This window comes from Burkholderia sp. AU39826, assembly GCF_020419965.1.
In the GTDB taxonomy this organism is placed as follows: domain Bacteria; phylum Pseudomonadota; class Gammaproteobacteria; order Burkholderiales; family Burkholderiaceae; genus Burkholderia; species Burkholderia semiarida.
The window spans coordinates 1-55,461 of sequence record NZ_JAIZQG010000001.1 but is presented as its reverse complement, the minus strand read 5'-3'; the positions used below and the strand labels follow the sequence as shown (position 1 = coordinate 55,461).

General features: G+C 66.9%; 56 protein-coding genes and 1 pseudogene (1 of these 57 only partly in view). 23 read left to right on the top strand and 34 right to left on the bottom strand.

The genetic code is table 11. From position 1 onward, the window contains the following. Positions 1-588, top strand: the 3' portion of a protein-coding gene (locus tag LGM42_RS00285) for a LysR family transcriptional regulator (RefSeq protein WP_059584793.1). The gene continues 315 nt to the left of window position 1, outside the view; only the last 588 of its 903 coding nucleotides appear in the window; its start codon lies off the left edge, out of view; it ends in the stop codon at positions 586-588. Between the two features lie 83 nt (positions 589-671). On the opposite strand, the gene LGM42_RS00280 is transcribed toward LGM42_RS00285, so the two are convergent. Then, positions 672-1,544 carry a LysR family transcriptional regulator gene (locus LGM42_RS00280; protein WP_060310681.1) on the bottom strand — a complete coding sequence of 291 codons (873 nt, stop codon included), beginning with the start codon at positions 1,542-1,544 and terminating at the stop codon, positions 672-674. 145 nt (positions 1,545-1,689) lie between these two features. Between LGM42_RS00280 and LGM42_RS00275 the strand changes: the two genes are divergently transcribed. Then, positions 1,690-3,150, top strand: a complete 1,461-nt coding sequence (locus LGM42_RS00275; RefSeq protein ID WP_226231247.1) for an MFS transporter — start codon at positions 1,690-1,692, stop codon at positions 3,148-3,150. Positions 3,151-3,240: 90 nt separating this feature from the next. Here LGM42_RS00275 and LGM42_RS00270 read toward each other — a convergent pair whose 3' ends face one another. Further along, positions 3,241-3,438: an oxidoreductase-like domain-containing protein gene (locus LGM42_RS00270; RefSeq protein WP_060310679.1), complete on the bottom strand. Its 198-nt coding sequence runs from the start codon at positions 3,436-3,438 to the stop codon at positions 3,241-3,243. A 167-nt stretch (positions 3,439-3,605) separates the two neighbouring features. Between LGM42_RS00270 and LGM42_RS00265 the strand changes: the two genes are divergently transcribed. Continuing rightward, on the top strand, positions 3,606-4,028 hold the full coding sequence (locus LGM42_RS00265) for a RidA family protein (protein ID WP_059584786.1): 423 nt from the start codon (positions 3,606-3,608) through the stop codon (positions 4,026-4,028). A gap of 77 nt (positions 4,029-4,105) precedes the next feature. Here LGM42_RS00265 and creD read toward each other — a convergent pair whose 3' ends face one another. The 4 genes from creD to LGM42_RS00245 form a co-directional block, all read right to left on the bottom strand. Then, positions 4,106-5,500: a cell envelope integrity protein CreD gene (gene creD / locus LGM42_RS00260; protein ID WP_060310678.1), complete on the bottom strand. Its 1,395-nt coding sequence runs from the start codon at positions 5,498-5,500 to the stop codon at positions 4,106-4,108. Positions 5,501-5,605: 105 nt separating this feature from the next. After that, positions 5,606-7,075, bottom strand: coding sequence for a two-component system sensor histidine kinase CreC (gene creC / locus LGM42_RS00255; protein WP_060310677.1), 1,470 nt, complete (start codon positions 7,073-7,075; stop codon positions 5,606-5,608). A 15-nt stretch (positions 7,076-7,090) separates the two neighbouring features. After that, entirely contained in the window at positions 7,091-7,804 is a 714-nt protein-coding gene (gene creB, locus LGM42_RS00250; protein ID WP_226231246.1) for a two-component system response regulator CreB, read from the bottom strand. Positions 7,805-7,930: 126 nt separating this feature from the next. Beyond that, positions 7,931-8,644 (bottom strand): SDR family NAD(P)-dependent oxidoreductase, encoded by a 714-nt coding sequence (locus tag LGM42_RS00245; protein ID WP_226231245.1) that lies wholly within the window; start codon positions 8,642-8,644, stop codon positions 7,931-7,933. A 406-nt stretch (positions 8,645-9,050) separates the two neighbouring features. Here LGM42_RS00245 and LGM42_RS00240 point away from each other — a divergent pair, with 406 nt between their 5' ends. Then, positions 9,051-9,743, top strand: coding sequence for a dihydrodipicolinate reductase (locus LGM42_RS00240; protein WP_226231244.1), 693 nt, complete (start codon positions 9,051-9,053; stop codon positions 9,741-9,743). A gap of 95 nt (positions 9,744-9,838) precedes the next feature. Here LGM42_RS00240 and LGM42_RS00235 read toward each other — a convergent pair whose 3' ends face one another. Together LGM42_RS00235 and LGM42_RS00230 are read right to left on the bottom strand one after the other, a co-directional pair. Beyond that, positions 9,839-10,648, bottom strand: a complete 810-nt coding sequence (locus LGM42_RS00235) for an SDR family oxidoreductase (RefSeq protein ID WP_226231243.1) — start codon at positions 10,646-10,648, stop codon at positions 9,839-9,841. Then, positions 10,645-11,478, bottom strand: a complete 834-nt coding sequence (locus tag LGM42_RS00230) for a molybdenum cofactor biosynthesis F family protein (protein WP_060310671.1) — start codon at positions 11,476-11,478, stop codon at positions 10,645-10,647. Before LGM42_RS00230 ends, LGM42_RS00235 begins: the two co-directional genes overlap by 4 nt. A gap of 170 nt (positions 11,479-11,648) precedes the next feature. On the opposite strand from LGM42_RS00230, the gene LGM42_RS00225 reads away from it, so the two are divergent. The 3 genes from LGM42_RS00225 to LGM42_RS00215 all read left to right on the top strand — a co-directional run bounded on the left by LGM42_RS00225 (position 11,649) and on the right by LGM42_RS00215 (position 14,311). Continuing rightward, on the top strand, positions 11,649-12,443 hold the full coding sequence (locus LGM42_RS00225; protein ID WP_226231242.1) for an AraC family transcriptional regulator: 795 nt from the start codon (positions 11,649-11,651) through the stop codon (positions 12,441-12,443). A 185-nt stretch (positions 12,444-12,628) separates the two neighbouring features. Next, complete coding sequence (locus LGM42_RS00220; RefSeq protein ID WP_226231241.1) at positions 12,629-13,561, top strand: DMT family transporter; 933 nt, start codon at positions 12,629-12,631, stop codon at positions 13,559-13,561. A 201-nt stretch (positions 13,562-13,762) separates the two neighbouring features. After that, positions 13,763-14,311, top strand: coding sequence for a hypothetical protein (locus LGM42_RS00215; protein ID WP_059584770.1), 549 nt, complete (start codon positions 13,763-13,765; stop codon positions 14,309-14,311). Between the two features lie 93 nt (positions 14,312-14,404). On the opposite strand, the gene LGM42_RS00210 is transcribed toward LGM42_RS00215, so the two are convergent. Further along, entirely contained in the window at positions 14,405-14,539 is a 135-nt protein-coding gene (locus LGM42_RS00210) for an entericidin A/B family lipoprotein (protein ID WP_006485835.1), read from the bottom strand. Positions 14,540-14,770: 231 nt separating this feature from the next. On the opposite strand from LGM42_RS00210, the gene LGM42_RS00205 reads away from it, so the two are divergent. Beyond that, positions 14,771-16,066, top strand: a complete 1,296-nt coding sequence (locus LGM42_RS00205) for an aspartate carbamoyltransferase (RefSeq protein ID WP_226231240.1) — start codon at positions 14,771-14,773, stop codon at positions 16,064-16,066. Positions 16,067-16,109: 43 nt separating this feature from the next. On the opposite strand, the pseudogene LGM42_RS00200 reads toward LGM42_RS00205, so the two are convergent. Further along, positions 16,110-16,365 (bottom strand): annotated as a pseudogene (locus LGM42_RS00200) (hypothetical protein); the annotation flags it as partial. A 173-nt stretch (positions 16,366-16,538) separates the two neighbouring features. Between LGM42_RS00200 and LGM42_RS00195 the strand changes: the two are divergent. The 8 genes from LGM42_RS00195 (at position 16,539) to LGM42_RS00160 (ending at position 22,312) form a co-directional block, all read left to right on the top strand. After that, entirely contained in the window at positions 16,539-18,782 is a 2,244-nt protein-coding gene (locus LGM42_RS00195) for a TonB-dependent receptor (RefSeq protein ID WP_226231239.1), read from the top strand. Between the two features lie 3 nt (positions 18,783-18,785). Continuing rightward, on the top strand, positions 18,786-19,541 hold the full coding sequence (locus LGM42_RS00190) for a tetratricopeptide repeat protein (protein WP_059584764.1): 756 nt from the start codon (positions 18,786-18,788) through the stop codon (positions 19,539-19,541). Further along, the gene (locus LGM42_RS00185) at positions 19,538-20,221 is read left to right on the top strand and encodes a Fe2+-dependent dioxygenase (protein WP_226231238.1); all 684 of its coding nucleotides are present in this window, start codon (positions 19,538-19,540) and stop codon (positions 20,219-20,221) included. The genes LGM42_RS00190 and LGM42_RS00185 overlap by 4 nt, the downstream gene beginning before the upstream one ends. Positions 20,222-20,305: 84 nt before the next feature. Continuing rightward, positions 20,306-20,545, top strand: a complete 240-nt coding sequence (locus tag LGM42_RS00180) for a type II toxin-antitoxin system Phd/YefM family antitoxin (RefSeq protein ID WP_021158157.1) — start codon at positions 20,306-20,308, stop codon at positions 20,543-20,545. Then, positions 20,542-20,937: a type II toxin-antitoxin system VapC family toxin gene (locus tag LGM42_RS00175; protein ID WP_059585115.1), complete on the top strand. Its 396-nt coding sequence runs from the start codon at positions 20,542-20,544 to the stop codon at positions 20,935-20,937. Before LGM42_RS00180 ends, LGM42_RS00175 begins: the two co-directional genes overlap by 4 nt. Positions 20,938-21,070: 133 nt before the next feature. Continuing rightward, on the top strand, positions 21,071-21,313 hold the full coding sequence (locus tag LGM42_RS00170) for a M15 family metallopeptidase (RefSeq protein WP_226231237.1): 243 nt from the start codon (positions 21,071-21,073) through the stop codon (positions 21,311-21,313). A 102-nt stretch (positions 21,314-21,415) separates the two neighbouring features. Further along, positions 21,416-22,000: an NTP transferase domain-containing protein gene (locus LGM42_RS00165; RefSeq protein ID WP_226231236.1), complete on the top strand. Its 585-nt coding sequence runs from the start codon at positions 21,416-21,418 to the stop codon at positions 21,998-22,000. Between the two features lie 171 nt (positions 22,001-22,171). Continuing rightward, on the top strand, positions 22,172-22,312 hold the full coding sequence (locus LGM42_RS00160; protein WP_012339712.1) for a hypothetical protein: 141 nt from the start codon (positions 22,172-22,174) through the stop codon (positions 22,310-22,312). Positions 22,313-22,362: 50 nt separating this feature from the next. Here LGM42_RS00160 and LGM42_RS00155 read toward each other — a convergent pair whose 3' ends face one another. The 8 genes from LGM42_RS00155 to panE all read right to left on the bottom strand — a co-directional run bounded on the left by LGM42_RS00155 (position 22,363) and on the right by panE (position 31,628). Further along, complete coding sequence (locus LGM42_RS00155; RefSeq protein ID WP_226231235.1) at positions 22,363-23,121, bottom strand: SDR family oxidoreductase; 759 nt, start codon at positions 23,119-23,121, stop codon at positions 22,363-22,365. Next, positions 23,118-24,665, bottom strand: a complete 1,548-nt coding sequence (locus LGM42_RS00150) for an FGGY-family carbohydrate kinase (RefSeq protein ID WP_226231234.1) — start codon at positions 24,663-24,665, stop codon at positions 23,118-23,120. Before LGM42_RS00150 ends, LGM42_RS00155 begins: the two co-directional genes overlap by 4 nt. A gap of 29 nt (positions 24,666-24,694) precedes the next feature. Continuing rightward, the gene (locus tag LGM42_RS00145; RefSeq protein ID WP_059584753.1) at positions 24,695-25,783 is read right to left on the bottom strand and encodes an alcohol dehydrogenase catalytic domain-containing protein; all 1,089 of its coding nucleotides are present in this window, start codon (positions 25,781-25,783) and stop codon (positions 24,695-24,697) included. Between the two features lie 46 nt (positions 25,784-25,829). Next, positions 25,830-26,837, bottom strand: a complete 1,008-nt coding sequence (locus LGM42_RS00140) for an ABC transporter permease (protein WP_060968698.1) — start codon at positions 26,835-26,837, stop codon at positions 25,830-25,832. Then, the gene (locus LGM42_RS00135) at positions 26,824-28,488 is read right to left on the bottom strand and encodes a sugar ABC transporter ATP-binding protein (protein ID WP_413227402.1); all 1,665 of its coding nucleotides are present in this window, start codon (positions 28,486-28,488) and stop codon (positions 26,824-26,826) included. The genes LGM42_RS00140 and LGM42_RS00135 overlap by 14 nt, the downstream gene beginning before the upstream one ends. Then, a complete protein-coding gene (locus tag LGM42_RS00130; protein ID WP_226231232.1) occupies positions 28,407-29,351 on the bottom strand; it encodes a substrate-binding domain-containing protein in 945 nt (314 codons plus the stop codon). Before LGM42_RS00130 ends, LGM42_RS00135 begins: the two co-directional genes overlap by 82 nt. Before the next feature lie 120 nt (positions 29,352-29,471). Continuing rightward, entirely contained in the window at positions 29,472-30,431 is a 960-nt protein-coding gene (locus tag LGM42_RS00125; protein ID WP_099317658.1) for an AraC family transcriptional regulator, read from the bottom strand. Positions 30,432-30,680: 249 nt separating this feature from the next. After that, complete coding sequence (gene panE / locus LGM42_RS00120) at positions 30,681-31,628, bottom strand: 2-dehydropantoate 2-reductase (RefSeq protein ID WP_089465671.1); 948 nt, start codon at positions 31,626-31,628, stop codon at positions 30,681-30,683. A gap of 247 nt (positions 31,629-31,875) precedes the next feature. Between panE and LGM42_RS00115 the strand changes: the two genes are divergently transcribed. Then, positions 31,876-33,429: a methyl-accepting chemotaxis protein gene (locus LGM42_RS00115; RefSeq protein ID WP_060310662.1), complete on the top strand. Its 1,554-nt coding sequence runs from the start codon at positions 31,876-31,878 to the stop codon at positions 33,427-33,429. 18 nt (positions 33,430-33,447) lie between these two features. Here LGM42_RS00115 and LGM42_RS00110 read toward each other — a convergent pair whose 3' ends face one another. Then, complete coding sequence (locus LGM42_RS00110) at positions 33,448-34,125, bottom strand: response regulator transcription factor (protein ID WP_060311651.1); 678 nt, start codon at positions 34,123-34,125, stop codon at positions 33,448-33,450. Between the two features lie 376 nt (positions 34,126-34,501). On the opposite strand from LGM42_RS00110, the gene LGM42_RS00105 reads away from it, so the two are divergent. Further along, on the top strand, positions 34,502-34,993 hold the full coding sequence (locus LGM42_RS00105) for a hypothetical protein (protein WP_059584743.1): 492 nt from the start codon (positions 34,502-34,504) through the stop codon (positions 34,991-34,993). 27 nt (positions 34,994-35,020) lie between these two features. Here LGM42_RS00105 and LGM42_RS00100 read toward each other — a convergent pair whose 3' ends face one another. The 4 genes from LGM42_RS00100 to LGM42_RS00085 form a co-directional block, all read right to left on the bottom strand. After that, the gene (locus tag LGM42_RS00100) at positions 35,021-35,527 is read right to left on the bottom strand and encodes a hypothetical protein (protein WP_059639752.1); all 507 of its coding nucleotides are present in this window, start codon (positions 35,525-35,527) and stop codon (positions 35,021-35,023) included. Positions 35,528-35,653: 126 nt separating this feature from the next. Further along, positions 35,654-37,021, bottom strand: coding sequence for a sigma 54-interacting transcriptional regulator (locus tag LGM42_RS00095; RefSeq protein WP_413227401.1), 1,368 nt, complete (start codon positions 37,019-37,021; stop codon positions 35,654-35,656). A 164-nt stretch (positions 37,022-37,185) separates the two neighbouring features. Continuing rightward, positions 37,186-37,770 carry a hypothetical protein gene (locus tag LGM42_RS00090; RefSeq protein ID WP_060310658.1) on the bottom strand — a complete coding sequence of 195 codons (585 nt, stop codon included), beginning with the start codon at positions 37,768-37,770 and terminating at the stop codon, positions 37,186-37,188. 155 nt (positions 37,771-37,925) lie between these two features. Continuing rightward, complete coding sequence (locus tag LGM42_RS00085; RefSeq protein ID WP_226231230.1) at positions 37,926-39,314, bottom strand: chemotaxis protein CheA; 1,389 nt, start codon at positions 39,312-39,314, stop codon at positions 37,926-37,928. On the opposite strand from LGM42_RS00085, the gene LGM42_RS33145 reads away from it, so the two are divergent. Next, on the top strand, positions 39,304-39,615 hold the full coding sequence (locus LGM42_RS33145) for a hypothetical protein (protein WP_226093905.1): 312 nt from the start codon (positions 39,304-39,306) through the stop codon (positions 39,613-39,615). The genes LGM42_RS00085 and LGM42_RS33145 overlap by 11 nt on opposite strands. On the opposite strand, the gene LGM42_RS00075 is transcribed toward LGM42_RS33145, so the two are convergent. The 4 genes from LGM42_RS00075 to LGM42_RS00060 form a co-directional block, all read right to left on the bottom strand. Further along, entirely contained in the window at positions 39,599-39,880 is a 282-nt protein-coding gene (locus LGM42_RS00075; RefSeq protein ID WP_060310656.1) for a hypothetical protein, read from the bottom strand. The two genes, LGM42_RS33145 and LGM42_RS00075, sit on opposite strands and share 17 nt — an antisense overlap. 71 nt (positions 39,881-39,951) lie before the next feature. Continuing rightward, the gene (locus LGM42_RS00070; RefSeq protein ID WP_059584733.1) at positions 39,952-40,542 is read right to left on the bottom strand and encodes a hypothetical protein; all 591 of its coding nucleotides are present in this window, start codon (positions 40,540-40,542) and stop codon (positions 39,952-39,954) included. Between the two features lie 111 nt (positions 40,543-40,653). Then, the gene (locus LGM42_RS00065) at positions 40,654-40,977 is read right to left on the bottom strand and encodes a hypothetical protein (protein ID WP_059585110.1); all 324 of its coding nucleotides are present in this window, start codon (positions 40,975-40,977) and stop codon (positions 40,654-40,656) included. 1,877 nt (positions 40,978-42,854) lie between these two features. Beyond that, complete coding sequence (locus tag LGM42_RS00060; protein ID WP_059584731.1) at positions 42,855-43,778, bottom strand: AraC family transcriptional regulator; 924 nt, start codon at positions 43,776-43,778, stop codon at positions 42,855-42,857. 180 nt (positions 43,779-43,958) lie between these two features. On the opposite strand from LGM42_RS00060, the gene LGM42_RS00055 reads away from it, so the two are divergent. Next, positions 43,959-44,420 carry a (2Fe-2S)-binding protein gene (locus LGM42_RS00055; RefSeq protein WP_006480868.1) on the top strand — a complete coding sequence of 154 codons (462 nt, stop codon included), beginning with the start codon at positions 43,959-43,961 and terminating at the stop codon, positions 44,418-44,420. A gap of 2 nt (positions 44,421-44,422) precedes the next feature. Continuing rightward, a complete protein-coding gene (locus LGM42_RS00050; RefSeq protein WP_226231229.1) occupies positions 44,423-46,633 on the top strand; it encodes a xanthine dehydrogenase family protein molybdopterin-binding subunit in 2,211 nt (736 codons plus the stop codon). Positions 46,634-47,039: 406 nt separating this feature from the next. On the opposite strand, the gene LGM42_RS00045 is transcribed toward LGM42_RS00050, so the two are convergent. From LGM42_RS00045 to LGM42_RS00030, 4 genes are all read right to left on the bottom strand, one after another. After that, entirely contained in the window at positions 47,040-47,732 is a 693-nt protein-coding gene (locus tag LGM42_RS00045; RefSeq protein WP_226231228.1) for an SDR family NAD(P)-dependent oxidoreductase, read from the bottom strand. Further along, complete coding sequence (locus LGM42_RS00040) at positions 47,729-48,181, bottom strand: DOPA 4,5-dioxygenase family protein (RefSeq protein WP_226231227.1); 453 nt, start codon at positions 48,179-48,181, stop codon at positions 47,729-47,731. Before LGM42_RS00040 ends, LGM42_RS00045 begins: the two co-directional genes overlap by 4 nt. A gap of 180 nt (positions 48,182-48,361) precedes the next feature. Then, positions 48,362-49,408, bottom strand: a complete 1,047-nt coding sequence (locus tag LGM42_RS00035; protein WP_226231226.1) for an aldo/keto reductase — start codon at positions 49,406-49,408, stop codon at positions 48,362-48,364. 92 nt (positions 49,409-49,500) lie between these two features. After that, entirely contained in the window at positions 49,501-50,253 is a 753-nt protein-coding gene (locus tag LGM42_RS00030; protein WP_226231225.1) for an SDR family NAD(P)-dependent oxidoreductase, read from the bottom strand. A 165-nt stretch (positions 50,254-50,418) separates the two neighbouring features. Between LGM42_RS00030 and LGM42_RS00025 the strand changes: the two genes are divergently transcribed. Beyond that, entirely contained in the window at positions 50,419-51,006 is a 588-nt protein-coding gene (locus LGM42_RS00025) for a TetR/AcrR family transcriptional regulator (RefSeq protein ID WP_226231224.1), read from the top strand. 361 nt (positions 51,007-51,367) lie between these two features. On the opposite strand, the gene LGM42_RS00020 is transcribed toward LGM42_RS00025, so the two are convergent. From LGM42_RS00020 to LGM42_RS00010, 3 genes are read right to left on the bottom strand one after another with little or no spacing between them, the layout of a single operon-like run. Next, a complete protein-coding gene (locus tag LGM42_RS00020; RefSeq protein ID WP_226231223.1) occupies positions 51,368-52,363 on the bottom strand; it encodes an NAD(P)H-quinone oxidoreductase in 996 nt (331 codons plus the stop codon). Then, complete coding sequence (locus tag LGM42_RS00015; protein WP_226231222.1) at positions 52,360-52,737, bottom strand: carboxymuconolactone decarboxylase family protein; 378 nt, start codon at positions 52,735-52,737, stop codon at positions 52,360-52,362. The genes LGM42_RS00020 and LGM42_RS00015 overlap by 4 nt, the downstream gene beginning before the upstream one ends. A 13-nt stretch (positions 52,738-52,750) precedes the next feature. Further along, positions 52,751-54,187, bottom strand: a complete 1,437-nt coding sequence (locus tag LGM42_RS00010) for an NAD-dependent succinate-semialdehyde dehydrogenase (protein WP_226231221.1) — start codon at positions 54,185-54,187, stop codon at positions 52,751-52,753. A gap of 369 nt (positions 54,188-54,556) precedes the next feature. Between LGM42_RS00010 and LGM42_RS00005 the strand changes: the two genes are divergently transcribed. Further along, on the top strand, positions 54,557-55,360 hold the full coding sequence (locus LGM42_RS00005; RefSeq protein WP_226231220.1) for a LysR family transcriptional regulator: 804 nt from the start codon (positions 54,557-54,559) through the stop codon (positions 55,358-55,360). Positions 55,361-55,461 lie beyond the last annotated feature (101 nt).

Here is a 55,461-nt window from a genome sequence, read left to right as displayed (position 1 = left end):
GCCGTCGAGGTGCTGCCGCCGATGCTCGCGCAATTGCGGCGCGACCATCCGGGGCTCGTGATCGAACTGGTGCCGACCGACCGCATCCAGGACGTGCTCAAGCGCGAGGCCGACATCGCGGTCCGGATGGCGCGGCCCGCGCAGGACGCGCTCGTCGCGCGGCGTGTCGGCGAAATCGAGGTCGGACTGTATGCGCGCGACGATTACCTGGCGCACCACGGCGCGCCGGCGACGATCGACGCGCTCGCCCATCACGCGCTGATCGGCTTCGATACGGTCACGCCGTTCATCCGCTCGGCGGGGCGAGGCATGCCGCAGTGGCAGCGCGACGCGTTCGCGCTGCGCACCGACAGCAACCTCGCGCAGCTTGCGCTGATCCGCGCCGGCTACGGGATCGGCTTCTGCCAGACGGCGCTCGCGAAACGCGACGCGCGGCTCGTGCGCGTGCTGCCCGACGGGCCCGCGATGCGGCTGGAAACCTGGGTCGTGATGCACGAGGATCTGCGGACGAGCCCGCGCTGCCGGGCCGTGTTCGATGCACTGGCCAACGGGCTGCGTACGTATGCGGACGGTGAGCTCGCCGAGTAGAAAGCGGCGTGCGTGAATCGCGGGGCCGCGCCATTCGTGGATTTTGCCGGCGAACAGATGTCCGCGATGCGCGCGGCACGGTTTTACATCAGCAATTGACGCGACAGCACCTCGCGCGCCTGGGTGACGGTCTCGCGCTCGCCCGGCAGCGGCGGCGTCAGCGAAAACACCGCGTCGGGCAGCGGCGGCAGCCGGTATTTCGTGCCGAGCCGCATCAGGCCGTCGCCGATCGCCGACGCGCACAGGCAGCCGACCCCGAGCCCCGCCGCGAGCATCGACTGCAGCCCCGCGACGCCCGACGCGCTGTGCACGAGCACGTACGGTGTGTGCTGCTCGTCGAGCGAGCGCACCGCGACCTGATGCATCATGCAGTCGTCCGGCAGCAACACGAGCGGCAGCGGTTCGGGCAACTGCTCGGCGAGCGCGGGCGACGCGACCCACGACAGCGGTTCGCGCCGCAGCACCCAGCGCGTATCGGCCGACACCGGCCGGAACGGCCCGCTCGACATGTTCATCACGACGCCCAGATCGATCTGCCCGCGCGCATGCGCCGCTTCGATATCCGCGCTCTTCATCGCGCTCACGTGCAGGCTCAACTGCGGATAGCACTCGCGCAGCCGCGCCAGCATGCCCGCCACTTCGTTCGTGCGGTAGTAGTCGGTGATCGCGACGCGCAACTCGCCCTTGATCGCCTGCCCACGCAGTTCGTCGAACGCGGCCTCGTTCAGCGCGACGATGCGCCGCGCGTGCTGCAACAGCCGCGAGCCGGCCGGCGTCGGCTCGACACCGCGCTTGCTGCGCACGAACAACGGCACGCCGGCGCGCGATTCGAGCTTGCGCACCTGCTCGCTGACCGTCGATTGCGACAGGTGCAGCAGCGGCGCGGCGGCCGTCAGGCTGCCGGCGTCCGCGACCGCCGCGAACGTGCGCAACTGGTCCAGATCGAAACCGCGCATCGCCTTCCTCCATCCATCGAATAACCCGATGGATGCTACCACTCTTTCCCGCTTTTCCGAACCATGAGCGATGACCAGAATATGGGGTCAACGGCCTGCTCGCGTCCATCGCTTATCGGGCCCTCTTTTTTTCGGATCTGCTTTCATGACGAACAACACCCTTGCCCCCTGCGCGTCGGCCGGCGCGGCTACCGCGGCGACGCCCCGCAGCCATCACGGCTGGGCGCTCGTGGTCCTGCTGGTCGGCGCCATTCTGCCGCCGCTCGACTACTTCATCGTGAATCTCGCGCTCCCGGCCATTCGCGACGGCATCGGCGCGCGCCAGGCCGAGTTGCAGCTCGTCGTGTCGGCCTATGCATGCGCGAACGCGGTCGCCCAGATCACCGGCGGGCGGCTCGGCGACCTGTACGGACGCAAACGCATGTTCATGGTCGGCATGGCCGGCTTCGTGCTCGCGTCGACGCTGTGCGGGCTCGCCGACAACGGCACCGTGCTCGTCGGCGGGCGCGTGCTGCAAGGCCTGTTCGCCGCGATCCTCGCGCCGCAGGTGCTCGCGACGATCCGCAGCGTGTTCAGCCCGCACGAACAGGTGCGCGTGATGGGCTTCTACGGGTTCGCGTTCGGCCTGGCGGCCGTGATCGGCCAGCTCGGCGGCGGCGCGCTGATCAGCCTGCATCCGTTCGGGCTCGGCTGGCGCGCGATCTTCCTCGTCAATCTGCCGATCGGCATCCTGGCGCTGATCGGCAGCTGGCGCTTCATCCCGGAAAACCGCCCGCCGCGCGGCCAGCGCATCGACGTGCCGGGCACGGTGCTGCTGTCGCTGTTCCTGCTGATGCTCGTGTATCCGCTCACGCACGGCCGCGAGGCCGGCTGGCCGCTATGGATGATCGCGTGCGGCGTCGGCGCGCTGCCGATGCTCGGCGCGCTGCTGACGGTCGAATCGCGCCGGCTCGCGCGCGGCCGCGATCCGCTACTCGACGTGCGCCTGTTCCGCAACCCGGTCGTCGCGCTCGGGCTCCTGCTCGCGTTCCTGTTCTACATGCTGAGCGCGTTCTTCCTGAGCTACGGGATTTATCTGCAGGGCTGCCTGAACTGGTCGCCGCTCGCGTCCGGGTTCGCGATCCTGCCGCTCGGGCTCGGTTTTCTCGCGAGCCCGCTGCTGATGCCGCGCCTCGTCGCCCGGTTCGGCGCGTATCGCGTGCTCACACTCGGCTTCGCGATGCTCGCGGCCGGCGTCGCGACCGCCGCCACGCTCGCCCGCGACGGCGCGCCCGGGCCCGGCTTCTATGCGGGCATCGCGGCGATCGGCATCGGGCAAGGGCTCGTGCTGCCGTCGGTCGTACGGATCGTGCTGGCGGAAGTCGACGCGGCCCGCGCGGGCGTGGCGTCGGGAATGGTCAGCGCGATGCTGCAGATTGGCGCGGCGGTCGGCGCCGCGACGATCGGCGGCGTGTTCTTCGCGCGGCTCGGCACGCATCCGGCCGCGCTCGATTACGTGCAGGGGTTCAGGGTGTCGATGTTCACGCTGACGGCCGTGTTGCTCGGCTGCATCGCGCTGTCGATGGCGCTCGGGCCGCTACATCGGCGGCTGCATGCGGATGCGTGACGCCGGATGCGCGACGGAAATGGCCTCGTCAGTCCAACGCAGGCAACCGATGCGGTGCATGCCACGCATGGCCGCTCGCAGGCATCCGGTTTATTTGCGATGCTCGCGCTGCGCTTGCCGCGCCTCCCATTCGGCCAGCTCGACGCGATAGCGCGCAAGCGCTTCGTCGTACAGGTCGAAGACGCACGGCGAGCAGCCGCTGTTGCAGCAGTCTTCCAGTTCGGGTTGGATAGGCGGGATCGGACGGGGATCGTCGATGGACGGATCTCCGGAAGCTTGGTTCGGCACGGCGTGGTCCGGTAATGTGGAGAAGCGAGTATAGGGCGATCCGGGCCGCCGCCGCTTTCGGCAGGGCTGGCCGTCGACGATGAACGCGTCCACGTTCATCATGGCGCGATCGCCGAACGCGGCACGCCGCTGCGTTGCCCCATTTCCGCCCCCACAGGAGCTGCGCGATGGCCGAAGCCGTGAATCCGCCGGAAGTCTGGGCGCCGTTCGGCGCATTCTCGATGGCCGTGATCCAGGGCGACGGCCGAATCGTGCATCTGAAGGGTCAGGTCGCGCTCGACCGCGCCGGGCAGGTCGTCGGCGCCGGCGACATGCGCGCCCAGGTCCGGCAAACGCTCGACAACATCCGCGACGTGCTGGCCGCACTGGGCGGGCAAATGCGCGACGTGATCTCGCTCGTCCATTACGCCATCGACATCGACGCATTCATGCACGCCGGCGACATCCGCAACGCTTATTTCGCCGAACCCTACCCGGTGACGACGACCGTCCAGGTCGAGCGTCTCTACCGTCCCGACCTGCTGATCGAGATCGCGGCCATCGCCGAGATTCCGCTGGCGCGGTTTCGTCGTCCCGGGACGGCCGCATGAAGGGCATCCTGCCCGCCTGAAACCGCGCGCCGGTCGCGACATTCCCGACCGGCGCGCACTTGCTCGCACCCGCTCGCCTACTTCGCGGGCGTGCCCGGCTTCACCGCGTCCGGCTTGTCGGCCAGCGGCTGCCACGCGGCGCCGAGCGAATACCAGTCGACGCGGCGCGTGAGCGTCATGATGCCGGCGAGGATCGCGAACAGCAGCAGCGAGCCGAGCATCAGCGCATTGTCTTCCGACAGCAGCAGCCCGTAGAGCGCCGCGTACAGCATCGCGAGCAGCGCCGTGAACGTCGCGCCGCGCTTCACGCTGTGCAGCACGAACGACAGGTAGAAGCCGAGCAGCCCGATGCATGCGCCGCTCGCCACGAGATACGCATAGCCGAACGCAATGTGTTCGGACAGGCTCAGCAGCAGCAGGAAGAACAGCGCGAGCGACAGGCCGACCAGCGTGTACTGGATCGGGTGAATGCGCAACCGCTTCACGAGTTCGTACATGAAGAAGCTCGCGAACGTGAGCATCACGAACAGCGCACCGTATTTCGTCGCGCGTTCGGCCTGCAGATAGACGTTCACGGGTTCGATCACCGACACCGACGCCCTCTCGATCCCACCGTCGCCGTTGCCGTTGCCGGACGCCACTTGCTCGCGCGCCTTCGTGTTGAACGACGTCACGCGCCAGTTGCTGACGAAGCCGCGCGCATCGACCGTGCGCTCGGCCGGCAGGAATTCGCCGCCGAAGCTCGGGTGCGGCCACGTCGATTTCAGCGAGAAGTCGTTCTGGTCGCCCACCGGCGCGAACGCGATCGACTCCGCACCGGCCAGCGGCAGCGCGATGCTGAACGGCACGACCGCCGCCCCCGCGTTTGCGTCCGCCAGCGCCGCGAGATCGACGTTCGCATGCACGCCCTGGCGCAGGCTGTCGAGCCGCGTGCCCTGCTCCACGTCGATCCGCGTGCCGCCGATGCGCAGGTCGGGCTGCGCCTTCAGCCCGCGAAGATCGCCGATGCCGAGCGCGACGTACGCGCCATCGACCTTGAAGCTCACGTGGCCGTCGGCCTGCGGCAGCTTCTTCAGGTCCGGCAGCGGCAGCGTGCCGGTCATCCGGCTGTCGAGCGCGTACACGAGCGCCTTGTGAATGCCGCGATAGCGCGTGCTGACCGACAGCGTGCCGTCGACGTTCAACGTCTTCGGGAACACGAGCAGCCGTTTCGCCTCGCTTTTCAGGCTGGCTTTCGCCTTCCCGCCGGCCCGCACGTCGTCGCTCACGCGCGTGACTTCCGTGTAACGGACGACGAGCACCGGCCCCGTCACCGTCTGCGGCCCCGCATAGCTCGCCCAGATGCTTTCCAGCGCACTTTGCCGATAGTCGGCGCGTTCCCGCACGATGCTCTGGACCATCTGCAGCGGGATCAGGATCGCCAGCGCGAGAAACGCGGTAATCATGGACTTGAACAACAGGACTCGATTCATTGCTGACAGGTACCGGAGTGGAAGGTACGGTCAGCATGAGCGGCCCCGGTGAAGGGCGATTGAAGCCGATGTGAAGCGAATGTGTGGCGGGCGTGAAGCGCGCGATCAGCCCGCCGACGGCAGCGTGAGCGTCGCGCATGCGCCGCCTTCCGCGCGGTTCGCGAGCGCGACCTGGCCGCGGTGCAGCATCGCGACCTCGCGGACGAAACACAGCCCGAGGCCCGTGCTGCGATCCTGCCCGTCGGGCCTCGGTAGCGAATAGAAGCGTTCGAACACGCGCGACAATGCGTAGTCGGGCACGCCAGGGCCGTCGTCCGTGACGCGCACGACCGCGACGTGCGCCCTGCCCGCCGGCTGCCGCTCGAGCGCGATCCGGATGGTGCTGCCCGACGGCGCGAAATCCAGCGCGTTGTCGAGCAGGTTGCCGAGCGCCTGCCGCAGCAGGAACGGATCGCCGTCGACGACCACCGCATCGGCTCCATCGGCCGCATCCGCCGCACCATTCGCGTCGATCCGCAAGCTCACGCCGCGCTGCCGCGCGCGCGGCTCGATATCGTCGACGAGCTGTTCGAGCACCGGCCGCAGCGCGACCGGTTCGTGCACCGACAGGCGCTGCTTCTGCTCGACCTCGGCCAGCGCGAGCAGCTTGCGGATCATCTGTTCGAGGCGGCCGGCCTGGCGGCGGATGTTCTCGGTGAAGCGCCGGCGATTCGCGACCGGCATGTCCTCCTGCAACAGCTCGGCCGCGCCGCTGATCGCGGCCAGCGGGCTCTTCATCTCGTGCGTGAGCGTGTGGATGTAGGTTTCGACGTATTGCCGGTCTTCCAGCCGCCGATGCATGCTTTCCACCGCGCGCCCGAGCTCGGCCAGCTCGTTCGCGCCCTGCAGCGGCATCGACGCGCGCTCGCCGGCCGCGATCGCCCGCGCATAGCGCTGCAGGCGCCGCAGCCCGAGCACCAGCCACCCCGTGCACGCGACGCCGATCAGCATCGCGCCGCCCATCAGCAACGCACCGTACAGCATGATCTTGCGCTGGCTGCGCGCGATGAACGGCGCGACCGTCTGGTTCGGTTTCGCGATCGTCAGCACGCCGATGATCTCGTCGCCGCGCCGGATCGGCGCCGCCACGTGCATCACGGTGCTGCCGTCGTCGTACGGATCGCTGCGCGTGCTGCGCGCGCCGTATTCGCCGCGCAGCGTCCGGTACACGTCGTTCCAGCGCGAATAGTCCTGCCCGACCGCGCTGCCGGACGAGTCGTAGCGCACGATGCCGTGCGCGTCGGTAATGTAGAGGCGGTAGCCGATCGCGTTCTTCTGGATGCCCCACACGTTCGCGCTGACCGGGCGCTCGTGCAGTTTCCCGAGCTGCCGCGCGAACGCGCCGTCGGCGATATGCCCGTTCGCCATGTCGTCGGCGGCCAGCGTCGCCAGCACCTGCGCGGTGTCGACGAGCGTGTCCTCCATCGCTTCGCGCACGCCGGGCTTCACCTCCTGCACGAACACGCGCAGCGTGATCAGCGCGGCCAGGCCGACGATCAGGAAAAAGCCGAAGAAGATGCGCAGGCCGATATGCATGGGCGGAGCCGATCGTTACGGTTGCAGCGAATAACCCATCCCGCGATGCGTGCGGATCGGGTCGCGCTCGGGATCGATCGCGCGCAGCTTGGCGCGCAGCGTCTTGATATGCGTGTCGACCGTGCGGTCGGCCGAATCGAGCGCTTCGTGCCACACGAGATCCATCAGTTGCTCGCGCGAGTAGATGCGCCCCGGATGCCGGACCAGCAGCGCGAGCAGCCCGAATTCGTACCGCGTGAGGTCCAGCGCGTGGCCGAGCCACGACACGCGCGCGCCGTCGATGTCGAGCGTGAAGCCGGAGGCAACCGGTGCGCACGCATCGGCCGGCGCGGGCGCGGGCACCGGTTCCGGCGCGGCCGCCCGGTGGAAGCGGCGCAGGATCACGCGCACCCGCGCCGCCAGCTCGCGCGGCGAAAACGGCTTGACGACGTAATCGTCGGCGCCGATCTCGAGCCCGACGATCCGGTCGATCTCGTCGTGCCGCGCGGTCAGGAAGATCACCGGAATATCGGTGAACGTGCGCAGCCGCCGGCATACCTCGAAACCGCTGAGGTCCGGCAGGCCGACGTCGAGCACCACGAGATCGACACGCGTAGCGCGCAGCTGATCGAGCGCCGCCTGCCCGAGCGTGCAGTGCATGGTCTGCATGCCGTCGGTGCCGAGGGCATAGACGATCGTGTCCGCGATCGCCTGTTCGTCTTCGACGATCAGGATGGTGGGCTGGGTCATGGCCTCGGATTCGGGTCTCGGATTCGGTCTCGGATTCGGGTCTCGGGTTCGGGTCTCGGGTTCGGGTCGCGCGATCCGGTGCGACATTGTACGCACGGCCGGACCCAGCACGCCCTCCCCGGTGCACTACGCGACTCGTCCGCTCACCGGAATCGACGCACCGGTGATCGCCTGCGCGTCGGGCGACAGCAGGAATCCGATCGTCGCCGCGAGCTGTTCCGGGCGGACCCAGCGCGAGAAATCGGCGTCGGGCATGTCCTTGCGGTTCGGCGGCGTGTCGATGATGCTCGGCAACAGCGCGTTCACGGTCACGCCGCGATCGAGCAGCTCCGCCGCGAGCGCCTCGGTGAGCCGCGCGACACCCGCCTTCGCGGCCGCATACGCGCCCATCCCCGCGCCGGCCTTGAACGCCGCGCCCGCGCCGATGTTGACGATGCGGCCGGCCTGGCTCGCCACCAGGTATGGCAGCGCGGCCTTCGACGCATTCAGCGCCGTCTTCACGTTCAGTTCGTACATGCGGTCCCACGTGGCGGCATCGCCGTCGGCGATCGTCTGCCACACGAATGCGCCGGCGATGTTCAGCAGCGCGTCGACCCGGCCGAATTCGCGGTTGACCGTTTCGAGCGCCTGCACGGCGGCCCGCGGATCGACGAGATCGATGCCGCCGATGCGCAACGCATCGGCCGGCACGCCGGGCAGCGCCTGCGCCGCCGGAGCCGTGCCGCGGCCGATCAGCGCGACGCGGGCGCCGCGCTCGCCGAGCCACGCGGCCGTCACGACGCCCAGATGACCGAAGCCGCCGGTGATCGCGACTGCCTTGCCTTTCAGGTGGTGTTCCATCGATGTGTTCTCCTGGATCGAGGGTGATGGGTTGAAATGCCGACAGCGTAGCGCCGTTCACGCGTTCGTGCGCACGGCGATGAGGGTGCCGTAATGCGGTTTCGGCCGTTTCGCTTTGGTTGCGCGGGAGCCCGCCCGGCGGCGTCAGGAAGCGGATCGCGGCCCACACGCCGTGGGGCATCGCAACGTCGCGGGAGAGATCGGTTGCCGAGGATTGCCGAGGGTTGGACGTCGGCGAGCCTATGCGCCGCGGCACCCCATGCCCGGCCCGACAAGCGCGCCAACGGACGGCCGGGCATAATGCGCGATGCCCGCCAGGCGCGGCGCGCGGCACGACAACCAAGCCCGCCTGCCCGACGGCACGTACCACCGCCGACTCGCCTCCCCAATCTCAACCGTCAATCCCATGCAAGTACTCGTCATCGGAACCGGCAAGCTCGCCAACGAGTTGCTCGGCTCGCACACGCTCGACCCGGCCGCCTGCCACGTGATGCCGTGGTCGGACAGCGCGCGAACCGACGCCCGACGTAGCGACGCCCGAACGATCGTCGTCCATGCCGGCTCGGGCCGCGAACTCCCCGACGCGATCGCATTCTGCCAGGCCACCGCGTCGCCGCTCGTCGAATTGTCGACCGGCTCCGACCTCGAAACGGGGACGTACGGCTTTCCGGTCGTGCTGTGCCCGAACACGAACATCCTGATGCTGAAGTTCATGTGCATGCTGGAAGCCAGCGGCCACCTGTTTCGCGACTGCGAGATCGGCGTGACGGAATCGCATCAGGCCGGCAAGACGTCCGTCCCCGGCACGGCCGTCGGTATCGCCCAATCGCTCGGCGTACGGCCGGAAGACATCCGCTCCGTGCGCGACCCGGCCGTGCAGCGCACCGAATTCGGCATCCCCGACGATCAGCTCGGCCGCCATGCGGTTCACCGGATACGCATCGACGACGGCACATGCAGCCTGCAATTCGAATCGCGCGTATCCGGCGCGACACCCTATGCGGATGGCGTATCGCGCATCGTCGAAGCCGTCCGGCAGCACGATCTCGAGCATCGCCGCTATTCGATCGTCGAGTTCATCCGCAACGGCTGGCTGTAGTCACGGCACGGCGTGCGGCACGTGCCCTCATGATGCGGGCCGTCCGCGGATGCCCGCACGGCCTCGCCGAAACCGATGCCCGCGCTGGCTCACCGCTACCCGTTGCCCAGCACCGCCCCGCTCTCCGGCAAGGTCGCGCCGCCGTCGACGACGATCGTCTGCCCGGTGATGTACGCCGCGTCGGCCGATGCGAGAAACAGCATCGCGTTCGCGATGTCCTCGGGCTCGCCCATCCGCGCGAGCGGAATGTCGCGCGCGATCTGCGCGGCGACGGACGCGTCGCCGAGATTGCCGGCCGCCGGCGTGCGGATCATCCCCGGTTCGACGCCGTTGACCGTCACGTTGCGGCGCGCCAACTCCAGCGCCGCCGCCCGAATGAAGCCGTTCACGCCGGCCTTCGACGCCGCGTAATGCGCGAGCCCCGGATAGACGACGCGCGGCCCCGTCACCGACGACGTGACGAGCAGCCGCCCGGCCCCCGCGCGCTCGAAGGCCGGCAATGCGGCCTGCGCAAGCCAGAACAGCGCCGACAGGTTGACCGACAGCGTGCGCTCGAGCGTCGGCTCGTCGATCCGCGTGAACGGCGTCAATGGAAAATACGCGGCATTGTGGACGACGACATCAAGCCGGCCGCCGTCGCGCTCGACCGCCGCGACGAGCGCATCCAGTTCGTCCCGGCTCGCGGCGTCGACCCGATACGCGCGCGCTTCGCCGCCCGCGCTCGCCAGCGCGCCGGCCTGCATGGCCGCCGCGTCGCCGTTCAGGTCGGCCACGGCGACGAATGCGCCGGATTCCGCGAAACGGCGCGCGATCGCCGCGCCGATTCCTTGCGCGGCGCCCGTGACGAGCACGACGCGCCCGCTGAAATCCGCATGCAGGCGGCCGCTGCCCCGCACGGCAGTCATCGCTGCGCCTCGTCGCCGAGCGGATGCACGGTTTCGTTCAGCACCTGCGCGTAAGCGCCGACCGGGAAATTCGACAGCGTGCCGAAATCGCCGCCCTGATAGCCGAAGATCTTGCCGTCGGTCTTGCGTTGCGCGAGGTCGATCAGCACGACGCCGAGCGTCGGCACCACCTTTTCGCGCCACACGAACAGATACAGCGCGTCCGCAATCTTGAAGTAATGACAGCGGTCGACATCGGCCAGCCCGCCTTCGACGCCCTGCAGACACTGCCATGCGTAGAAATTCTCGTTCAGGTAGATGTGCTCGTAGCATTCGGTCGGGCTGTAGCGATACATCGTCCGTTTGCCGATCAGCTCGCGCGTGGGCGCGTGAAGCGGGCCCGGCTCGGCGTGGCCGCCGAGCGTGCCGTGCCGGAATTGCGCGTCGACGGCCGTCAGCGGCAGCCCACGCGCGACGCGCGTGAACGCATCGATGCGCGTGTCGGCTTCCGTCGGCAACGTACCGACGACCGACGTCCACACGCCGTTGTCGAGATCGATCACGAGGCTGACCGATGTCGCCCGAGCGGTGGCATCGATGTAGTCGACGAAGTACAGCCCGTCGCGCAGCCGCGTCACGCGGCACGGCGCGCGGCCGCCCGTATCGGCCACCGCGTCGCGCCACTGCAGCGCACCCGGCTCGAACGTATGGACGCGCCACGCGCCCGATGCGTCGACGAGCGTCAGCGTCCGCCCGACGAGCGCGTCGACGGATGCGAGGATGTTCGCCTCGGGCGCGAAGCCGTCCGCGAGCGCACCTACCTGAATGAATACCGGATCCTGTCGTTCCACCTGCCGCCTCCCGCGCAGCCTCAGGCCCGGCGGGCCGTGTACGCTGCTCATGCGCACATGGTGCGGGCTGCGCGCGCCGCGCGGTATCGGCCAAAAGGATGAAGGGCGCGCGGCGCCGGAACACGCTAAAGTGCACGTGATCCGCGCCGCCCCCGGCGCGAGGAGCGCACATGCATCGTGTCACCCATTACCGACGCACCGGCGAAGGCATCGAGGCAATCAGCCTCGAGTCCGACCGCGCGTTTCCGCGCCACGCGCACGACGAATTCGGGGTCGGCGTGATCGTCAGCGGTGCGCACCGGTCGTGGAGCGGCCGCGGTCAGGTCGACGCGCTCGCAGGCGACGCGATCATGGTCAACCCGGGCGAGGTGCACGACGGCTCGCCGCTCGAAGCCGGCACCGGGCGGCGCTGGCGGATGCTCTATCTCGCCCCCGCGCTGGTCGCGAGCGTCGCGGCGGAAGAAGGCATCGGCGGCGTCGAGCTTGCGCATCCGGCCGTGCGCGACACGCGGCTTGCGGCCGCCGTCGGCCGGCTGCATGCGCGCATCGTCGCAGGCGAAACCCAGCCGCTGGCCCGCGACGAAGCGCTCGTCATGCTCGTCGCCGGGTTGCTCGCCCGGCACGCAAGCCGCACGCTGCCGGCGGCCGGCGTCGCGCCGGCGGTCCGCGTCGCGCGGGAGCGGCTCGACGCGGCGCCGGCCGCACCCGTGTCGCTCGCCGAGCTGGCCGATCTGAGCGGCGTCAGCCGCTTCCAGTTGCTGCGCGGCTTTGCGCGCGAGCTCGGCATCACGCCGCATGCATACCTGGTTCAGTCGCGCGCGCGGCTGGCGCGCGCGCTGCTGGCCAGCGGCCTGCCGATCGCCGATGCCGCGGCCGAAGCCGGCTTCGCCGATCAGAGCCACCTGACGCGCGCATTCGCGCGCCAGTTCGGCATCACGCCGGGGCGGTTCACGCAGGCGGGTTGAGTAACGCCGTCGGCCGCGCAACGCCCGGGGGCGCCGGGCGCACTGCGTTCGAAAGCGACTACCCCTTCGAAGGCCGCCGCGACCTGTTGCGTCAGCGCAAGCCAACGGTTCACCACCTTCAGTCCCGTCCCTGGCTGCAATTTCGTTCAAGACGCACGCTGCCGCCATACACGACGATGCAGCGCATGAAGACACGACTGATCGGCTATCTCTATCTCGCCGCCGCGATGGCGGGCGTCGGCAGCACCGTCATCGCGAGCCGTCTCGCGGCCGGCGGCCTGCCGCCGTTCGCGGCCACCGCGCTGCGCTTCCTGATCGCGACCCCGTTGCTGTTCGCGATGATGCGCGCGCAGCGCATGCGCTGGCCGCGCATCTCCGCACGCGATGCCGTGCTGCTCGTCATTCAGGCAGCGGCGGGCGGCGTCGGCTATACGGTGCTGCTGATCAGCGGCACGAAGCTGTCGTCGCCGCTCGATGCCGGCGTGATGCTCGGCACGTTGCCGGCCATGTCGACGCTGATCGCGGCCGTCGTGCTGCGCGAGCGGCAGACGCCGCGCGACTGGCTGGCCGCCGCGCTCGCCACGGCCGGCGTGCTGTTCGTCACGTTCGCGCCGGGCCATGCGATGCCGTCGCTGCAAACACTTGCCGGCGATGCGCTGGTGCTGGCGGCCGTCGCATGCGAAGCGGTCTTCATCCTGCTCAATCGTCGGCTTGCCGCGCCGTTGCCGCCGCTTGCGCTATCCACCGCGATGTCGGGCCTCGGCTTCGTGCTCGCACTCGTGCCGGCCGCGTTCGAATGGCATGCGGTGGCGAGCGGCTGGACCGTCGGCGCCGTGTCGGCGATCGTCTACTACGCATTGATTCCGACCGTGCTGGGTTACCTGTGCTGGTATGCGGGCTCGGCGCGCACGAGCGGCACCGAGGCGGCCCTGTTCACCGCGATCGCGCCGGTTTCGGCCGTGCTGTTCGCGGTCGCGCTGTTCGGCGAAACGCTGACCGGCACACGTGTCGCCGGCATCGCGCTCGTCGTCGCCGGCATGCTCGTCGGCGCGACGCGACGGCGCGAGCCGCCCGTCGAACCGCGCGCCGCGCTCGCCGCGCAGGCCGCCGCCGACTGACTCGCGTTCGTCGCGTCCTCGCGGAGACGGCGGCGCCTCCGTCGACGTCGCAGCGCTCGTCGATCCAGCCTTTCCGTCACACGGTCGACCGACTGTAGGAATGTGTCCGCGCACCGCAAAACCGTTGCGCACGACTGCGCAAGATGCAATATTCGCGTGGCCGGCCCCTTTGACCACCATCGAACAACACTCCGCCACGCAATGAACAGGAAGGAAGCCAAAACAAGAATCGCGGTGCTGCTGTCCGCGGGAACGAGGAAGGCCGACGCACTGGCCGAGCTATCCGGGCAAGGGCTCAAGGATCGCGTGCTCGCGCACCTGATCGCGTCGCGCCCCGACCCTGAACGCTGCCGCAAGAACAAGATACACATCCGGATCCTGATCGCGCTCGGCATCGCGCAGTTGGTCATCAGCCTGATGCTTGCGTACTACTTCCTCGCGTCCGGCGCCGGCGGCGTCCTGGTCACCGCCTTCCTGGCGTTGACCGTGCCGCTGTCGCTGCTGTTCATCTGGGGCTTCGCGACCCATCGTGTCGGCGCCTATCACGCGTTCATCCTGCTGTCGCTGCTGCAGATGCCGAAGACCGTCGCCGATCTCGGGCGGGATCCGTCCGCCGCGCTGCCGAGCCTCGCGATCACGGTCGCGCTGGTCGGTTATGTCTGGTTCGTCCGCAACCGGTTGTTCCCCGACTACGGCTGGTTCACGCCGCGCAAGGTCGAGGGCCGCTACGCGTTCGTGGAACGCGCCTGACGCCGGCGGCATCGATTCGTACGCAAAAAAGGCGCCGGGCCGCCCGCCATCGCGGGAAGGCCCGGCGCCTTCTGCATGCCGGAACCGGTCGGCTTACTTGGCCTTTTCAGCCGAATCGCTGATCGCCTGGCCGCCCTTCGAAATGTCCTGGCCCACGCCGGCGACGGTATTGCAACCGGCGAGCGCGGCGGTCACCACCAGCAGCATTGCAGCAATCGTACGCGTCATTCTCATTCTCCTTCGAATCAACAAGCCCGACCGGGCGAATCGTGTGCGGCGCGGCGCCCGGCACGCTGCCGGACACGGGGCCTGACCTGATTATACGGAGACCCGCGCCGCGCGCCAGTACGGCCCCGCGAGTGTCATACGCGCCACCCCTGCGCGCACAGATTTTTCTTGACTTCATCGCGGCAGAAACTAATATACGCACCGCGTATATTTTCCGCCCAGGAGCCGCCGATGACCGTTCCCCAGCAAGCCTTCCTCCGCGACGCGATGCGCCGCCTCAACATGACCCGCGAGGCATTCGCGAATCGCATCGGCGTCAGCCGCCGCGCGCTGGATACGTGGCTGCTTCCGGACGATTCGCAGGAATCGCGCGGGATGCCCGAAATCGTCGAGCGCTTCGTGTCGGAAATCGTCGAGCGTTCGGCGCCGAATGGCGAGAACTCTACGCAAAGCGTAGACAAACAAGGGCTCGCGAAGCAATTCCTGTTCGAAGGCAAGCCGCAATTGATCTCGGTCGACCAGTTTTCGCGGGATTCGGTCGAGGCGCTGTTCCGCGTGGCCGACGTCATGCAGCCGATCGCGCGGCGTCACAAGATTTCACGCGTGCTCGAAGGCGCCGTGCTCGGCAACCTGTTCTTCGAGGCCAGCACGCGCACGCGCGTGTCGTTCGGCGCGGCCTTCTGCCGGCTCGGCGGCTCGGTGTGCGACACGACGGGCTTCACGTTCTCGTCGATGGCGAAGGGCGAATCGATCTACGACACGAGCCGCGTGATGGCCGGCTACGTCGACGCGCTCGTGATCCGCCATCCGGAAAAAGGCTCGGTGGCCGAATTCGCACGGGCGACCAACCTGCCGGTGATCAACGGCGGCGACGGCCCCGGCGAGCACCCGAGCCAGGCGCTGCTCGACCTCTACACGATCCAGCGCGAGTTTTCGCGGCTCGGCAAGATCGTCGACGGCGCGCACATCGCGCTGGTCGGCGACCTGAAGTACGGCCGCACCGTGCACTCGCTCGTCAAGCTGCTCGCGCTGTACCGCGGGCTGAAGTTCACGCTCGTGTCGCCGCCGACGCTCGAGATGCCGGCGTACATCGTCGACCAGATCTCGACGAACGGCCACGCAGTCGAGCAGACGAACGATCTCGCGGCGGGCTTGCGCGGCGCGGACGTGGTCTACGCGACGCGGATCCAGAAGGAGCGCTTCACCGACGAGTCGTTCGAAGGCTATACGCCGGATTTCCAGATCAACCAGGCGCTCGTCGACTCGGTGTGCAAGCCCGACACGCTGATCATGCACCCGCTGCCGCGCGACAGCCGGCCCGGCGCGAACGACCTGTCGGTCGACCTGAACCGCGACCCGCGTCTCGCGATCTTCCGGCAGACCGACAACGGCATTCCGGTGCGGATGGCGATCTTCGCGGTGCTGCTGGGCGTCGAGAATCTCGTCCAGCATTCGATGCGCGACGCGACGTGGCGCCCGCCGGCATACCTGGGGCCGGAGGATGCGGTGTTTCACGGAATCGACTGATCTGCGGCCGGTGGCGCGCGCCCGAACGGGAATTTGCTGCAGTTCAAGGGCCGCGCGCAGACGTAACGCATTCAACGCGCCGACTTGCACGGCGCGTTGTCATTTTCGGCGCCGGTGACGTGACGGCCGCCGACCCGGCGCCGGCGGAACCAAGCGTCGATCACACGCAGGCCTGCTGCTTCGAACGGCGCGACGTCGCGCGTGGCCACGATCGAACCGTTCGAGGCGGCGATTGCAGCGACGAAGCCATCGGCAGACGCCATTGCGTTGCCTGTCGCTCCCCGGCCACGAGCCTTCGCCCCCTCCGCAACATTCGTCAACAATTCCCCGACAAATGAGAACAAGAACGCTTCTCATTCGTAAAGAAATTACATAGAATGCCGCCTGAAAACAAATCGTAATAATCCCCGCCGGCATGCACATTTCCGTAGCGCACTGCCCCGGGAGCCACACCGCGAGGTCGAAGCGCACCATGAAGTCCCGTCCCGACGAGCTGAAGCTCGGCAAGTTCACCACCCTCTGCAGCGTGCTGGCCGCGAGCCCCGCGTTCGCCGACGGCACGCCGCCTGCGGCGCCCGCCGGCACCGAAGGCCATCTCGCACCGATCGAGATCCAGGGCAAGACCGAGCACAGCTACAAGGCCGACTTTTCCGCTTCCGCGAAATTCACCGCGCCGCTCGTCGACACGCCCAAATCCGTCACCGTGATCCCGCAGGAACTGATCCAGAACAGCGGCGCGACCACGCTGACCGAAGCGCTGCGTACCGTGCCCGGCATCACGTTCGGCGCCGGCGAGGGCGGCAACCCGCTCGGCGACCGTCCGTTCATCCGCGGCTACGACACGCAGGGCAGCATGTTCGTCGACGGCATGCGCGACACGGGCGCCACCACGCGCGAGATCTTCAACACCGAGCGCGTCGAGATCACCAAGGGTTCCGACGGCGCGTACGGCGGCCGCGGCGGCGCGGGCGGCAGCATCAACCTGATCACGAAGGCCCCGCACCTCGGCACGACGGCCGCCGCGAGCGCGGGCCTCGGCACCGACCGCTATCGCCGCTTCACCGCCGACGGCAACTGGCAGTTCGCCGATCACGCCGCGTTCCGCCTGAACCTGATGAGCCACAACAACGACGTGGCCGGCCGCGACGCCGTCAACAACGAGCGCTGGGGCGTCGCGCCGTCGATCGCGTTCGGCCTCGGCACGCCGACGCGCGTGACCGCGAGCTACTACCACCTGCAGACGGACGACATGCCCGACGGCGGCATCCCGTACTTCTATACGACGTCGAACAAGCCCGCGAACGTCGGCACGATCTATCCGGCGCCCGTCGATCGCCACAACTTCTACGGCCTGATCGACCGCGACTTCCGCAAGACCACGTCGGACATCAGCACGATCAGGATCGAGCACGACATCACGCCGAACCTCACGGTGCGCAACACCGCGCGCTACACGGAATCGACGCAGGACTACATCTGGACGCAGCCGGACGACAGCCAGGGCAACGTGGTGAACGGCAAGGTCTGGCGCCGCAACAACAACCGCAACAGCGCGATCAACAGCCTCGCGAACCTGACCGAGCTGTTCGGCGAATTCCGCACGGGCCCGTTCAAGCACAGCTTCAACACCGGCATCGAGCTGTCGCGCGAATGGGGCAAGCGCGACTCGTACACGGTCGCGACCGACACCGGCAAGATCTGCCAGAAAGGCATCGGCGCCGCGTCCGGCTACAACTGCACGAGCCTGTGGTCGCCGAACCCGAGCGATCCGTGGGCCGGCTCGATCTCGCGCAACAACGACTACGCGCATGCGCGCACCACCACGAAATCGATCTACGGCTTCGACACGATCGAGATCACGCCGCGCTGGCAGGTCAACGCCGGCGTGCGCGTCGACGACTACTCGACCCGCTTCACCGATACCAAGGCGAATGGCGGCAAGACCTACACGCGCGACGACACGCTGTTCAACTGGCAGGCCGGCCTCGTGTTCAAGCCCGCGCGGAACGGCAGCCTCTATGCGTCGTATGCGACGTCGTCGACGCCCGCCGGCATGCTGCTCGGCGAAGGCAGCGAAACGCAGTCGCTCACGCCGGGCCGCGGCGGCGTCGGCCCGAATGCCGATCAGCTTTCTCCGGAAAAGAACCGCAGCATCGAACTCGGCACGAAATGGAACGTGCTGAACGACAAGCTGTCGCTGACGGCCGCGCTGTTCCAGATCGACACGACGAACGCGCGCGTGACGCTGCCGAACAACCAGTACGCGATGGTCGGCAACAAGCGCGTGCAAGGCCTCGAGCTCGGCGTCGCAGGCCAGATCACGAAGCAGTGGCAGGTGTTCGGCGGCTACACGTACATGAAGAGCGAACTGCGCGACAACGGCAAGGACACCGCGAACAACGGCAACCGCTTCCCGAACACGCCGAAGCACAGCCTCACGATGTGGTCGAACTACGACATCACGCCAAAGTTCACGGTCGGCGGCGGCGCGTTCTACATGTCGGAAGTGTTCGGCGATCCCGCGAACCTGCGCGCCGTGCCGTCGTACTGGCGCTTCGACGCGATGGCGCAGTACCGGATCAACAAGAAGCTCGATCTGCAACTGAACGTGAACAACCTGTTCAACCGCACCTACTTCGATCAGGCGTATCCGGCGCACTATGCGTCGATCGCGCCGGGCCGCTCGGCGTTCGTCACGCTGAACGCGCGCTACTGATCGATGGAGGCCGTGTCGCTGAAGGCGCTCGCGTCGGTCTCGCCGCGCGAGTTCGCCGACATCCTGGCCGGGCCGCCCGAGCGCGCCGCCGCGTGGGTCGCGGCGGCGGCCGAGCACGGCATCGTCGATGCGCAGGCCGTGTACGGGCAATACCTGCTCGACGGCCACGGCGTGCCGCGCGATCCCGCGGCCGCGCTCACGTGGTTCCGGCATGCCGCGCAGGCGAATCATCCGATGGCGATGAACATGCTCGGACGCTGCTACGAGTTCGGCTGGGGCACGGCCGCGTGCGCGCCGGTCGCCGTGTACTGGTACCGGCTCGCCGCGCAGGCGGGCCTCGACTGGGGCATGTACAACTACGCGACCGCACTCGCCCTCGGCAACGGCGTCGACGAGAACCGCGCCGACGCGCTCGAGTGGTTTCGCCGCGCGGCCGCGCTCGGCCATGCGAAATCGATCAACCTGATCGGCGGCTTCTACGAGGACGGCTGGGTCGTACCGGTCGATATCGATGCCGCGTTCGACCACTATCGCCGTGCCGCCGTTGCCGGCGATTTTCGCGGCCAGTTCAACTACGCGCGGCTGCTCGCCGAGCGCGGGCGCATCGACGAAGCGCTCGTGTGGCTCGCGCGGGTGCCGGCCACCGCGACACCCGCGTTCATCGCGAAGATGCGCGCGTATCTCGTGTCGTCGCCGCTCGACGCGTTTCGGTCGGCGGCGATGCAACTGGCGCCGCACGCAATGGAATCCGTATCATGATGCTTCACATCCCCGGCGTACTGACGCAAGCGCAGGTCGCGCAATGCCGCGACCTGCTCGATGCCGCCGAATGGGTCGACGGCAACGCGACGTCTGGCGCGCAGTCCGCGCTCGCGAAACGCAACCGGCAATTGCCGGAAGGTTCGCCCGCCGCACGCGCGGTGGGCGACGCGATCCAGGATGCGCTCGCGCGCCATCCGCTGTTCTTTTCGGCGGCGCTGCCGCTCAAGGTGTTTCCGCCGCTGTTCAATCGCTATGCAGGCGGCGAGACGTTCGGCACGCACGTCGACAACGCGATCCGGCTGCTGCGCGGCACGGATTTCCGCGTGCGCAGCGACCTGTCGGCCACGCTGTTCCTCGAGGAACCCGATGCGTACGAGGGCGGCGAGCTGTGCGTCGAGGATACGTACGGCGTGCATCGCGCGAAGCTGCCGGCGGGCGACCTCGTGCTGTATCCGGCATCGAGCCTGCATCACGTGACATCGGTAACGCGCGGCGAGCGCGTGGCGTCGTTCTTCTGGATCCAGAGCATGGTGCGCGACGATGGCGACCGCACGCTGCTGTTTCAGCTCGATACGCAGATTCAGGCGCTTTCCGCGGAGAAAGGCGCGAAGGATCCGATGGTCATTTCATTGACCGGGATTTATCACAACCTGTTGAGGAAGTGGGCGGATGCGTAGCGCGAGCCGGTCACGCCCACGGCGCTTGCGCCGCATCGAAATGCGAGGCTAAAATGACCATAGTCTGATGACCATGACCATATCATGATGCCGCACGCTCCCGTATCGAAATCCGAATTCAAGGCTCGCGCCCTCGAATACTTCCGGCTCGTCGAGGCGTCGGGCGAAAGCCTGATCGTCACCGACCACGGCAAACCGACGCTCGAGATCCGCCCGTATCGCTCGCGCGAAGCCCAGCCGTTGGACATATTGCGCGGGTCGGTCATGCGCTACGACAATCCTCTCGATCCGATTGCGGAAGATGATTGGGAGGCGTCGCGGTGATCGTGCTGGATACGCATGCATTGGTGTGGTGGGTAGCGGGCGACCCCGCGCTCAGCAAGAAGGCGCGCAGCGCGATCGATCGCGCGCGGAGCGAAGGCGCGCTCGCCGCATCCGCGATCTCCGCGTGGGAAATCGCGATGCTGGTGCGCAACGATCGCCTCGCCCTGACGATGGATGTCGACGCGTGGCTCGCCACCGTCGCGCAGATCGACGGCATGCGTTTCGTGCCTGTCGATGCCGACATCGCCGCGAAATCCACCGACCTGCCCGGCACGTTCCACAAGGATCCGGCCGATCGCATGATCGTCGCGACCGCGCGGCGTCTCGGCGCGCCGCTCGTCACGCGCGACGAAAAAATCCGCGCGTACGCGCACGTCAAGACGCTCTGGTAAGCGTCGCCCGCGCTCGGGTCATATCGCGGCGCGTTCTGCACGAGACTCTGGCATATTGGCGATTCGTCTGACCAAAACGACCGCGGCCACCCTGCTCGACATCGGCCGGCGGCCTGCAACCGGCCTCGCCATCATGAACGCCACCGACCTGGAATCGTCCGGCGCGTGCTACACGCACAACCCGTTCATCAGCCGCGCGGCCGCGCGCAACCGCCAAATCCTGATCGACGCGCTGACGCACGCCGGCTTCACGAATTACCCGTCCGAATGGTGGCACTGGTCGTTCGGCGATCGCTATTGGGCCGTGATCCAGAACGAATCGCACGCAATTTACGGTCCTGTCGACGAAAGCATGCTCGACGAAGCGGCGCGATGACAGTTTTCCCGATTCGGCAGGCGTGATTCGGTAACATCCTCACTTGCCGATCCCCGTGTGCTCCCGCACAATCGCAGCACCTGCCTCACTCCCCTCGCGCCGATGTCCTATGCGTCACTCGCCACCGGCGTCCTGCTCGCCGGCGGCCTTGGTCAACGCTTCGACCCGAGCGGCCTGCACAGCAAGCTGCTCGCCCGGCTCCCCGACGGCACGCCGGTTGCGGTGGCCGCCGCCCGCCGTCTCGCGGCAGCCACCGCCGACGTGATCGCCGTCGTGCGTCCCGGCGCCGAAGCGCTTGCAATTCTGCTGAACGAAGCCGGCTGCCAGGTCGTCTATGCCCCCGACGCGTTGCGGGGCATGGGCGCGAGCCTCGCGGCCGGCGTCCGCACGACGCCCGACGCGAGCGGCTGGCTCGTCGCGCTCGGCGACATGCCGTGGATCGCCGCTTCCACCTACGAAACGGTCGCACGCGCGCTCGAAGCCGACAACGCATCGATCGTCGCGCCCGCGCATCGCGGCGTGCGCGGGCATCCGGTCGGTTTCGCCGCGCACCACTTCGAAGCACTGGCCGCCCTCGACGGCGACACGGGCGCCCGCGCGCTGTTCGCCAGCGCACCGGTGCAACTGCTCGACATCGACGATCCCGGCATCCTGCGCGACGTCGATACACCGGCGGACTTGCGCTGACTTCGATTGCGCGACCTCGCGAGATCCCGCACGAACACCGTCAATACGCGGATTTCGCCGACGATCGGCAGCCTGCCGCAAGAACCCGCTGCAAACGCGCGCCCGATTGGCTATAACCAAGACGAGGCGCGTCCGCCGCGCCACCGCCGTCACGCACCGCACGAGTTCTCCATGAGCGACCACACGACCCCGACACCCGAGCCACCGGCCGACCCGAACCGCGACCCGGAAGACGACCCGTTCTCGTCGCCGCCCGGCCATCACGACAACCCGCAGCAGCCGGACGGACCGCCGAGCAAGGATCCCGTCTAGCCGCGCGCCGGCCGCGCCGCGAACTCGACCGCCACGTCCGTGACGAAGGCCTAGCGCGCCGTATACCCCCCGTCGATCGGCAACGACACACCGCTGATCATCGACGCCGCATCGCTCAGCAAAAACAGGATCGGCTCGACGACTTCGTCCGGCTGCGCGAACCGGCCGAGCGGAATCGCGGCGAGCATCGGCTCGCGCTTGTCCGGTTCGCTCCACGCGAACTGCGCCATCGGCGTGAGCGTGACGGTGGGATTCACGCTGTTCACACGAATGCCGTGCAGGCCGAGCTCGATGCACAGCACGCGCGTGATCGCGTCCATCGCCGCCTTCGACGCGCAATAGCTCAGATGCGCGGGCAGCCCGACGAGCGACGCCTGGCTCGACACGTTGACGATGCTGCCCCGCGCGTGCGCGTCACCGCGTCCGTCGCGCTCGATCATCCTTCGCGCCACGGCCCGCGCGACGAGCGCCGCACCGCGCGCATTGACGGCCATCACGCGATCGAAATGCGCGGCTTCGACGTCGAGCGCAGGCTCGAGCGACGCGATCCCCGCGCAATTGACGAGGCCGTCGAACGCATCGTACGCGGCGAGTGCGGCATCGATCGCGTGTTCGTCGCCGCCGACATCCATGCGCAACGTATCGCACGCAATCTCCGCGGCGAGCGTGTCGAGCGCGGCCATGTCGCGCGCCGCCGCGACGACGCGCGCGCCTGCATGCGCCAGCGCGACCGCGCACGCACGGCCGATTCCGCTCGAGGCGCCCGTGACGAGCACCGTCGACCCACTGAAATCGAATCGTGTGTTCATGATGATGTCCCGAGCCTGTGCATGATCGGCCTGAGTGCCGGATACAGCGCCGTGTAGAGCGAAAAACGCGCGTCGTACGTTTTCGCGCGGTCGGCGTCGGGCCGTGCGCGCTCGACGAGCGTGACCCAGCCGCCCTGTGCGTCGTCGCGTGACACGAGCCCTGCGCCGACACCCGCGAGCAGCGCGGCGCCCATTGCGGCTTCGACGTCCTGCTCGATCGTCCACACCGGAAAACCCGTCACGTCGGCGATGATCTGCATCCACAGCGCCGAATGCGCGGCGCCGCCGACGACGATCAATCGATCGTCCAGCGCCGCCGCGCCACGGCGGCCGGCCTCGATGTTGTGGCGCAACGCGAACGCGACGCCTTCGAGTACCGCACGATAAAGATGCGCACGCGTATGCGCGAGACTCAGCCCGACGAACGCGCCGCTCGCCTTCGCATCCCACACCGGGCTGCGCTCGCCCATCAGGTACGGCAGAAACAGCACGCGGTCGGCGCCGGCCGGCACGCGCTCGGCCGCCTCCTCGAGCAACATGTGCGGATCGCCGTGCGGCAGCAGGCGCGCCGCATCGATTTCCGCGTGACAGAACTGGTCGCGAAACCATGCGACCGATGCGCCGGCCGTGATCGCGCCGCCGAACACGTACAGGTCGCGCTGCCCGTCGAACACGTGCGGCATGCTGACGAGGCCGTGGCGCGCATCGACGTGCCGGTTCACGTAGCCCCAGCACATGCTCGTGCCGATCATCGCGACGTGCTGCCCGGTGCGCGTCGCGCCGGCCGCGAAGGTCGCCACCGCCGCATCGACGCCGCCTGCCACGACGGGCGTGCCGGCCGGCAGGCCGAGTTGGGCGGTCCATTGTGACAGCAGGCCGCCGACGACGTCCGTCGAATCGACCAGCCGCTCGGGCATCATCGTCGCCGGAATGCCGAGCATGTCGAGCGCGTCGTCCGACCACTCGCGGCGCGCGACGTCGTACACGCCGCCGATATTGCCGGCCGAACTGTGGTCGACCGCGACTTCGCCGGTCAGCAAATAGATCACGTACGCGTTCGGCGGCAGGAAATAGCGCACGTTCGCCCACACGTCCGGCCGCTGGTCGCGCAGCCACAGCATCTTGGTGAACCCGTAGTAGCTGTCGACGCCGTTGCCGGTGATCACGCGCAGCCGCTCGACGTTCACGTGCTCGTTGACCCAGTCGACTTGCGCGGTCGCGCGCCGGTCCATCCAGATCAGGCACGGATGCAGCGGCCGCATGTCGATGTCGACCGGGATGCCCGAGCCGCCGTACAGGCTGCTCACGCATACCGCGCGGATCGCATCGGCCGGCACGCCCTGCGCGCGCGCGTCGCTCACGCAGCCCGCGATGCAGTCGAGCACCGCGTCGAACCACACCTTCGGCCACTGCTCGGCCCACAGCGGGCGCGGCGTATCGGGCTGGTAGCCGGCCGAGCGCCGCGCGACGATCGTGCCGTGCCGGTCGACGAGCAGCGCCTTGGTGCTCTGCGTGCCGATGTCGACGCCTATGACGTATTCCATGATGTCTCCGGTGAGGCGCGCGCCGGCCGTCAGCGGGCCGGCTTCAGCAGCACCTTGATCGATTCGGGCGATTTCGCGACGCGGATCGCGTCGTCCCATTCCTCGAGCGCGAAACCGTGCGTGACGATGCCCTTCGACGTGACGAGCCCGCGCGCGAGCAGGTCGATCGCGACCGGATAGCAGTATGGCCCGAGATGCGCGCCGCGTACGTCGAGCTCCTTGCGGTCGCCGATGATCGACCAGTCGACGGTCGCGTCCTCGCCGAACACGCTGAATTCGACGAAGCGGCCGAGCTTGCGGATCAGGTCGAGCCCCTGGTTCACGCCGACCGGCGCACCGGTCGTCTCGATGTACACGTCGCAGCCGTAGCCGTCGGTGAGCGCACGGACGATCTCGCGCGCGTCGTCGCGCTTCGGGTTGATCGTCACGTCGGCGCCGTACTGCCGCGCGAGTTCGAGCCGTTCGTCGATCAGGTCGATCACGACGAGTTTCTTCGGCGTCTTCAGGTGCGCGACCTGCGTCATCATCAGCCCGAGCGGGCCCGCGCCCGCGATCACGACGACGTCGTCGAGCTGGACGTCGCCGCGGTTCACCGTGTGGATCGCGCACGACAGCGGCTCGATGATCGCGGCATCCTCGAGCGATATGCCGAGCGGGATCTTGTGGACGATCGCGGTCGGCGGAATGCGCATGTATTCGGCCATCCCGCCGTCGGCGACCTCGCGCTGGAAGCCGAAAATGTTGTGCACCTCGCACATCCAGTACTGGCCCGACCTGCAATAGCGGCACTTCCCGCACGGCACGATCTGCTCGGCGATCACGCGCTCGCCCAGCGCGACGCCGAAATGCTCGGCCGCGCCGTCGCCGAGCGCTTCGACATAGCCGAAGAATTCGTGGCCGGGAATCACCGGCGCCTTCACCCATGGGCTCGGGCCGCCCCAGAACATCTTGGCGCCGGTGTAGCACTTGCAGTCGCTCGCGCAGATGCCGCACGCGGCGATGCGGATCACGAGCTCGTTCGTACCGGGGCGCGGCATCGCGACCTGTTCGACGCGATAGTCCTCGGGGCCGTGGCAGACGACCGCGGTCATGCGCGGTTTGGCTTCGGGTGTCGTCATGAGTTGTCTCTTTTCTGAATGATTCGGATAACCGATATTTCCGTCGTTACCGCGATCGCTCGCGGCTGATGTAGATCGCGAGCAGGATGATTCCGCCCTTGATCACGTTCTGCACATACGGGTTCACGCCGATCATGTTGAGCCCGTTGTTGAGCACGCCGAGCAACAGTGCGCCCACCAGCGTGCCGAGAATCGCGCCGCGCCCGCCGGAGATCGACGTGCCGCCCATCACGACGGCCGCGATCGCGTCGAGCTCGAAGCCCACGCCCGCGTTCGGCTGCCCGCTCATCAGGCGCCCGGTCAGTACGATCGCGGCAAGCGCGGACGTGAGCCCGGCCAGCGTGTAGACGATCAGCTTCACGCGCGCGACGCGCACGCCGGTGAGCCGCGTCGCCTGCTCGTTGCCGCCGATCGCATACACGTAGCGGCCGAACGGCATCCGGTCGAGCAGCAGCCACGCGATCGCATAGACCACCAGCATGATCAGCACCGGCGCCTGGATGCCGAGCACCTTGCCGCTGCCGAAGAACGCGACCCAGTCGGGCAGCCCGTCGATCGGATAGCCGCCCGTGTAGATCAGCGCGAGGCCGCGCGCGATGCCCATCGTCGCGAGCGTGACGATGATCGGCGGCATTCCCGCGAACGCGACGAACACCCCGTTCAGGACACCGAAGCCGAGGCCGACCGCGATGCCGATCGCCAGCGCGGCGACCGCGTTGACGCCCGCGACCATCAGCCCGGCCGCGAGCGTGCCCGACAGCGCCATCACCGAGCCGACGGACAGGTCGATCCCGCCCGTCAGGATCACACAGGTCATGCCGACCGCGATGATCGCGTTGATCGACACCTGGCGCAGCACGTTCTCGAGGTTCGCGGCGGACAGGAAGCTCGGGCTCGCGATCATCATCGCGATGCAGACCACGACGAGGCCGACGAGCGGATAGAACAGCGTCGAGCGGCGCAGTTGCGCCCACATCGCGCGGGGCGGCGGCGCGTCGCCGGCCGTGGCCGCGAGCGTCGTGGATGGCGTGGAAGAAGAATCAGGCAGGTTCATGGGTCGCTCCTCGCGTGCCGGCCGTGGCATAGGTCATGACCGTGTCGGGATCGATCTCGTCGCCGGCGAGCGTCGCCTCGATGCGGCCTTGCCGGAACACGGCGACGCGATCGCACATGCCGACGATTTCCGGCAATTCGGACGAGATCATGATGATGGCGTAGCCGCGCGCGGTGAGTTCGCGCATCAGCCCGTAGATTTCGGCTTTCGCGCCGACGTCGATGCCGCGCGTCGGCTCGTCGAAGATCAGCACCGACGTGTGATGGTTCAGCCAGCGCGCGATCACGACCTTCTGCTGGTTGCCGCCGGACAGCGTCGCGACCTCGGTGTGGATCGACGGCGCCTTGACACCGACGCGCCGCATCACGTCGTGCGTGGTGCGTGCCTCGCTTCGCCGGTCGATCAGCCAGCGCATCGACCGGTACTTGCCGAGGTTGTTCAGCGAGATGTTGTCGCGAATCGAGAACGACGTGACGAGCCCTTCCGTCTTGCGGCTTTCCGGCAGGATGCCGATGCCCGCGCGCAGCGCGTCGGCCGGATCGGCGAGCTTCGCCGCCGCGCCGCGCACGCGCACCTCCTTGCGATGAGCACGCGTCGCGCCGATCACCGCGAGCGCGGTCTCGGTACGCCCCGAGCCGACCAGCCCCGCGAAACCGAGGATCTCGCCTTCATGCAGCGCAAAGCGGTTCACCGGGCCGTCGCGCTCGATCTGCAGCGCATCGACCTCGAGCACGGCCGGCGCGTCGGCCGGCCGCGCCGGCTTCGGCGGAAAGCTGCTTTCGATCCGGCGGCCGACCATCATGCGCACCAGTTGCTCGACGTCGGTGCGCGCGACCTCGGTCGTCGCGACGTACTGGCCGTCGCGCAGCACCGTGATGCGGTCGCACACCGCGAAGATCTCGTCGAGATGATGCGAGATGAAGATCATCGCGACGCCCTGCCGTTTCAGCTCGCGCATGATCGCGAACAGGTGCTCGGCCTCGGCCGGCGTGAGCGTGGCGGTCGGCTCGTCGAGGATCAGGATGCGCGCGTCGAGCGACAGCGCCTTGCCGATCTCGACGAACTGCTGTTGCGCGACCGACAGCGCGCGGATCGGCGCATCGAGATCGATCGCCACGCCCAGGCGCGCGAAGATGGCGGCCGCCGCGGCGCGCATCCGCTTGCGGTCGCGCGCGCCCCAGCGGTTGCGCAGCTCGCGGCCGAGGAACAGGTTGTCGACGGCATCGAGGTGCGGAATCAGGCTGAATTCCTGGAACACGATGCCGACGCCGGCCGCGACCGCGTCGTGATAGTCGGCGAAATGGCGTGCGCTGCCGTCGATCTCGATCGTGCCCGCATCCGGCTGGTGGATGCCGCACAGGATCTTCATCAGCGTCGACTTGCCCGCGCCGTTCTCGCCGAGCAGCGCATGAATCTCGCCGCGCGCGATCTCCAGATGAATGTCGGACAGCGCCTTCACGCCGGGAAAGCTTTTCGTGATGTGGCTGAGCCTGAGTATCGTGTCCATCGGCTTCTCCGTGCGAAGGGCGTCGGCCGCGCCGCCGCCCTTCGCGTCGCGTCGCACGTCGTTCACCAGCTGAAACCCTTCGCGTTGCCGCGATCGACGACCTTCACGTCGACGGGAATCGCCTTGGGCACCGTCGCGCCCCACTTGCGCGCGATCGCGATGCCGAGCGCGATGCGCACCTGGTCGGCCGGGAACTGCGCGGTCGTCTCGATGAACTTCGAGTTCGGCTTCTGGATCGCGGCGATCGCCTCGGGCGCGCCGTCGACGCTCGTCAGCTTGATGTCCTTGCCGGAACCCTCGATCGCGGCGAGCGCGCCCATCGAGCCGCCGTCGTTCACGCTGAAGATGCCCTTCAGGTTCGGATGCGCGGAGATCAGGTTCTCGGTGACCGACAGCGCGGCGGCGCGCTCCTGCTTGCCGTTCTGCGTATCGACGAGCTTCACGTTCGGGAATTTCGCGAGCCCGGCCTTGCAGCCGCGCACGCGTTCGAGAATCGGTACGACCGGAATGCCGTCGAGGATCGCGACCTCGCCGCTGCCGCCGATCGCCTTCGCGAGGTATTCGCACGACATCACGCCCGCGTCGTAATTCTTCGAGCCGACGAACGAATCGACGGGCCCGTTCGCGTTCGCATCGACGGCCACGACCACCGCGCCGGCCTTCTTCGCCTGCGTGATCGCCGACTGGATGCCGGTCGAATCGGTCGGGTTCACGAGCAGGATGTCGATCTTCTTCTGCAGCATGTCCTCGACGTCGCTCACCTGCTTGCTGACGTCGTGATGCGCGTCGGTGACGACGACCTGCGCGCCGATCGACGCGGCCGCTTCGTTCAGCGCCTTCTGCATCGTCACGAAGTACGGGTTGTTCAGTTCCTGGAACGTCATGCCGATCCGCAGCGGCGCGGCGTGCGCGGCGGCGGCGGGCAACAGGGCCGCGGCGGCGAGCGCGGCAACGGCCGCCAGGCGGGCGGCGCGACGGGAAGAAGAAGCGGGCGATGCGTGCGTCATGACGGTGTCTCCAGATTGTGTGCGGCTTTTTCGTGGGTGAATGCGCCCCTCGCGGCGCAAGCGACGCGATTCGGCTGGGTAAAACGGTTGGGAAAACTCGGGCGGGCAACGGCCCGGCGATCATCCGGGCTGCGGCATGAGTTCAGGCGCACCGGGCGTCAGCACGCGCGGCGGCAGCGGATTGCCGGTCGGCGCCGCATGCAGCGCCAGCTCGCGGCTGCGTGCGTTCAGGCGCTGCAGCGCGCGGAATTCGGACGGCGCCATCCCCTTCACCGCGCGGAACTGGCGGTTGAAGTTCGACACGTTGTTGAAGCCGGCCTGAAAGCAGATGTCGGTGATGCTCGCGTCGTCGGCGAGCAGCATCTGGCACGCGGATTCGATCCGCAGACGATTCACGTACTGGACGAACGGCATGCCCGTATGGCGATGGAACGCGCGCGAGAACGCGCTGACGCTCTGCCCGGTCAGTTGCGCGAGATCGGATTCGCGCAGCTCGGACGCGAGGTTCTTGCCGATATACGACAGCGCGTGGCTGAGCCGCGTCGGCGTGACGTCGGCCTGATCGTAGGCGGGGCTCGCGAGCAGCGTGCGTTCGGCCGCGCCGCACAGCCGTTCGAGAATCGTCATGAACAGCGCGATGCGGCGCATCCCGCGCGCGGTCAGCAGCTCGTCGAACAACGGCGCGATCGCGGCGCTCGTCGCGGCGTCGAAGCCGACCCCGCGCCGTGCATCGTCGAGCAGCGCCTGCGCGTCGCGGCATTCGGGGAATGCGTCCATGCAGCGCCGCACGAACGACGGATCGAACTGGATCACGAGATTGCGGCGCTCGACGGTTTCGCCTGCGGCCATGTCGCTGACCCAGTTGTGCGGCAGGTTCGGCCCGAGCAGCACGAGATGGCCGGGGCCGAACGAGCCGATGTGATCGCCGACGAAATACTTGCCGTGCGTCGCGACGATCAGGTGCAGCTCGAATTCGGGATGGAAATGCCAGCGGATCGTGCGATACGGATAGCCGTGCGACCAGACCTTGAACGACTCGTCGCGTCGCACGTCGACCACTTCGAGATCGGGGTGCATCATGTTGGCGTCTCCATTCCCTTGGTTCGCTGGCCGGCCTGTTCGGCTGTGCGCGTGCGCCGCGTGTCTCGCGCGGCGCCGCGACCGGTCGCATGGGAAGCAATGTAGGTCGATCGCGCGCGCGGCTCCACCAACTTTACGCCTGATTTTCGATACTTTTTTGCCGCCTGCGGGCGGAAATGGCGCCAGAAGGCAAATTTGTTGCAGCGCGGAATGGTGCGGCGGCCGTCCGCTCCGGTCGCCCGCGCCGGCTTACGCCGCCGCTTGCTCGCGCGCCGTGCGCGCCTCGTACGCCTTCAGGTGGTTGTACGCGATCCGCAGCAGCGACAGCGTATCGGCCGCCTGCGGGTCGCGCCGCGCGAGCAGGTCGCCGATCACGTGATCGGCCTCGACGCGCGCATGGTTCTCGACGTCGCGCAGCATCGACGCGGTCAGCGGCGACGGCGTCAGCACCATCCGCTGCATCCGCTCGCTGGCCGCCGGGTCGGGCCGATGGCCGTTGTATTCGGCGATCGCGCTGCATTCGGCGAGCATCGTCTCGAGCAGGCGGCGGCCGTCCGGCGCGGCGAGAATGTCGCCGATCGACCCGCGAAACAACGACGTGCTCGCGGCGAGCGTTGCCAGAAACACCCACTTGTCCCACATCCGCGCGGCGATGTCGTCGCTGAGCGTCGCGTCGAAGCCCGCGCCGCCGAGCACGTCGGCCACCGCGCGCACGCGCGGCGATTCGCCGCCGGCCAGCTCGCCGAACGACACGCCGTGCGTGTCGTTCAGATGCACGATGCGCTGCTCGCGATCGAGCGTCGCCGCGATCACGCACAGGCCGCCGAGCACCTGCGCGGCGCCGAAGCGCTCGCGCAGCACGTCGAGATGGCGCATCCCGTTGAGCATCGGCAGGATCAGCGTCCGCGGCCCGACGAACGGTGCGAACGACGCAATCGCGTCGTCGAGGCTGTACGCCTTGCAGCTCAGCAGCACGAGATCGAACGGCGCGACGCCGGCGCCCGCGTCGCCCGCGCGCACGGTCTGCACGTTCGCAAGCGTCAGGTCGCCGCGCGGGCTGCGGATCAGCAGCCCGTCGCGCGCGAGCGCGGCGGCGCGGCCCTCGCGCACCAGGAACGTCACGTCGCGCCCCGCCGCGGCCAGCCGGCCGCCGAAGTATCCGCCGACCGCGCCGGCCCCTACCACCAGAATCCGCATCGTTGCCTCCTTTCGGTTTCGTTCGGTGCCCACGCGCTGCCCGTGCGGGCGCGACGCAGACCGTCGCCCGACAGTATAGCGGCCGCTGTTATGCATATGCATAGATGCCCGCGCCCGCGTCACGGGCATCGGGAAATGACCGCTTCTAAGGGATTTCCCGTCTACGGCGACACGCATGGCGCGCCGTCAAGAGACTTATCCCGTCACGCCGTTCCGGCAAGCGTTCTCGACTGACCAACCTCACACCATGCGCAATCTTTCCCTGAATCAAAAACTCGCGTCGATGATCGTCATCCTGTGGCTCGGCCTGCTCGTGATCGCCGGGCTCGGCGCATGGCAGACCCGCGCGTCGATGATCGCGGACCGCCGCGACCAGCTTGCGTCGCTGGTCGCGCAGGCCGCGAGCGTGACCGATCACTACTACAAGCTGTCGCAGCAGAACGCGCTGCCGGAAGCCGATGCGAAGCAGAAGGCGCTCGAGGCGATCGCCGCGATGCGCCACGGCGCCGACGGCTATATCTCGGTCAACGATTCGAAGCCGGTGATCGTGATGCATCCGATCAAGGCCGAGCTCAACGGCAAGGACGTGTCGAATTTCACCGATCCGAACGGCCAGCACCTGTTCGTCGAGATCGTGAAGGCCGGCAACGCGGAAGGCGGCAAGGGCTTCGTCGAATATCTGTGGCCGAAGCCGGGCGCGGACAAGCCGCAGGAGAAGACCAGCGCCGTGCAGCGCTTCGCGCCGTGGGACTGGTATCTGGTGACCGGCATGTACATGGACGACGTGCGCACGGCCGTGCTCGCAAGCGTCGGCCGCTGGTTCGCGATGACGGCCGTGCTCGGCGCGATCGCGACCGCCGTGATGGTGATGGTGCTGAAAAGCGTGCGCGCGAACCTCGGCGGCGAGCTCGAAGTGGCGCTCGACGCCGCGCAACGCATCGCGCAGGGCGACCTGACCGCGCGCGTGGCCGTGAAGCAGGACGATCGCGGCAGCCTGCTGCATGCGCTGCACACGATGCAGGGCGGGCTGATCGACATGGTGTCGCGGGTCCGCACCGGCACCGAGAACATCAACGTCGGCGCGAGCGAGATCGCCTCCGGCAACACGGACCTGTCGCAGCGCACCGAGGAACAGGCGGCCGCGCTCGTGCAGACCGCGTCGAGCATGGACCAGATGACCGCGAACGTGAAGCAGAACGCGGACAGCGCCGCGCAAGCCGCGTCGCTTGCCGGCCAGGCCGCGCAGGTCGCGACGCGCGGCAGCGCGGTGGTCGACGACGTCGTGCGCACGATGAACGAAATCACCGACCGCTCGCACAAGATCGGCGACATCATCGGCGTGATCGACGGGATCGCGTTCCAGACCAACATCCTCGCGCTGAACGCGGCCGTCGAAGCGGCGCGGGCCGGCGAACAGGGCCGCGGCTTCGCGGTGGTCGCGGCCGAAGTGCGCTCGCTCGCGCAACGCTCGGCGACGGCGGCCAAGGAAATCAAGTCGCTGATCGTGTCGTCGAACGAGACGGTGCAGCACGGCGCGACGCTCGTCACGCACGCGGGCGAGACGATGGCCGAGATCGTGCAATCGGTGCGGCGCGTGAACGAGATCCTCGACGAAATCAGCCACGCATCGCGCGAGCAGAGCGCCGGGATCGAGCAGGTCAACCGCGCGGTGGGCGAGATGGATCAGGTCACGCAGCAGAACGCGGCGCTCGTCGAGCAGGCCGCGGCGGCCGCGCATTCGCTGCGCGATCAGGCCGAGGCGCTGCGCGACGCGGTGACGCGGTTCGCGTTGCCGGCCTGACGGCGCCCTGCCCCGCACTCACACCGCGCTGCCCGCCCGCCGCGCGGCCTCGGCGCTGCCGAGCCCCAGCCCCGCCGCCCGCTGGATCAGCTCGACGTCGTTGTTCGCGCCGAGCTTCTTCATCGCGCTGATCTTCTGCGCGCTGACCGTCTGCTTGCCCTTGCTCAGGCGCTGCGCGATCGTCTTGATCGGTACGCCCGCCAGATACAGGCGAATCACCTCGATCTCGCGCGCCGACAGCTTCACGGGCGCGTCGCCGCGCGTGCCGAGCGCATCGACCGCGCGCCGCACGGACGGCGACAGGTAGGCGCCGCCGCTGTAGCTCGAATGGATCGCCGTGACGATGTGGCCGACCTCGTCGAGCTTGCTGACGATGCTCACGCCGCCGTTCGCGAGGATCGACCGGAAGATCAGCGGGTTCTCGTTCGCGACCAGCGCGACGATGCCGACGTTCGGCCGCGTGCGGCGCAGCCAGTCGAACAGCGCGAGGCCGTCCATCTGCTCGTCGCCGCGAATCGCATAGTCGACCAGCACGATGTCGCAATCGACGCCGCCGAGCGACGCGACCAGTTCGGCCGCGCTCCGGTAGACCGCGACGAGCTCGATCGCGCAGCTGCTGTCTGCGATCTGCTCGATACCGGCCAGCGTCAGCGGCCAGTCGTATGCGACGACGATGCGAACGTTGAATTTCCTCATGCGCAGTTCCTGGTGGTTCACCGGCCCCGCCACGCGAAACGCACGCGACCGGTTGGGCGTTGAAATGACGTTCAGGCTATTTTTAGCCCGAATGCCGATTCTATGAATGTCCGCCCGGGCGCGATATCGGACGGCGTACGAATTGGCCGCCGAAAACGTAATACAGGTTTGATATTTGCGGCGTTCGACGCGCGACGACCGGCAGATGGGCCGCCGCGGGATCGGCCGGATGGCCGGCCGCACGCACCGCGCGGCCGGCCAGCGGGTAAAATTGCGCGTTTGCATGCCACCCCGGCCCGCCGGCGGCGAGCGACGCGCCGTCACCGGCCGCACGCACCGCGCCTTCGCCGGCTTGCCCGTACTGCCCGCTTTCCTCATGACCGATTCCGACCTGCAATCCGACGACACCTCCATCCACGAAGACGGCCTCTGGCGCGACAACGGCTGGACGGCCCGCATCATCAAGAACGAAGACGACGACGGCTGGGCCGTCGAAATGGTCAAGGACGGCGAGTCCGAGCCCGCGCTCGTCGGGCCGTGGACCATGGGCCGCGACAAGAAGAACCCGAAACCGATGGACGCGAACGCGTTCCGCACGCTCGTGAAGACCGCGACCGAAGTGCTGATGCGCCACGAACAGCAGCGGCGCGCGATGCTGCACAAGGAAGTGACGGTGCAGGACGAAGCCGGGCAGGATGTGTCGGTGACGCTCGACATCGTGCCGGACGAGTTCGAACCGTATGCGCAGCTCAAGGCATGCGATCCGTATGGCGAACTGCTGGCCGAAGCGAAGGTGTCGGCCGGGTTCAAGCTCAACAAGGCCAGCGCCGAACGCTGGGTCGCATCGGGTTTCGACCGGCCGGCCTGAGCGCGCACGGCGCGCCGAAGCGCGCGGTCAGGCGCCGGCGCCCCGCTGCGCACGCGCGAGCCGGCGGGCGGCCAGCTTGCGCCGCACGAGTTCCTCGAATTGCGGCGTCGCGGCCTCCGGGTCGCGCGCGGCCAGGCCGAGCACGTTGCGTGCGAGCTGGATCGGCGTCAGCACGATGCCCCACGGCAGCCCCCACCAGCCGAGCGCGGCCGACGCGAGCAGCGCGAGCGCCTGCTTCCTGCGGCCGCAGCGGCGGCAGCACACGTGGCGCCGCGTCGCCCAGCGCGTCACGAACACGAGCGACACGACGCGATGCGACGCGTGAATATCGACCGGCTGCCCTTCGCGCAGGCAGATCGGGCATGGCCCGTAGCGCCAGTCGTCCACATACTGCCGAACCTTCGCGTCGGGCACCCGTTCGGCCTCGACGACGACCGGATGCGCCTGCGCGCATGCCGGGCCGCAATAGCGGCGGCCGTCGATCGACTGCCCGCCGACCAGGAACGTCCTGCCGCACTGACTGCACTCTGCCACGATGACCTCGGATAAGCGTGATGCGCCGCGTGCCGGTTGCGCGCCCATCGATGCGCGTTCCGGCCGGGCCGTTTCCTGTTTTAACGGCTGCCGCCGCGCGGTCTTGAGCGGCGCCGCCGCGGCGCGTCAGCCATGCAACCCGTGCGCGGTCATCAGACGGTACAGCGTCGCCCGCGAGATCCCCAGCTCCGACGCGGCGTTCGCATGCTGCTGGCGGTGACGCAGCAGCGTTTCCTCGATCGCGTGCCGCTCGGCCTGCCGGCGCGCCTGCGCGAGCGTCGGCGGGCGCAGCGACGTGTACGCGTGCAGTTCGAGATCGGCGGCGGAGATCAGCGGGCCGTTCGTCATCACGACCGCGAAGCGGATCCGGTTGATCAGTTCGCGCACGTTGCCGGGCCACGGATAGTTGTGGATCGCCTCGATCGCGCACGGCGTGAAGCCGCGAATCCGGTACGAGCCGTCGCCGCGATAGCGCCGCAGCACATCGTCGGCCAGCAGCATGATGTCGCGGCCGCGCATGCGTAGCGGCGGCTCGTCGATCCGCAGCACGCACAGGCGGTAGTACAGGTCGGCGCGGAACCGCCCGGCCCGCATCGCGGCTTCGAGATCGACGTGGGTCGCCGACACGATCCGCACGTCGACCGGAATCGACGCATGCCCGCCGAGCCGCTCGATCTTCCCTTCCTGCAGGAACCGCAGCAGGCTCGCCTGGCTCTCGAACGGCATGTCGCCGATTTCGTCGAGAAACAGCGTGCCGCCGTGCGCGGCCTCGATGCGGCCGATCTTGCGCTGGTGCGCGCCCGTGAACGCGCCGCGCTCGTGCCCGAACAGTTCGGCCTGCAGCAGCGACGTCGGGATGGCCGCGCAGTTCACGGCGACGAACGGTGCGTCGGCGCGCGACGACTGCCGGTGGATCGCCGCGGCCGTCAGCTCCTTGCCGGTGCCGGATTCGCCGGCGATGAACACGGTCGCGTCGGTGTTCGCGACCTTGCGGATCGTCGCGAACAGCCGGCGCATCGCGCCGCACGCGCCGATCATCTCGCCGCCGGGCGGCGGCGCCTCCGCGGCCGGGTCGCCGTCCGCGAGCTTCAGCATCCCGTATGCATGGCCGACGAGATAGCCGATCGTCGTGTACGCCGCCGAGTTGCGCACGTAGTCGAAGCAGCAGCGGCGGATCAGGCGCGCGATCGCGAGGTTGCGCAACCGCTCGCCGCCGGCGAACGCGAGCCAGCCGACACGCGGATCGCGCAGCAGCGCCTCGAACGACGCGACGTCCGGCGACGCGAAACTGTCGAAATCGACGATGCCCGCATGCGGACGGTTCGCCCTGACGAGATTCAGCGCATCGGCCACGGTTTTGGCGCGCCGCACGTCCCAGCCGCGCGACGCGAGCATATCGACGAGCGCGGCATCGTGTCGCTGCGACAGGTAAACGAGCGGGCGCGACGGCGCGACGGGGTCGTGCCGGACCGCGATGAACGGCAGCGCGCTCATCTGCCGTTCGACCTCTCGCGGGCCTGACATGCTCGGTTGACAACAATGGTTCACGATCGCCTCGCCGCATAAGGGTGGGTATCGGAGCGGCCGTTGCCCGATCGCGCCGGCGGGGCCCGCGGCCCTGCGGCGCGGCGCCGCTCCGTCCTCGAATCGATGCCGTGTCATCGGCAGAACACGACGCGCTGCGTGTAGACCTGCGGCTCGACGACGGGCTTCGCCGATCCGTCGAGATCGTCGCGATAGGCGCGGTAGGTCTTGCCGTTTACCGTCACGTCCGACGCGCGGGCCGTTTCGATCCGGTCGAGCCCGGTGTGCCGCCATGCGTTCACCCGGTCCGCCGCCGTCACGGCCGGCTCGCCCGCGATCTTCTGCGTGAGCGCGCTGCCGTCGCTCCACGGTTGCGTCCGCATGTCCTCGGCGTGCTGCATCGCGCCGACCGTCTTGCCGGTCGGCCTCGGCCCGCTCTGTGCGTCGAACGGCGCGCCTCGGCCGTACACCGGCGATTGCCACGATGGCGCGTGCCCCGCTTCCGGCATCATGTAGATCATCTGCGGATCGCCGATCATCATCATCGGCGCGCATGCCGCGTTGTCGGGACGGCCGAGCGTCGACAGCGCCTGCTGCACGCTCGCGGCGTTCGCAAGCGTCTGCTCGCTCAGGATGACGAAGACCGCGGGATTCTGGAAAACCGACTGCGCAGCGGCTTGCACGCTGGCCAGCAGCAAAGCGACCAAAAAGATCCTCATGATTGAGGCCTCCTTGCATCCTCGTCACGCAAAAAGAGGTGTTGACCTCGGGGATCGGAACAACACCCGTCAAACAGGAAACGACCATCGGGCATCGGGCCGAACGCCTGCCGTGCGGCCGGCGCGCCGGTCGCACGGCAAACCGGTCCGCATGCTTACGACGAGGTACTCGTCGAGATGACGGTCGGCGCCGGCGCGACCGGCGCAGCGGGTGCGGCCTGCTGGTCGACCGTGGCCGGCGACAACGCTTGCGCCGGATCGGTCAACGCCGATGCGGCGGCGGGCGGCGCGGCGGCGGCTACTGCGGGTTCGACCGCGTCCGGCACTTTCGCGACGGGGGCCGGCATGTCGGCCGGTGCCGCGGCGACGGCCGGCGGCGCGGCCTCCGGGGCAGGCGGTTCGGCCGATGCCTGCGGCGCCGGTTCGACAGCCTTCGCATCGACAGCCTTCGCATCGGCTGCCGGCGCCGCGACGACGGCAGCCGCCGGCATCGGTTCGGCCACCATCTCGCCCGCAGCCCGCGCCGTGTCGGTCGCGGCCGGCATCGGCTCCGGTACGTTGTCGGCGACGGGCTGTGCTGGCTCGGGAGCCGTGTCGGCGACGGCCGGAGCAGGCCCGGGCGTCTTGTCGGCAATCGCCGGCGCGGGTTCGGAGGCTTTGTCGGCGACCGGCTGCGCGGGCTCCGGCGCCTTCGTATCGGCCACCGGTGCGGCAGGCACTGGCGTGGCCTTGTCGGCCGCGACCGGTGCGGCAATGACCGCTGCAGCCGGCATGGCGGCCATTGCGGCGGCCGGTACGACGGACGCAGCGGGCGCGGTGACGGCCGCAGGCGCGGCTGTCGCCACGGGTGCCGCGGCCGAGGGGACTGCCGCGGCAACGGCCGGAGCGGCTGCGGCAACGGACGGCGTCGCGACGGCAGGCGCGGCGGCGACGGGCGCCATCGTCGGGACAGGAACCGGCACCGGCATCGAAACAGGCGCGGCGCGCATCGACGCCGTCTCGATCGGGCGCGTCGCCGCGGGCGCCGGCACGGTCGAGCCGAGCGGCGGCAGGCCCATCCGGTCGCGCACGATCGGATCGCGATACTTGATGTCGTCCGCGACGGTCGCTTCGACGCTGGGCGCCACGTTCGAACGCGCGAGCGGCGCGGTCGTGCCCGGACACAGGTGCCCGGTCGCCTCCACCGCGCGCCGGTTCGCATCGCTCTGGCACAGCAGCGCGAGCGCCACGTCGGTCAACCCCATCGCACGGAATTCGCGCGCATCGAGACGCCGCACGCAGGCCTGGTCGACCAGCGTCGTGCCGCCCGTCGCGCCGAACCCCGGGAACGACACGCCGACGCTCACCGAGCCCATGCAGGTATCGGACAGCGTGGTCGTGAGGCCGGGCGCCTGGATCGACGGATTCGTCTTGATCGTCTGCGTGCCCGAGTAATTGACGTTTTCCGTCGCCTGCGTGTTGTACGGGCTGGAGCCCGGCGCGCCGGTCGCGAGTGCGTTCGTGCTCTGCGGCGCCACGTTGCCGCCGGCCGTAGTGGACGGCATCGTCACGTTCACGTTCACGCTCGAATTGCCGCTGCCGCGTACCCCGCTGCTGCTCGTGGCATTGCCGCCGCGCGAACTCGTGGTGTTCGTGTTCATGCTCGAACCACCGCCCTGGCTGATCGCGGTCGACGACGTCGTCGACTGCGCGCTCGACGTCGAATCGGCGGTTTGCGCCTGGGCGCCGATCGTGGTCATCGCGAACATCGCCGCGCATGCCACCTTGATCCTGTTGCTGTTCATTTCACTCTCCGGACGAGGTTGGACCTCCGACCCAGGCAACCGTACTAATTCCCCTGAATGACTTCAGATTTCGCTGCTTCCCCGAACTGCTTCCAGCCGCTGCCCAGCTGGGACCACGAGCCGGCCGACATGCCCTGCCATGGCCGGGTGTCAGGTCCGCCGATCGCGCTGCCCGACGAAAGCGTTTGTTGTTCTGACGGTTTGGTTGTCTGGTCACGGTTGTTTGACGTCTGCATAGTCGATTGCCCACCATCGGCGGCACGGTCGGCGCCATACGCCGTCAGCGACGCGAGCATCAGCGCGGCGGCAATCAGGTTCTGCTTCATGCCAACTCCTTACGTGACAACAAGGTGGAAAAGAGACCAGCGTCGCTGGGAAACTGGCCCCCCACACCTGACTAATGACTGCTCCCGGTCGCGCTCGAGTCGGCCTGGCTTCCGCCCGATGCGGACGGCGAACCGGCCGGACCGGTACTCCACGCGGTCGACGCGTTGGTGTGATTCGAGCCCGCGATCGCGCCCGACCCGCCCATGCCCGTCCACCCCGCGGCGCCGGCGTTGGCCATGCCGTGGTCGTTCGCGCCCGTGGCCGTGTAGTGGTTCGCGCCGAGTACGATCGTGGCGGTCACCCCGCCCGAAAGCGCATTCGCGTTCTCGTTCGTGCTGCCGTTTCCGGCGAACGAGCCGGCGGCACCGATACCGCCGCCTGCCGCGAACGCGCCCCCGTTCGTGCCCCAACCGCTGGCCGTCGAAGTCGAGTTGTGATACGCGGACGCCGTGCCGGCGGAGCCGGCCGGTGTCACGGTACTGCCTGCATTCGCGCCGGCCGTCGAAGTCGAATTGCTGGTATAGCTGCCGGAGCCGACCAGCACCGAACCGGAAACACCCGCCGCAACGGATTGCGTCTGGTTGGTCGTGGACGATCCGGCCGCCAATGCAGCGGACGAAATGACGGTAAGCGCGGTCGCTAAAATGACTTTGGCTTTCATAGCAATCCCTTGCCGTGAGGAAGTTCGACGGTGGCGGAGCCGAGCCTGCCCGCACGCGGCAAGGCCCGGCCTCCGCACCGCCAGCCAATGACGAACGCTACGCGTCGCGGCTTAGTGGTGATACGTCCAGCCGGTCGAGCCCGCGTTCGCACCGCTGCTGCCGCCTGCTTGTGCGCCGCCGAAGCCGAAGCCGCCGACCGTCGACGTTTGCGTGTGGTTCGTGTACGAGATCGAGCCGCTGCCGCCGTAGCCCGCCGTTGCACCGGCTGCGCCGAGTGCGGAGCCGGAATCGGTCGCGGTGAAGTGGCCGAACCCGGTGACCCCTGCCATCGTCTGGCCACCGCTCGTCGAAGTGGTGCTCGACACCGTGCCGCTGCCGGCAAACGCTGCACCCGAAACCACCAGAACTGCTGCTGCAATCAGAAGCTTCTTCATGGTCGACTCCATAACGGCGTGGAGAGAATGAGCATGGAAGATCGCACGCCATCGATCCTCCTGCCTCGAGCAATCCTCGAAAAATAAGGATTGCTATCAAATCGGGAAATCTTTATCGAATTGCAAACTTTCGCATTTATTTTTGGCCAACCGAAGTCTAGTTTTATGTTTTCAATTTTTCCAAAATTTATGCGTAGGTGTTTTCTATTATTTTTATGAGCATTGATACGCCATTGAAACACCCACGATTACATCAACCGGAACGACGCGCACATCCTTCCGGCTCGCGATTTTCAATACCTCATCCAAAAGCGACGCGCAAACCAGGCACCCGCTTTCCGAATTGAAAATTCGAGAATGTATTTAATACCGCAAAATGCAGCACCCGTTCCGCATATGCCCTTTAGCCGGGCGATAACGGGCCTGCATTGCAGCCAGACGACATGTCTGCTCCCTGAGCTGACGAAGAAAGACCTTCCGGATAATCCGGCCGACGCGCGTTCGATCTAGTCCGGCCGGCGCCGGCACGGGCCCGGCGCGATCGAAACGGCTCTGCACGGTTGAAGTGGAATCGGCGCGCTGTCCGGCACGAGCAGCCTGGCCCATCCGGGAACGCTCGATGAAGTCGAGCATCGCTGTCGCCGGGTTGCGGCGCGCAACGGCAACCGCTCCAGCACGCGGCGCGCGCGGAGGGCGCGAAATCGGCAAGGCGCGACCGGCGACGCTGGCACTGCGTCGCGAGCGCTACCCCGATCAATCGGACTACCCCTATGGTGCGCAAGAAACGCGCGGATCAAGCCACTGCTTATAGTGTTCATCGCCGCTTCCCCGACTGGCTTATGACGAACTGGCCGCCCCCACATCGTTGTTGCATCGTGTCGACCGCTCGCCGGTGCGTCCTGTGTCGCAAATCGCATGCCATGCGATATTCCACCGAGCATTGCGCGCCGAAAACAGCCGCCAGGCCTGATCATTTCGCCGGGAACGGCATTTTTTGTTTCACGAATGTATCGCGATAACGGGACGTTCGCGGCAGTGATCCTCGAACAATGCGACGCAATGCGCTGATTTGGCGGACGAATTCGGCGCGCCGAGGCACGCCGGACACCCCTGCGAACGGTTGTTTCATAGTTGAGAAGCGTTTCGCGACAGGGCCGCTGGTTCACGCGCTTGCGCCGGCAAACCGCGTGTTGCAGCATGCCGGCAAACCTTCCATGACGCAGGACAACGCGGATCCAGTCGCTCGATGCCCGACGCCGAATGGCCGCCGATACGGCCGGAACGCCGATTCACTCCGAAATGGGAAACGGATTTGATTCATCCGTGAAAATAGCCACACGATCATGCAGCGAGAATGCTGCCGTCCGGCGCGTTGCGGACGTAAAAATTTAAAAGGAAAAACATGCGATCCTGGCAAAAACGGGCGCATCATTTTTTCATTTCCATTCGATTCGCCTTTCATCCATGGCGCACCGACGAGTCATTCATTGAAGCGACATACTCGACCCACCATCCGCTTGATTCTCATCACTGAAACGTGCCGATTCAAAACGGCGCTCACGTCGCCAATCTCGCAACAGCCTGGTTTATCGCGCATCTCGTCGTATCGGACCGCATCGATCCTGCGACCGACACGGACGCGTCACTGCCCCCACCATGCACGCGCGAAACACGAACGTGCATACCGAACGGTCAATGCGCGGCAGCGGCCGCACGCCAATCGGCGTGTCAGTGAAAAGGCGATGAAGATCACCACCGATCGATGCTTGCGTCGTTCAGGCATCGACGGGGTCGTCAGTGAAACCGGAGCGCAGCGCCGGCATTCCGCCAGGCAACGGTCGACGCGAATCGATGAGCGGCAACGGGCCGGCCGCCCGTCAGCCGAGCAGTTCCTTCTTCCGCAGATGCACGACGTCGCGCATCGGCGGCGCGCCGAACAGCCGGCTATATTCGCGGCTGAACTGCGACGCGCTTTCGTAGCCGACGACGGCCGCCACCGACCCGACGTCGCCGCCCTGCCGCAGCAGCAGCCGCCGCGCCTCGTGCAGCCGCAGCTGCTTCTGGTACTGCAGCGGGCTCAGCGTCGTCACGTGCTTGAAATGATGGTGCAGCGACGACACGCTCATGTTGACCGCCTGCGCGAGCGACTCGACGCGCATCGGCTCCGCGAAGTGATCGCGGATCCATTCGATCGCACGCGCGATCCGGTGCGTCTGGCTGCCGGCGATCGCCATGTGCCGCAGCCGCGTGCCCTGCCCGCTCGTCATCAGCCGGTACAGCACTTCCTTCTCGATCAGCGGCGCGACGACCGCGATGTCGGCCGGCGTATCGAGCAGCCGCAGCAGTCTCAACGCCGCGTCGAGCAGCGGCGGCGTCAGCTCGGCGAGCGCGATTCCCTCGCCTTCCGGGCCGGCTTCGGGCTCGGGCAGCCGCATCTCGGCCGCGAGCTCGACGATGCGCTGCGGATCGAGCGTCAGCGACAGGCACAGGTACGGCGCCTCCGGCGTTGCACGCGTCACGCGCGACAGGATCGGCAAGTCGATCGACGTAATCAGGCAATTCTGGGTGTCGTATTCGTATGCCTGGCCTGCCACGATCACGCGCTTCGCGCCCTGCGCGGCGATTACCAGCGCGGCGCGCGACACGCCGCAGCCGAGGTCGACCGGCCGCGTGTGCCGATGCAGCATCAGGCCCGGCACGGCCGTCGAATGCGAGCCGTCGGCCGGCGCGAAGCGGCCGATCAGCGACGCCAGTTCGCGCCGGCCGGATTCGCGCGACGCGACGATATCGGTCATGTCCATGACGCATCCTCGAATGATTTCCCGTGTCGCGCGAGCATAGCGAAACGGCTCGCGTCGTGGCGGGGATTTGCAGGATTGTTCAATAAATTTGCAGGATTGGGTAGACGCAAAAAGCGGCTGCTCGCGCACACTCCCGGCTAACCTGCCCGTAAGGCGGGTTTTCCCCATGGAGACATAAAAATGCCTACCTCGTTTGTCCTGAACGGCAAGAACGTCACGCTCGACGCCGATCCGTCGATGCCCGTCCTCTGGGCGATTCGCGAACACGCGGGACTGACCGGCACGAAATTCGGCTGCGGCATGGCGCAGTGCGGCGCATGCACGGTGCATCTCGAAGGCCAGGCCGTCCGCTCGTGCGTGCTGCCGCTCGCCGGCATCGCGGGCAAGCACGTCACGACGATCGAAGGCCTGCAAAGCAAGCCCGCGCAGGCCGTGCAGGCCGCGTGGGTCAAGCTCCAGGTGCCGCAGTGCGGCTATTGCCAGTCCGGCCAGATCATGTCGGCCACCGCGTTGCTCGAACAGAACCCGAAGCCGACCGACGCGGACATCGACGCCGCGATGAACGGCAACCTCTGCCGCTGTGCGACCTACGCCCGCATCCGGGCCGCGATCCACGACGCGGCCGCGACGCTGGGAGCCTGACCATGACGATCGAACTCGACAATACCGGTTCGGTGCGCCCGTCGCGCCGCACGTTCCTGAAAGCCGCGGGGGCAACCGCCGCCGTCAGCCTGACGATCGGCTTCGACTGGGCCGGCCTCGGCCGCCGCGCGCTCGCCGCCACCGCCCCCGCCGGCGAATTCGCGCCGAACGCATTCCTGCGCATCACGCCCGACGGCGCCGTCACGGTGATCGCGAAGCACGTCGAAATGGGCCAGGGCGCGTATACGGGCATCGCGACGATCGTCGCCGAGGAGCTCGACGCCGACTGGTCGAGCGTGCGCGTCGAAAGCGCGCCGGCCGATGCGAAGCGCTATGCGAATCTCGCGTTCGGCACGATGCAGGGCACGGGCGGCAGCTCGGCCATGGCCAACTCGTGGCAGCAATTGCGCGAAGCGGGCGGCAAGGCGCGCGCGATGCTCGTGTCGGCCGCGGCGGCCCGCTGGAAGGTGCCGGCCGGCGAGCTGACCACCGCCAACGGCGTCGTCACGCACGCGAAGAGCGGCAAGACGGCCACGTACGGCGCGCTCGTCGCCGATGCGTCGAAGCTGCCCGTGCCCGAGAAGGTCACGCTGAAGCAGCCGGCCGATTTCAAGCTGATCGGGCATCGCATTCCGCGCGTCGACGGGTCGGCCAAATCGAACGGCACCGCGCAATTCACGCTCGACACGACGTTCCCCGGCATGCGCGTCGCGCTGCTGCAGCGGCCGCCGCGCTTCGGCGCGACGGTGAAATCGTTCGACGCGACGGCCGCGAAGGCCGTGCCGGGCGTCGTCTCGGTCGTGCAGGTGCCGGGCGGCGTCGCGGTCGTCGCGACGGGCTTCTGGGCCGCGAAACAGGGCCGCGACGCGCTGAAGGTCGACTGGGACGAAACGAAGGCGGAAAAGCGCGGCTCGGACGAGATCATGCGCGAATACCGGCAACTCGCGGAGAAGCCGGGCGCGTCCGCGCGCAAGGACGGCGATGCCGATGCGGCGATCGCCGGCGCGGCGCGCAAGATCAGCGCGACGTACGAATTCCCGTATCTCGCGCATGCGCCGATGGAGCCGCTCGATGCGGTCGTCAAGCTGACGGCGAACAGTTGCGAGATCTGGGCCGGCGACCAGTTCCAGACGGTCGACCAGGGCAACGCGGCCAAGGTCGCCGGACTGAAGCCCGAGCAGGTGAAGATCCACACGCTGTATGCGGGCGGCAGCTTCGGCCGGCGCGCGAACGCGTGGTCGGATTACGTGGTCGAGGCCGTGTCGATCGCGAAGGCGCTTGGCGCGGATGGCAAGCCCGTCAAGCTGCAATGGACGCGCGAGGACGACATCCAGGGCGGCTTCTACCGGCCGATGTACTTCCACAAGCTCGACGCGGGCCTGACCGCGGACGGCCGGCTGGTGGGCTGGCGTCACCGGATCGTCGGCCAGTCGATCCTCGCCGGCACGCCGTTCGAGGCGTTCATGGTCAAGAACGGGATCGATGCGACGTCGGTCGAGGGCGCGGCGAACCTGCCGTATGCGGTGCCGAACGTGTCGGTCGAACTCACCACCGCGAAGACGGGCGTGCCCGTGCTGTGGTGGCGCGTGGTCGGCAGCTCGCACACGGCCTACGCGGTCGAGGCGTTCATCGACGAAGCCGCGCACGCGGCCGGCAAGGACCCGTACGCGTTCCGCCGCGACCTGCTCGCGAAGGAGCCGCGCATGCGCGCGGTGCTGGAGCTGGCCGCGCAGAAGGCCGGGTGGGATCCGGCCAAGCCGCTGCCGAAGGGGCGCGGGCGCGGGATCGCGGTGGCCGAGGCGTTCAAGAGCTATGTCGCGCAGGTAGCCGAGGTGTCGGTCGACGCGGACGGCAAAGTGAAGGTCGAGCGCGTGGTGTGCGCGGTCGACTGCGGAATCGCGATCAATCCCGACATCGTCGCCGCGCAGATGGAGGGCGGCATCGGGTTCGGACTCGGCGCGGCGATGCACAGCGCGATCACGCTGAAGGACGGGCAGGTCGAGCAGCGCAACTTCGACGGCTACCACGTGCTGCGGATGGCCGAGATGCCGAAGGTCGAGGTGCATATCGTGCCGTCGGCGGAGGCGCCGACCGGGGTCGGGGAGCCGGGCGTCGCGCCGGTCGGGCCGGCCGTCGCGAACGCGATCTTCGCGGCGACGGGCAAGCGGCATTACGTGCTGCCGTTCGATTCGGCGGATAGCGCGAAGGCTTGATGTGCGGGGACGCCGGCCGCGGGGCGAGGATGTTCCGTAGCCGGCGTTTTCAACGCATCGCGAGAACACAGGCTTGTCCGAGCTAAAGCCGCATGATCTGGGGCGGCCCAGCGTCGCTCTCTTGTACAAGTCTGGACTAGATCAAACAGACAGCGTCAGTTCATCTGACTCAGTTCGGCCAGAAGTTGTCGTTCGTGCTTTGATGTTGGAGGACTGCAACCGGCGAGTAACCGGCCATTCGATTGCCGGAACAAATCGCTGCAGTCCCCTGGCTTGTACGGGCCGGTGCTCAATGGTCGATAGCTCCCAAGGGAGTCAAGAATTTGCGCGGCGGCCCCCTTCGCTGTCGTGATAAATGCCAACGCTCACGAAAGTTCATATTGCCAAGTCCAATGTGACTCCACGGTCAAAAGCTCTCTACCCAAGGCCGCACCTCGATTTCCCACGACCATGCACTGCGGTGTTGGCGCAAGAGATCGATATAGCATCGAGCAATGGCGTCTGGATCAAGCGTGCGGTCTGATGGGTCCATGCGGCCGCTCGCCCGCACACTACCGTCCACGATTACGTGGGCGACGTGGATTCCTTGAGGCGCAAGTTCACGGGCAGCGCTCTGGGCCAGTCCCCGCAGGGCAAACTTACCCATCGCAAAAGGCGCGGAACGGGCAAATCCTTTGATGCCGGCGGTCGCGCCGGTCAACAGCACCGCGCCTCTTCCAGCGGGAACCATGTGCTTCGCAGCTTGCTGTATCGCGTAAAACGCGCCCAATGCGGTGACGGACAGTGCATGCTCGACATGAACCGGATCGAGCTCAGCGATAGGACCGCGGACGACGCTACTGGCGTTATAGATGACGATCTCGGGCGGCCCGATTCGCTCCACCGTCTCTTCGAAGAGGCGCGCGACCTGCGCGGCTTCTGATGCATCGACCTGCAGCGCGACGGCTCCCGTCTCGCTCACCAGCGGCTCCAATCTATCGGGGTTTCGTGAGGCGATAATGACGGGAAGGCCCGCGGAACGCAGCGCCCGCGTGAGGGCTGCGCTAATGCCAAAGCCAGCGCCGATGATGAGCGCATTGCCGTACGGAATATCACTCATGGATTCACCGTTGGTCGAGTGTTGGTGACGAGATCCGTCTCCGGTCCTTCATCGAGAGGGAGCAGCTGCCGGTTGAGGATGTCGAGCACTTCACCCATCCAGACCGGATGGTCGAGGTGGTCCGCGAGTGGATGGCCGGTATTGGGATGAACGAGTACCGTCAGTCCACGACGATTTACCATGAGCCAAGGCAGGAAACTACCGAATTCATGTCGGGAAAAGGCGACCTGATACATCGGCTTCGCATGAGGGCCAATCGGTCGATCGTGCCAGGGACCGAGAACGACCGCAAAGCGTTGCGCGATCTGTTCCCGCAAGACTTCGGCGACACGTCGTTGCTCCGGGCCGTCAAAGTAAATATGCGCGTGATAGCTGCGTATCGTTTCGAGCGGCTGTACTTTCAAGTGTTCCTGCGAGTCCTCCGGCGTCACTACATCGGCTTCAAGCATTGGCATCTCCTTCGTTTGCACTCCCGCGCCGCGTTGGCCGCGTCGAGCAGCGCGTGAGGCACCGTTCGCGCGTCTCGCGCCGAAGCATTTGCATCATTTCGGGTAGCTGAATTGCGGCAAAAAACCTATACATGGCGTCTCGTGGACGCCATGTTTGCGACCTGCTATTGAAACAATGCCTCAGGCGACTGGCACTGCAGGCGAATCGAACTCGTCGGCCTTGCCGCCCGTATAGCCCTGGCGGGTTTGGGGTGCGTCGATCACCGTGTACGGAAAGATGGGAGGAATCGCGCTCGCGATGTCGAGGCGGCCGATCTGCTCTGCCGAAAGGGTGACCCGGATAGCGGCCAGATTGCTCTGGAGCTGCGCCAACGTGCGCGGCCCGATGATAGGCTGCACGCCCTTTCCTGCAACCCACGCGATGGCGATTTCTCCGGGAGTCACGCCCGCTTCGTCTGCAACGGCAATCAACGCGTCGAGGACCGCCGTACGTTGCGGTGTGTTCTCGGGCTGGAACACGTTGCCGCCAAAACCTTCCCGCCTCCCGGTTTCACCATTGCGGTACTTCCCGGTGAGCATGCCGCCGCCCAACGGTGACCAGCCGACGACCCCCAGCCCCAATGCCTTGCCGGCCGGAAGAAGCTCATGCTCGCTGCTACGTTCCACAAGGCTGTATTCCAACTGGAGACCCGCGACAGGTACCGTACCGCGCAATTCGGCGATGGTCGCCGCGCGAGCCACCCGCCAGGCGGGGAAATCGGACAGACCCGCGTACAGGATTTTGCCGGCACGTACGAGATCGTCGAATCCTCTCATGAGTTCTTCAAGCGGCGTCACACCATCGGACATGTGCGCCCACAAAAGGTCGATACGGTCGGTCTTGAGTCGCTTCAAGCTGGCCTCCACGGACGCCACCATGGCTTTGCGGCTATTGCCCGTCGTGAGAATGCCGTCCTGAGGCGTGGCGCGATAAGTGAATTTCGACGCCAGCACAAATTCGTTCCGGTGACCATCGAGCAGTTCGCCGAGAATTTCCTCGGACTCGCCGAACTGATATCCGTTGGCGGTATCGATGAAATTGCCCCCGGCCTCCGCGTAGGCTTCAAAGATGCGACGCGCCTCCGCCGGCTCTGCACCATGGCCCCAGCGCGTCCCGAAATTCCCCGCACCGAGTACCAGTTCGGAGACTCGCAGACCCGTATGTTGTCCAAACAGTTTGTATCGCATGAACGTTGCTCCTGAACGATGCTGGAATGCCGAAGTCGGAACCACCGTGCAATCGCGGCAAACCGGGCTTCGGCGAAGTTTCCGCAATTGGATTAAATCTGGCTGGCACCGCCGTCTACGGGCAAGTCGACGCCGTTGATGTACGCGGCTTCGTCGGAGGCCAGAAACAACGCGGCAGCGGCAACGTCATCGGGATGCGCAATGCGGCCCAGCGGATTTTGCGATGCCACATGCGCCTTCATTCCGGAAGCCGCGTTCGGATCGCCCACCAGGCCGTCGATGGCGGGCGTATCGACCATACCGGGGCTGATGACGTTGACGCGAATTTTCCGAGCCTTCAGATCCAGGAGCCAACCGCGCGCCAGTTGCCGGACCGCCGCCTTCGTCGCGCTGTACACGCTGAATGCTTCCATCCCCCTATAGCCGGCTGTCGACGAAGTGAGAATGATCGAGGCGCCTTCGGAAAGCAGAGGAACCGCGTACTTGACGGTGAACACGACGCCCTTCAGGTTTGTATCGACGATGCTGTCGTAATGCGCTTCAGTGATCGCCGAGAGCGGCACAAAGGCTGCAATGCCGGCATTCGCGAACAACACGTCCAGCTTGCCGCTCGTCTCGCGAATCGTGGCGTAGACCCGCTCGAGATCGGCAGCGACACTGGAGTCGGCCCGGATAGCCGTAACCTTGCCGGCGATTGAGTCAACGGCCGCGTCAAGCGCCTCCTGTTTGCGTCCGGTGATGTAGACGGTTGCGCCTTCCGCAGCGAAACGGCTTGCCGCGGCGAGGCCGATACCCGAACTGCCGCCCGTCACCAAGGCCACCTTTCCATTCAAACGACTTGTCATTTCACTCTCTCTAAACGTTAGGTTTGCGTTTACTTTTGTACCGCTCGGTAAGTATCTGCGGATGGACAACGCTTCGTCAAGGACTTAATATACCGATCGGTAAAAATATTGATTGGTGCACGGATGGCAATCGGCAGGCCACGGGCGTTCGACCCGGACAAGGCGTTGGACCAAGCCCTGATTCTCTTCTGGGAGAAGGGCTATGAGGGGACGTCACTGACGGATCTGACTGAGGCGATCGGCGTCAATAAGCCGAGTCTTTATGCCGTGTTTGGAGGAAAGGAACAGCTTTTCTTCAAAGCCCTCGCCCGCTACCAGGAGCGGCTCGGCTCCTTCGCGGCCCCCTCATTGGCGCTGCCATCGGCGCGTAGCGGAATAGAAGGGTTCCTGCGCGCCCTGGCGACGTTTCAGAGCGCAAAAGGCACACCTCGGGGCTGCTTGTTGGTGCAGGGAGCCCTTACCGGAAGCGAGGATTCACGACGAGTGGCTCAGGTTCTGTGCGAAGTGCGTGAGTCGGGCGTTGAGATGATCCGGAAGTGTCTGGAGGATGCCCTTAAGCGCGGGGAGCTGCCGCCAGACACCGACATCGGCGCCTTGGCGCGTTTCTTCGGCACTGTTTCGCAAGGTATCTCCGTTCAGGCGGCGAGCGGCGTGCCGACCAACGAGTTACACCAGACAATCAGCATTGCGATGCGGAGCTGGCCTGAGACTCGGCCTTCCACGGCAGAAGGAACCGGCAAGCAATTGGTTTGAGTTGGGGAAACGTTCAGCCCGACCGTAGGCGCTGGTTAGCTCAAGCGCGTCCGTCGCCATGTGTAACCGCAGACGGTTGAACAATGGTCGTTCGGTGTCCGCTGTTGACTGGCTGTTCAGGGTCGGCTAGCGCCCGTCGCTCAGCGAGCAAACTCGCCCCAATATTTCTGAAAGAAAATTGTCATGAAATCGTTCGCCAACGGTCTGTCGAGGGCAACGGAGCGTCGAGGCGTGGCCGGCTGTCGTTCGCTTGCCGGCCAGGAGCGGCCGCTCGTGCAAGTTGGCCGAGTGACCGCTTCCGTCCGCTTAACTGCCATCAGCTAGCTTTGTGCATAGGCATGCGACGTGAATATGCCTTACTTCAGCTGTCTTCGTTCATTGTCAGGATGATCTTTCCGACGTTCACAGCCGACTCCATCCGCTGATGGGCAGCCGCGGCATTGGCGAGAGGAAACACGCTGTCGACGACTGGCTCCAGACCCGCTCCTCCCGCAAAGCGGTCCAGCCAATGTTCGCGAAACCGCCGAACCATCGCATGTTTCTCGTGCTGGTCGCGCGATTTCATCACCGTGCCGATGATTTGCAGATGACGGTACAGGATCTGTTCGAGGCTCACGCTCACGTCACCGCCGCCGCCGAGTATCCCAACCTGCACCAGCCGGCCACCGTTTGCCAATGACGCGACATTCCGAGGAAAATACGGCGCGCCCACGAAGTCGATGACGACGTCGACACCGCGTTTGCCTGTGCTGCTTGCGACGACTTCCGAAAAATCCTGCGTCTTGTAGTCGATCGCATGGTCCACGCCAAGTTGAACGATCCGTTCCAGCTTCGAAGCCTCGGCGGTCGCGAAGATCGTCGCGCCGGTTGCGTAGGCCAGCTGGACGGCCGCGGAACCTACCCCGCCCGCCGCGGCGTGAATCAGCACCGAATCGCCACGCTGCAAGCGGCCAAGATGCAGCAACGCCTCGTGCGCCGTGACGAAGACTTCCGGTATTGCCGCCGCATGCACGTAATCGATCGTTGCCGGAATGGGCATAGCCATTCTCCAGTCAATGCGCGCCAGTTCTGCGTAGGCCCCGCCGCCCACGACGCCCATTACACGATCACCGACCTTGTAACCCTGCACAGATGGCCCGGTCTCGATCACCTCGCCGGCGATTTCGAGCCCCATGATCGTCGAGTCGCCGAAGTTCGGCCGGCCGTATCCACCTCGGCGATGCGTGAGGTCTGCGCGATTCACACCTGCGGCATGGACGCGTACCAGCAGATCGTCAGGGCGCACCTCGGGTGCCTGAACCTCGGCGAGTTGGAGAACCTCGGCCTCGCCGAATTCGTTGAATGTGATGGCTTTCATTTCAAACCTTCCTGTGTCGTCGATGAATGGCCGGCGAAATCGTCGGGCCGAGCTTGTTCGCCAAGCGTTGTCTGCGCCGTGGCGGATGCGGAGATTGCCGCGGGAAATCCGGCATAGAACGCGAGGTGAGTAATTGCCGCGGAGAGCTCTTCGCGGGTTACGCCGTTCGTCAACGCGCGGCGCAGGTGCGCCGGCAACTCGTCGAGATGGCCGCCTGCGATCAGCGCCGCGACGGTCACGAGGCTGCGGTCGCGCAGCGAAAGTGCCGGGTCGTTCCAGATGCGCGGGTAGAGCGTGTCGTCGACGAATGCCGAGAGCGTCGGCGTGAATGCACGCGCGGCTTCCCGCGGGCTGCTGAAATCTGCGTGAGACATGTCGATGCTCCTCTTAAGCCTGGCTGATGAATTTGCGCGTCAGGTAATACTCGATGCCCTCGGCTCCCCCTTCCGAACCATGGCCGCTTTCCTTCATGCCGCCAAACGGCAGTTCGGTCGAGACGATGCGGTACTGGTTGATGCCGATCATGCCTGCTTCGAGACCGTCCGCGACATCGATGGCCGTACGCGCATTGCTCGTGAACGCATAGGCGGAGAGTCCGTACGGCAACCGGTTCGCTTCGGCGAGTCCGTCGGCTATCGCATCGAAGCGCATCAGCACCGCGATCGGGCCGAACGGTTCTTCGTGCATCACACGCGCGTCCGTCGGGACGTCGGCCAGCACCGTGGGCTCGAAGAAGTATCCTTCACCCGCGATGCGCTTTCCGCCCGCAAGGACCGTTGCGCCACGTTCCACCGCATCGGCGATAAGTTCTTCCATCTTGGCAAGCTGGCGCGGGTTTGCCAGCGGCCCGACCTGAGTGCCCGCATCCATGCCGTTCCCGACCTTGAGGGCCGTGGCGGCACGCACGAAGTGATCGACGAACTCGTCGTAGACCTCGCGCTGGATCAGGAAGCGCGTCGACGAGATGCAGATTTGGCCCGTACCGCGAAAACGATTTGCCGCGCCTTCGACCGCGGCCTTTTCGACATCCGCATCGTTGAATACGAGGACGGGCCCGTGGCCGCCCAGCTCCAGCGTGATGGGTTTGACGCCTTCGGCTGCACGCGCCGACAGCAGGCGACCGATCGGCACCGAGCCCGTGAACGTCACCTTCCGGATGACCGGGGAAGCGATCAGGTGCTTCGACACCTCGTCGGGCACGCCAAACACGACTTGAAGCACGCCCTTGGGCAACCCTGCGTCGTCCAGTGCGCGCGCCAACGCGAGCGCCGTTGCAGGGCTTTCCTCGCCGGGTTTGATGACGACGCTACACCCGGCGGCAAGTGCGGCGGAAAGCTTGCGCGCCGGGGTGATCGCAGGAAAATTCCACGGTGTGAATGCGGCGACGGGCCCGATCGCCTGTTTCTTCACGAGCTGTTGCACACCCGGGCGGTTGGACGGCACCACGCGGCCGTCGATACGGCGCGCCTCTTCGGCGAACCATTCGAAGTAGTCGGCGGCACGCAGGACCTCGTCGCGACTTTCCGCCAGCGGTTTCCCTTCCTCGAGCGTCATGACCGTCGCGATGTGCCCGGCGCGCTCGCGCATCAGTTCCGCCCCGCGTTTCAGAATACGCGCGCGTTCGGCCGGCACGGTGTTGCGCCAGACGTCGAACGCCCGTGCAGCGGCCTGCAGAGCGCGATCCAGATCGGCTGCCGTCGCGAGCGGGACGCGGCCGATCTCGATTTGCGTGGCGGGGTTGATCACCGGCGCCGTTTCGCGTTCGCTTGCGCCGATCCATTCGCCATTGATGAAAAGATGAAGTGCGTCGTAAGTGATGTCCATGATAGTAAACTTTATGGTTAGGATTGCGATTTAATATGTGTTCGCCGCGATCCCGGATGGGGACTGCGCCTTGTCGGGATGATCCGACGTGTCGGGCCGGGCTCGGGTTCTAAACGTCCGTGTTCTGACTGCCTGACTTCGGGACCAAGTCTAGGCGTGAAGCGGCCGGCAACTTAGAGGGACCGGAAAGAATGAATCTTGTCTCCGGAGAGAAAATCCCCCATCGACATGAAGGAATATTGAAAGGATGCGCAAAAACGACACGAAGTCTCGCGCTGACTGCAGGAAACAGGCGGTGGCCCTATGATCACTGGCTCGCGCGGGCCGAAACGCTGCGATTCGACGAAAAATTCAAAGCAAGGGTGCGTAATGGACAAGGTTCACACCATGTCGGTGTTTGCGAAAGTGGTCGAGATGGGCAGTTTCACGGCGGTCGCGAACCACCTCGATACGACTGTCGGTAACATTTCCCGAGCGGTTTCGGTACTCGAAGACAATCTCAACACACGTTTGCTGCAGCGCTCGACGCGGCGGCTCGTGGTCACCGATGCGGGGCGACGTTTTTACGAGCGCAGCGTCGCGATCCTCTCGGACATCGAACGGGCGGAAGCAGAAGCCCGCGATGCGTTGCTTGAGCCGCGCGGTGTATTGCGCGTGCATGCGGTGCCGGGATTAGGCCGCCAACTCGTTTCGCAAGCCGTGCTGGCCTATCGAAGCGCATACCCGGAAGTGTCGGTCGATCTCATGCTGTCGCAGCGGATGCCGAACCTGCTCGAAGAGCAGCTCGACGTCGCGATCGTGATTGCGCGCACGCTGCCGGACTCCGCGTATGTGAGCCAGAAGATCGGCGCTAGCCATTGCATTTTGGCGGCATCGCCCGAATACCTAGCACGGCATCCGGCCCCCGAATGTGTGGAAGATCTCGCGGATCACACATGTGTGCTCCTCAGTACGGTCGATTACGCACCCGACGAGTGGCATCTGCAAGGCGGGGCCGGCGACGCGGTGCATCGCCCGACGGGATCTCACTTCAGCGTCAACGACATGGACGCGATGTCCACAGTACTGAAGGAAGGCGCGGGAATCGGGCTCATCGCCGCCTTCTCGGCAATCGACGATTTGCGAAAAGGATCGCTCGTTCGCGTCCGAGCCTATCCGAACCTTTGTGTGTGAGGCATAAACTGATGGCCAAGGAGCCACGTTATGCCACGCAAACGTAAGGAAGAAGCGACCGTAGAACCGGGCAAGGGCTTGAACCTGGACCCGGAACTGAT

What these genes read in the sequence shown, in the direction of transcription:
- LGM42_RS00075 (WP_060310656.1), bottom strand. Translation starts at nt 39,880, where the DNA reads ATGAAGCAGAACCTGATTGCCGCCGCGCTGATGCTCGCGTCGCTGACG.
- LGM42_RS00150 (WP_226231234.1), bottom strand. Translation starts at nt 24,665, where the DNA reads ATGGAATACGTCATAGGCGTCGACATCGGCACGCAGAGCACCAAGGCG.
- LGM42_RS00215 (WP_059584770.1), top strand. Translation starts at nt 13,763, where the DNA reads ATGAACAGGAAGGAAGCCAAAACAAGAATCGCGGTGCTGCTGTCCGCG.
- LGM42_RS00105 (WP_059584743.1), top strand. Translation starts at nt 34,502, where the DNA reads ATGACCGATTCCGACCTGCAATCCGACGACACCTCCATCCACGAAGAC.
- LGM42_RS00065 (WP_059585110.1), bottom strand. Translation starts at nt 40,977, where the DNA reads ATGAAGAAGCTTCTGATTGCAGCAGCAGTTCTGGTGGTTTCGGGTGCA.
- LGM42_RS00045 (WP_226231228.1), bottom strand. Translation starts at nt 47,732, where the DNA reads ATGAGTGATATTCCGTACGGCAATGCGCTCATCATCGGCGCTGGCTTT.
- LGM42_RS00010 (WP_226231221.1), bottom strand. Translation starts at nt 54,187, where the DNA reads ATGGACATCACTTACGACGCACTTCATCTTTTCATCAATGGCGAATGG.
- LGM42_RS00070 (WP_059584733.1), bottom strand. Translation starts at nt 40,542, where the DNA reads ATGAAAGCCAAAGTCATTTTAGCGACCGCGCTTACCGTCATTTCGTCC.
- LGM42_RS00265 (WP_059584786.1), top strand. Translation starts at nt 3,606, where the DNA reads ATGGCCGAAGCCGTGAATCCGCCGGAAGTCTGGGCGCCGTTCGGCGCA.
- LGM42_RS00145 (WP_059584753.1), bottom strand. Translation starts at nt 25,783, where the DNA reads ATGACGACACCCGAAGCCAAACCGCGCATGACCGCGGTCGTCTGCCAC.
- LGM42_RS00130 (WP_226231232.1), bottom strand. Translation starts at nt 29,351, where the DNA reads ATGACGCACGCATCGCCCGCTTCTTCTTCCCGTCGCGCCGCCCGCCTG.
- creC (WP_060310677.1), bottom strand. Translation starts at nt 7,075, where the DNA reads ATGCATATCGGCCTGCGCATCTTCTTCGGCTTTTTCCTGATCGTCGGC.
- LGM42_RS00160 (WP_012339712.1), top strand. Translation starts at nt 22,172, where the DNA reads ATGAGCGACCACACGACCCCGACACCCGAGCCACCGGCCGACCCGAAC.
- LGM42_RS00015 (WP_226231222.1), bottom strand. Translation starts at nt 52,737, where the DNA reads ATGTCTCACGCAGATTTCAGCAGCCCGCGGGAAGCCGCGCGTGCATTC.
- LGM42_RS00140 (WP_060968698.1), bottom strand. Translation starts at nt 26,837, where the DNA reads ATGAACCTGCCTGATTCTTCTTCCACGCCATCCACGACGCTCGCGGCC.
- LGM42_RS00115 (WP_060310662.1), top strand. Translation starts at nt 31,876, where the DNA reads ATGCGCAATCTTTCCCTGAATCAAAAACTCGCGTCGATGATCGTCATC.
- LGM42_RS00220 (WP_226231241.1), top strand. Translation starts at nt 12,629, where the DNA reads ATGAAGACACGACTGATCGGCTATCTCTATCTCGCCGCCGCGATGGCG.
- LGM42_RS00210 (WP_006485835.1), bottom strand. Translation starts at nt 14,539, where the DNA reads ATGACGCGTACGATTGCTGCAATGCTGCTGGTGGTGACCGCCGCGCTC.
- LGM42_RS00050 (WP_226231229.1), top strand. Translation starts at nt 44,423, where the DNA reads ATGACGATCGAACTCGACAATACCGGTTCGGTGCGCCCGTCGCGCCGC.
- LGM42_RS00185 (WP_226231238.1), top strand. Translation starts at nt 19,538, where the DNA reads ATGATGCTTCACATCCCCGGCGTACTGACGCAAGCGCAGGTCGCGCAA.
- panE (WP_089465671.1), bottom strand. Translation starts at nt 31,628, where the DNA reads ATGCGGATTCTGGTGGTAGGGGCCGGCGCGGTCGGCGGATACTTCGGC.
- LGM42_RS00095 (WP_413227401.1), bottom strand. Translation starts at nt 37,021, where the DNA reads ATGAGCGCGCTGCCGTTCATCGCGGTCCGGCACGACCCCGTCGCGCCG.
- LGM42_RS00005 (WP_226231220.1), top strand. Translation starts at nt 54,557, where the DNA reads ATGGACAAGGTTCACACCATGTCGGTGTTTGCGAAAGTGGTCGAGATG.
- LGM42_RS00235 (WP_226231243.1), bottom strand. Translation starts at nt 10,648, where the DNA reads ATGACTGCCGTGCGGGGCAGCGGCCGCCTGCATGCGGATTTCAGCGGG.
- LGM42_RS00240 (WP_226231244.1), top strand. Translation starts at nt 9,051, where the DNA reads ATGCAAGTACTCGTCATCGGAACCGGCAAGCTCGCCAACGAGTTGCTC.
- LGM42_RS00040 (WP_226231227.1), bottom strand. Translation starts at nt 48,181, where the DNA reads ATGCTTGAAGCCGATGTAGTGACGCCGGAGGACTCGCAGGAACACTTG.
- LGM42_RS00035 (WP_226231226.1), bottom strand. Translation starts at nt 49,408, where the DNA reads ATGCGATACAAACTGTTTGGACAACATACGGGTCTGCGAGTCTCCGAA.
- LGM42_RS00170 (WP_226231237.1), top strand. Translation starts at nt 21,071, where the DNA reads ATGAACGCCACCGACCTGGAATCGTCCGGCGCGTGCTACACGCACAAC.
- LGM42_RS00020 (WP_226231223.1), bottom strand. Translation starts at nt 52,363, where the DNA reads ATGAAAGCCATCACATTCAACGAATTCGGCGAGGCCGAGGTTCTCCAA.
- LGM42_RS00165 (WP_226231236.1), top strand. Translation starts at nt 21,416, where the DNA reads ATGTCCTATGCGTCACTCGCCACCGGCGTCCTGCTCGCCGGCGGCCTT.
- LGM42_RS00030 (WP_226231225.1), bottom strand. Translation starts at nt 50,253, where the DNA reads ATGACAAGTCGTTTGAATGGAAAGGTGGCCTTGGTGACGGGCGGCAGT.
- LGM42_RS00085 (WP_226231230.1), bottom strand. Translation starts at nt 39,314, where the DNA reads ATGCCGTCCACTACGGCCGGCGGCAACGTGGCGCCGCAGAGCACGAAC.
- LGM42_RS00245 (WP_226231245.1), bottom strand. Translation starts at nt 8,644, where the DNA reads ATGGAACACCACCTGAAAGGCAAGGCAGTCGCGATCACCGGCGGCTTC.
- LGM42_RS00190 (WP_059584764.1), top strand. Translation starts at nt 18,786, where the DNA reads ATGGAGGCCGTGTCGCTGAAGGCGCTCGCGTCGGTCTCGCCGCGCGAG.
- LGM42_RS00205 (WP_226231240.1), top strand. Translation starts at nt 14,771, where the DNA reads ATGACCGTTCCCCAGCAAGCCTTCCTCCGCGACGCGATGCGCCGCCTC.
- LGM42_RS00060 (WP_059584731.1), bottom strand. Translation starts at nt 43,778, where the DNA reads ATGGACATGACCGATATCGTCGCGTCGCGCGAATCCGGCCGGCGCGAA.
- LGM42_RS00110 (WP_060311651.1), bottom strand. Translation starts at nt 34,125, where the DNA reads ATGAGGAAATTCAACGTTCGCATCGTCGTCGCATACGACTGGCCGCTG.
- LGM42_RS00180 (WP_021158157.1), top strand. Translation starts at nt 20,306, where the DNA reads ATGATGCCGCACGCTCCCGTATCGAAATCCGAATTCAAGGCTCGCGCC.
- LGM42_RS00090 (WP_060310658.1), bottom strand. Translation starts at nt 37,770, where the DNA reads ATGAGGATCTTTTTGGTCGCTTTGCTGCTGGCCAGCGTGCAAGCCGCT.
- LGM42_RS00155 (WP_226231235.1), bottom strand. Translation starts at nt 23,121, where the DNA reads ATGAACACACGATTCGATTTCAGTGGGTCGACGGTGCTCGTCACGGGC.
- LGM42_RS00055 (WP_006480868.1), top strand. Translation starts at nt 43,959, where the DNA reads ATGCCTACCTCGTTTGTCCTGAACGGCAAGAACGTCACGCTCGACGCC.
- creB (WP_226231246.1), bottom strand. Translation starts at nt 7,804, where the DNA reads ATGACCCAGCCCACCATCCTGATCGTCGAAGACGAACAGGCGATCGCG.
- LGM42_RS00225 (WP_226231242.1), top strand. Translation starts at nt 11,649, where the DNA reads ATGCATCGTGTCACCCATTACCGACGCACCGGCGAAGGCATCGAGGCA.
- LGM42_RS00125 (WP_099317658.1), bottom strand. Translation starts at nt 30,431, where the DNA reads ATGATGCACCCCGATCTCGAAGTGGTCGACGTGCGACGCGACGAGTCG.
- LGM42_RS00280 (WP_060310681.1), bottom strand. Translation starts at nt 1,544, where the DNA reads ATGCGCGGTTTCGATCTGGACCAGTTGCGCACGTTCGCGGCGGTCGCG.
- creD (WP_060310678.1), bottom strand. Translation starts at nt 5,500, where the DNA reads ATGAATCGAGTCCTGTTGTTCAAGTCCATGATTACCGCGTTTCTCGCG.
- LGM42_RS00195 (WP_226231239.1), top strand. Translation starts at nt 16,539, where the DNA reads ATGAAGTCCCGTCCCGACGAGCTGAAGCTCGGCAAGTTCACCACCCTC.
- LGM42_RS00275 (WP_226231247.1), top strand. Translation starts at nt 1,690, where the DNA reads ATGACGAACAACACCCTTGCCCCCTGCGCGTCGGCCGGCGCGGCTACC.